Annotated in this window: 44 protein-coding genes, 1 tRNA gene and 1 pseudogene (2 of these 46 cut by a window edge); 10 read left to right on the top strand and 36 right to left on the bottom strand. The window is 61.7% G+C overall.

The window, feature by feature from the left end:
• The 11 genes from GGQ74_RS06255 to GGQ74_RS06205 all read right to left on the bottom strand — a co-directional run.
• On the bottom strand, positions 1–323 hold the 5' portion of the coding sequence (locus GGQ74_RS06255; protein ID WP_167940639.1) for a flagellin N-terminal helical domain-containing protein. It extends 568 nt beyond the left edge of the window; only the first 323 of its 891 coding nucleotides appear in the window; the start codon lies at positions 321–323; its stop codon lies beyond the left edge, outside the window.
• Positions 324–719: 396 nt separating this feature from the next.
• A complete protein-coding gene (gene tsaB / locus GGQ74_RS06250; RefSeq protein ID WP_167940638.1) occupies positions 720–1,523 on the bottom strand; it encodes a tRNA (adenosine(37)-N6)-threonylcarbamoyltransferase complex dimerization subunit type 1 TsaB in 804 nt (267 codons plus the stop codon).
• Between the two features lie 10 nt (positions 1,524–1,533).
• The gene (gene rseP, locus GGQ74_RS06245; RefSeq protein WP_167940637.1) at positions 1,534–2,610 is read right to left on the bottom strand and encodes an RIP metalloprotease RseP; all 1,077 of its coding nucleotides are present in this window, start codon (positions 2,608–2,610) and stop codon (positions 1,534–1,536) included.
• Positions 2,611–2,685: 75 nt separating this feature from the next.
• On the bottom strand, positions 2,686–3,879 hold the full coding sequence (gene dxr / locus GGQ74_RS06240) for a 1-deoxy-D-xylulose-5-phosphate reductoisomerase (RefSeq protein ID WP_167940636.1): 1,194 nt from the start codon (positions 3,877–3,879) through the stop codon (positions 2,686–2,688).
• A gap of 63 nt (positions 3,880–3,942) precedes the next feature.
• Positions 3,943–4,854 carry a phosphatidate cytidylyltransferase gene (locus GGQ74_RS06235; RefSeq protein ID WP_245168130.1) on the bottom strand — a complete coding sequence of 304 codons (912 nt, stop codon included), beginning with the start codon at positions 4,852–4,854 and terminating at the stop codon, positions 3,943–3,945.
• On the bottom strand, positions 4,814–5,560 hold the full coding sequence (uppS, locus tag GGQ74_RS06230; RefSeq protein WP_167940635.1) for a polyprenyl diphosphate synthase: 747 nt from the start codon (positions 5,558–5,560) through the stop codon (positions 4,814–4,816). The genes GGQ74_RS06235 and uppS overlap by 41 nt, the downstream gene beginning before the upstream one ends.
• A 96-nt stretch (positions 5,561–5,656) precedes the next feature.
• A complete protein-coding gene (gene frr / locus GGQ74_RS06225; protein ID WP_167940634.1) occupies positions 5,657–6,211 on the bottom strand; it encodes a ribosome recycling factor in 555 nt (184 codons plus the stop codon).
• A gap of 3 nt (positions 6,212–6,214) precedes the next feature.
• On the bottom strand, positions 6,215–6,937 hold the full coding sequence (gene pyrH / locus GGQ74_RS06220; protein WP_167940633.1) for a UMP kinase: 723 nt from the start codon (positions 6,935–6,937) through the stop codon (positions 6,215–6,217).
• 120 nt (positions 6,938–7,057) lie between these two features.
• Positions 7,058–7,669, bottom strand: a complete 612-nt coding sequence (tsf, locus tag GGQ74_RS06215) for a translation elongation factor Ts (protein ID WP_167940632.1) — start codon at positions 7,667–7,669, stop codon at positions 7,058–7,060.
• Between the two features lie 2 nt (positions 7,670–7,671).
• Positions 7,672–8,457, bottom strand: coding sequence for a 30S ribosomal protein S2 (rpsB, locus tag GGQ74_RS06210; protein WP_167940631.1), 786 nt, complete (start codon positions 8,455–8,457; stop codon positions 7,672–7,674).
• A gap of 177 nt (positions 8,458–8,634) precedes the next feature.
• On the bottom strand, positions 8,635–9,402 hold the full coding sequence (locus GGQ74_RS06205) for a fumarylacetoacetate hydrolase family protein (protein WP_167940630.1): 768 nt from the start codon (positions 9,400–9,402) through the stop codon (positions 8,635–8,637).
• A 345-nt stretch (positions 9,403–9,747) separates the two neighbouring features.
• Between GGQ74_RS06205 and GGQ74_RS06200 the strand changes: the two genes are divergently transcribed.
• Positions 9,748–10,548, top strand: a complete 801-nt coding sequence (locus GGQ74_RS06200) for a 2-amino-3,7-dideoxy-D-threo-hept-6-ulosonate synthase (protein ID WP_167940629.1) — start codon at positions 9,748–9,750, stop codon at positions 10,546–10,548.
• Between the two features lie 90 nt (positions 10,549–10,638).
• Here the strand turns inward: GGQ74_RS06200 and GGQ74_RS06195 are convergent, their stop codons facing one another.
• The gene (locus GGQ74_RS06195) at positions 10,639–11,832 is read right to left on the bottom strand and encodes a response regulator (protein ID WP_167940628.1); all 1,194 of its coding nucleotides are present in this window, start codon (positions 11,830–11,832) and stop codon (positions 10,639–10,641) included.
• A gap of 211 nt (positions 11,833–12,043) precedes the next feature.
• Here GGQ74_RS06195 and GGQ74_RS06190 point away from each other — a divergent pair, with 211 nt between their 5' ends.
• The 4 genes from GGQ74_RS06190 to GGQ74_RS06175 all read left to right on the top strand — a co-directional run bounded on the left by GGQ74_RS06190 (position 12,044) and on the right by GGQ74_RS06175 (position 17,466).
• Positions 12,044–12,250, top strand: coding sequence for a hypothetical protein (locus GGQ74_RS06190; RefSeq protein WP_167940627.1), 207 nt, complete (start codon positions 12,044–12,046; stop codon positions 12,248–12,250).
• A gap of 270 nt (positions 12,251–12,520) precedes the next feature.
• Entirely contained in the window at positions 12,521–12,970 is a 450-nt protein-coding gene (locus GGQ74_RS06185; protein WP_167940626.1) for a cytochrome c family protein, read from the top strand.
• 10 nt (positions 12,971–12,980) lie between these two features.
• Entirely contained in the window at positions 12,981–15,005 is a 2,025-nt protein-coding gene (locus tag GGQ74_RS06180) for a methyl-accepting chemotaxis protein (RefSeq protein WP_167940625.1), read from the top strand.
• 142 nt (positions 15,006–15,147) lie between these two features.
• Complete coding sequence (locus GGQ74_RS06175; RefSeq protein ID WP_167940624.1) at positions 15,148–17,466, top strand: methyl-accepting chemotaxis protein; 2,319 nt, start codon at positions 15,148–15,150, stop codon at positions 17,464–17,466.
• 82 nt (positions 17,467–17,548) lie between these two features.
• On the opposite strand, the gene GGQ74_RS06170 is transcribed toward GGQ74_RS06175, so the two are convergent.
• From GGQ74_RS06170 to GGQ74_RS06150, 5 genes are all read right to left on the bottom strand, one after another.
• Positions 17,549–18,037, bottom strand: coding sequence for a hypothetical protein (locus GGQ74_RS06170; protein WP_167940623.1), 489 nt, complete (start codon positions 18,035–18,037; stop codon positions 17,549–17,551).
• A 65-nt stretch (positions 18,038–18,102) separates the two neighbouring features.
• A complete protein-coding gene (locus GGQ74_RS06165) occupies positions 18,103–18,330 on the bottom strand; it encodes a hypothetical protein (RefSeq protein ID WP_167940622.1) in 228 nt (75 codons plus the stop codon).
• Positions 18,331–18,552: 222 nt separating this feature from the next.
• On the bottom strand, positions 18,553–19,962 hold the full coding sequence (locus GGQ74_RS06160; RefSeq protein WP_167940621.1) for an NAD(P)/FAD-dependent oxidoreductase: 1,410 nt from the start codon (positions 19,960–19,962) through the stop codon (positions 18,553–18,555).
• 267 nt (positions 19,963–20,229) lie between these two features.
• Positions 20,230–20,748, bottom strand: a complete 519-nt coding sequence (yjgA, locus tag GGQ74_RS06155; RefSeq protein WP_167940620.1) for a ribosome biogenesis factor YjgA — start codon at positions 20,746–20,748, stop codon at positions 20,230–20,232.
• A 17-nt stretch (positions 20,749–20,765) separates the two neighbouring features.
• Entirely contained in the window at positions 20,766–21,569 is an 804-nt protein-coding gene (locus tag GGQ74_RS06150) for an MBL fold metallo-hydrolase (RefSeq protein WP_167940619.1), read from the bottom strand.
• Between the two features lie 234 nt (positions 21,570–21,803).
• Here GGQ74_RS06150 and GGQ74_RS06145 point away from each other — a divergent pair, with 234 nt between their 5' ends.
• Genes GGQ74_RS06145 through GGQ74_RS06135 form a run of 3 tightly spaced genes read left to right on the top strand, consistent with a single transcriptional unit; the run spans position 21,804 to position 28,554 of the window.
• Positions 21,804–26,207 (top strand): PAS domain S-box protein, encoded by a 4,404-nt coding sequence (locus GGQ74_RS06145; protein WP_167940618.1) that lies wholly within the window; start codon positions 21,804–21,806, stop codon positions 26,205–26,207.
• On the top strand, positions 26,200–27,234 hold the full coding sequence (locus GGQ74_RS06140; RefSeq protein WP_167940617.1) for a sensor histidine kinase: 1,035 nt from the start codon (positions 26,200–26,202) through the stop codon (positions 27,232–27,234). The genes GGQ74_RS06145 and GGQ74_RS06140 overlap by 8 nt, the downstream gene beginning before the upstream one ends.
• A gap of 33 nt (positions 27,235–27,267) precedes the next feature.
• Positions 27,268–28,554: a mechanosensitive ion channel family protein gene (locus GGQ74_RS06135; RefSeq protein WP_167940616.1), complete on the top strand. Its 1,287-nt coding sequence runs from the start codon at positions 27,268–27,270 to the stop codon at positions 28,552–28,554.
• A 122-nt stretch (positions 28,555–28,676) separates the two neighbouring features.
• Here the strand turns inward: GGQ74_RS06135 and lysA are convergent, their stop codons facing one another.
• The 12 genes and pseudogenes from lysA to GGQ74_RS06075 all read right to left on the bottom strand — a co-directional run bounded on the left by lysA (position 28,677) and on the right by GGQ74_RS06075 (position 46,043).
• On the bottom strand, positions 28,677–29,948 hold the full coding sequence (lysA, locus tag GGQ74_RS06130) for a diaminopimelate decarboxylase (protein WP_167940615.1): 1,272 nt from the start codon (positions 29,946–29,948) through the stop codon (positions 28,677–28,679).
• Complete coding sequence (locus tag GGQ74_RS06125) at positions 29,945–30,649, bottom strand: TrmB family transcriptional regulator (RefSeq protein ID WP_167940614.1); 705 nt, start codon at positions 30,647–30,649, stop codon at positions 29,945–29,947. The genes lysA and GGQ74_RS06125 overlap by 4 nt, the downstream gene beginning before the upstream one ends.
• Positions 30,650–30,800: 151 nt before the next feature.
• Positions 30,801–31,802, bottom strand: a complete 1,002-nt coding sequence (locus GGQ74_RS06120) for an HD-GYP domain-containing protein (RefSeq protein WP_167940613.1) — start codon at positions 31,800–31,802, stop codon at positions 30,801–30,803.
• Positions 31,803–32,108: 306 nt separating this feature from the next.
• Entirely contained in the window at positions 32,109–32,771 is a 663-nt protein-coding gene (locus GGQ74_RS06115) for a TorD/DmsD family molecular chaperone (RefSeq protein WP_167940612.1), read from the bottom strand.
• Entirely contained in the window at positions 32,768–33,412 is a 645-nt protein-coding gene (locus GGQ74_RS06110) for a DMSO/selenate family reductase complex B subunit (RefSeq protein ID WP_167940611.1), read from the bottom strand. The genes GGQ74_RS06115 and GGQ74_RS06110 overlap by 4 nt, the downstream gene beginning before the upstream one ends.
• Positions 33,413–33,422: 10 nt before the next feature.
• Positions 33,423–35,807, bottom strand: coding sequence for a DMSO/selenate family reductase complex A subunit (locus GGQ74_RS06105; RefSeq protein WP_167940610.1), 2,385 nt, complete (start codon positions 35,805–35,807; stop codon positions 33,423–33,425).
• Positions 35,808–35,826: 19 nt separating this feature from the next.
• Positions 35,827–37,275 carry a sigma-54-dependent transcriptional regulator gene (locus GGQ74_RS06100; RefSeq protein ID WP_167940609.1) on the bottom strand — a complete coding sequence of 483 codons (1,449 nt, stop codon included), beginning with the start codon at positions 37,273–37,275 and terminating at the stop codon, positions 35,827–35,829.
• Between the two features lie 33 nt (positions 37,276–37,308).
• A complete protein-coding gene (locus tag GGQ74_RS06095; RefSeq protein WP_167940608.1) occupies positions 37,309–39,882 on the bottom strand; it encodes an ATP-binding protein in 2,574 nt (857 codons plus the stop codon).
• Positions 39,883–39,967: 85 nt separating this feature from the next.
• Positions 39,968–41,637: pseudogene (locus GGQ74_RS06090) on the bottom strand (FmdE family protein).
• Between the two features lie 225 nt (positions 41,638–41,862).
• Positions 41,863–44,316 (bottom strand): ATP-dependent helicase HrpB, encoded by a 2,454-nt coding sequence (gene hrpB, locus GGQ74_RS06085; protein ID WP_167940607.1) that lies wholly within the window; start codon positions 44,314–44,316, stop codon positions 41,863–41,865.
• A gap of 47 nt (positions 44,317–44,363) precedes the next feature.
• Positions 44,364–45,764 carry an SGNH/GDSL hydrolase family protein gene (locus tag GGQ74_RS06080; protein WP_167940606.1) on the bottom strand — a complete coding sequence of 467 codons (1,401 nt, stop codon included), beginning with the start codon at positions 45,762–45,764 and terminating at the stop codon, positions 44,364–44,366.
• A 204-nt stretch (positions 45,765–45,968) separates the two neighbouring features.
• Positions 45,969–46,043, bottom strand: a tRNA-Gly gene (locus GGQ74_RS06075).
• A 204-nt stretch (positions 46,044–46,247) separates the two neighbouring features.
• Between GGQ74_RS06075 and GGQ74_RS06070 the strand changes: the two genes are divergently transcribed.
• Positions 46,248–47,117: a sulfotransferase domain-containing protein gene (locus tag GGQ74_RS06070; RefSeq protein ID WP_167940605.1), complete on the top strand. Its 870-nt coding sequence runs from the start codon at positions 46,248–46,250 to the stop codon at positions 47,115–47,117.
• 884 nt (positions 47,118–48,001) lie between these two features.
• The gene (locus GGQ74_RS06065) at positions 48,002–49,189 is read left to right on the top strand and encodes a glycosyltransferase family protein (protein ID WP_425338084.1); all 1,188 of its coding nucleotides are present in this window, start codon (positions 48,002–48,004) and stop codon (positions 49,187–49,189) included.
• Positions 49,190–49,398: 209 nt separating this feature from the next.
• On the opposite strand, the gene GGQ74_RS06060 is transcribed toward GGQ74_RS06065, so the two are convergent.
• From GGQ74_RS06060 to GGQ74_RS06030, 7 genes are all read right to left on the bottom strand, one after another.
• Positions 49,399–50,118, bottom strand: a complete 720-nt coding sequence (locus tag GGQ74_RS06060) for an ATP-binding cassette domain-containing protein (protein ID WP_209280075.1) — start codon at positions 50,116–50,118, stop codon at positions 49,399–49,401.
• Complete coding sequence (locus GGQ74_RS06055; protein WP_167940602.1) at positions 50,115–50,882, bottom strand: ABC transporter permease; 768 nt, start codon at positions 50,880–50,882, stop codon at positions 50,115–50,117. Before GGQ74_RS06055 ends, GGQ74_RS06060 begins: the two co-directional genes overlap by 4 nt.
• A gap of 400 nt (positions 50,883–51,282) precedes the next feature.
• Complete coding sequence (gene cysC / locus GGQ74_RS06050; RefSeq protein WP_167940601.1) at positions 51,283–51,876, bottom strand: adenylyl-sulfate kinase; 594 nt, start codon at positions 51,874–51,876, stop codon at positions 51,283–51,285.
• 260 nt (positions 51,877–52,136) lie between these two features.
• The gene (locus GGQ74_RS06045; protein WP_167940600.1) at positions 52,137–53,117 is read right to left on the bottom strand and encodes a glycosyltransferase family 2 protein; all 981 of its coding nucleotides are present in this window, start codon (positions 53,115–53,117) and stop codon (positions 52,137–52,139) included.
• The gene (locus GGQ74_RS06040) at positions 53,117–53,941 is read right to left on the bottom strand and encodes a sulfotransferase (RefSeq protein ID WP_167940599.1); all 825 of its coding nucleotides are present in this window, start codon (positions 53,939–53,941) and stop codon (positions 53,117–53,119) included. Before GGQ74_RS06040 ends, GGQ74_RS06045 begins: the two co-directional genes overlap by 1 nt.
• Before the next feature lie 157 nt (positions 53,942–54,098).
• Positions 54,099–55,148: a class I SAM-dependent methyltransferase gene (locus GGQ74_RS06035; protein WP_167940598.1), complete on the bottom strand. Its 1,050-nt coding sequence runs from the start codon at positions 55,146–55,148 to the stop codon at positions 54,099–54,101.
• A 46-nt stretch (positions 55,149–55,194) separates the two neighbouring features.
• On the bottom strand, positions 55,195–57,671 hold the 3' portion of the coding sequence (locus GGQ74_RS06030) for a glycosyltransferase family 9 protein (protein ID WP_167940597.1). The gene runs 1,612 nt beyond the window's last position; 2,477 of the gene's 4,089 nt are visible here — the last part of the coding sequence; the start codon falls outside the window, past its right edge; the stop codon is at positions 55,195–55,197.

Here is a 57,671-nt window from a genome sequence, read left to right as displayed (position 1 = left end):
TGGTCCGAGTTGTATGTGCCGGTGGCAGCCTGTTCGGCCAGTTCCTTCATGCGGATCAGCTTTTCGTCGATGACGGCGAGCGCGCCGTCGGCCGTCTGGATGAGGGAAATGGCATCGTTGGCGTTTCGCACGCCCTGGTTGAGCGACGCGATGTCTGCGCGCATGAGTTCGCGGACGGCCAGTCCGGCCGCGTCGTCCGCCGCGTTGCCGATGCGAAGGCCCGAGGACAGACGTCTGGTTGAGATGCTCAGAGCACCGAAGGATGTGCTCAGATTTCGGGCGGCGTTCATCGCCATGAGGTTATGATTGATAACCAGAGACATGTTACTTTCCTCCTTGAAAGTGTGTGTCCGTACCCTTGTCGTTGGCGTCCTTGCCATTATGTGGTGGGCTGAATGCCCGGGGTCGTGTTCCGGGTCACCTCCTTGAGGCCTGTGTAGTGCAGTTTGTTTGCATGTTGTATCGACGGTGAATGCATCAAACTTTAGACTGCAACGCTGGCTGGATGCTGCGCCGTGTGTAATGTGTAGATAATGCGAAAGGTTGTACTCTTTAAAAAGTACTGATTGTGAATTTGATGTTTAAATTTGTGTGTTTGCTTTGCTGGTCGTGTTTATTTTATTGATTTTGCATCGAAAATGGCGGCTGTAAGATGGAAACAAAAAGCGCCGCAGTGCATGCACTGCGGCGCTTTCATCAACGATGTCGGGAGAATGCCGTCAACTTTCCGTGGGTTGGCAATCCGGGCTTTTGACGCTGGTCGTGGCTTCCATGAGGCGTCGGGCCGCGTCGTCCGGGTCGAGCCCGCGTCCGGCGGCGATGGTGCGCAGGTTGTCCTCCGCGTCCGAGGCCCGCAGGTAGAGCGGCTCGATGGGCGCAAGGGTGAAGTCCGCCGCGCATGCCGCCTCGGCCAGCACCTCGGGCGAGAGGTGGTTGAAGCGCACGGGAAGGATGATGGCGTCGCCCGCGTGCTCCGCGAAGAATTCCCCGTTGCGGTCGATGCCGCTACCGAGGATGTGCAGCGGGCGGGGCAGGGCGTCCAGCGCGCGCTGTGCGTCTTCGAGGGAGAGCGCCACAGCCGGAGCCAGCGCGGTGAGATCGTGAGCGCAAAAGGCCTGCATGTAGACCTGCCGGGTGCGCGAGTGCGTGATGACGGCCACCGTGCCGGAGACGAGCGGTGCCGGACCGGCCGCCAGAAGGGGCAGGTAGTCAAGCCCTGCGGTGGGAATCTGCGCCGCGCGCGACATCCCGAGGGCCGTCGCCAGAATCATGCGCAGTCCGGTGAAGCTGCCCGGTCCGCGGACGCAGGCCACGCCGGAGAGATTGCGGGGGGTGAGGTCCATGCCGTCGAGAAGCGCCTTGAGCGCCGGGGCGAGGAACTGCATGGCGCGGCCGGGGACCGTCCATGCCTGTGCCGCGCCGACCATGCCGTCCTGCGCGAGGACAAGCTGGAGCCTGTCCTCCGTGCCGTCGAGGATGAGGACCGGTTCGTCGAACCGGGGTGCTGCCTTTGGTTTACCCATGATGCCTATGCTACATCGCCGAGTTGAAGAAGAGGCGGTAGATGTCGTTGTAGGTGGCAAGGGCCATCAGCGCGATGAGCAGGAAGATGCCGATGCGCGTGGTGAGGGCCTGCCAGTGTTCGGGAACGGGCCTGCGGAAGATCATTTCGAGGGACAGGAACAGGATGTGCCCGCCGTCGAGGACCGGGATGGGGAACAGGTTGAGCAGGCCGAGGTTCACGCTGATGATGGCGGTGAGGAACAGGACTTCGAGGAAGCCGCGCTGCGCCTGCTGGTTCACCATCTGGGCGATCATGATGGGGCCGCCGACGGTGTCCAGCGGGACGACGCGCTCGATGAGCTTGCCGATGCCGCGCATGGTCAGCTCAATGACTTCCCACGTCTGGTTCGCGCCTTCCACCAGCGCCATTCCCGTCCCGAGGGGGATGGTGACGGTGTCGCCCGAGGAGCTGACGCCGACCATGGGCGTGGTGATGGTTTCGCCGAAGATGTTCTTGCGCTCCATGAGCCGGGGAACGACGTTCAGCTCAAGGGACTGATCGCCACGGCGCACGGTGAAGGCGAGGGAGCGGCCCTCGCTGGTGCGGATGGCCTCGGCCATTTCGCGCCAGTAGGCGATGGGCTGGCCGTCCACGGCGGTGACCATGTCGCCCGCCTCGATGCCGGCCACGGCTGCGGAGCTTTCCGCCTGCACGCCACCGATGGAGGGCGTCAGCTCCACCAGCCCGGTGGACATGAAGATGCCGGAGTAGATGGCCCACGCCAGAATGAAGTTGAATACCGGACCTGCGGCGACCACGAGCATGCGGTGCAGCGGCGGGCGATGCGCGAAGCTCTCCGTCTTGGTGAAGCCTTCGGGCAGTTCCTCGTCGAGGTTGTCGCCGAGAAGCTGCACGTAGCCGCCGAGCGGAATGGCCGAGAGCTGGTAGCGCGTGTGGTTGCGTGTGAAGGAGAAGATTTTCGGTCCGAAGCCGAGGGAGAAGGTCCGCACGCCAATGCCGAGCACGCGGGCGGCGAGGAAGTGACCGAGTTCGTGGAAGAAGATGAGCGCCCCGAGGACGAGAATGATCGCGATTGGTCCTTGCATGTTGCTGTGGCCTCGGCGCGTGCGCGAAGCGCTTCGCCGGTTGGGGTGAAGAGGCGGCCGGGTGCGGCCCGTCCCCTAGGCGGGGAGGCGGCTGCGCACGGCGGCCCGGGTTTCCCGGTCGAGATGGAGGATGGCTTCGAGGCTTTGGACGTCCGCGCCGCGGTGGGCGTCGAGCGCCTGCCGGATGATGGCCGGGATGTCCAGAAAGCCGATGCGTCCGTCCAGAAAGAGTTCCACCGCAACCTCGTTGGCTGCGTTGAGCACCACCGGGTGGCTGGGGCCAGCCTTGAGAGCGTCGTAGGCGTAGCCCAGACAAGGAAATATATTTAACGCAGGTGCCTCGAAGGTCAAGTGTCCAGCCTTGACCAGATCGAGCGGCTCAAGCGAAAGGGCCAGCCTGTCCGGCCAGCCCAGCGCGTAGGCGATGGGGATCATCATGGTGGTGGGGCCCATGTGGGCCAGCATGGAGCGGTCCTCGTACTCCACGAGGGAGTGGACCACGCTCTGCGGATGCACGACCACGTCTATGCTTTCGAGGGGCAGGCCGAAGAGGTGGTAGGCCTCGATGACCTCCAGCCCCTTGTTCATGAGCGTCGCCGAGTCGATGCTGATCTTCGCGCCCATGGACCAGTTGGGATGCGCCAGGGCCTGCTCGCGCGTCACGCTGCGCAGTTCGTCGAGGCTTTTGCCCCTGAATGGACCGCCGGACGCGGTGAGCACGAGGCGGCGGATGTCGCGCGGGTTGTGGCCGCACATGCCCTGAAACAGGGCGTTGTGCTCGGAGTCCACGGGCAGGATCACGGCACCGGTCTCATGGCAGACTGTGCGGAAGAGGTGTCCGGCGAGGACGAGGGCTTCCTTGTTGGCCAGCGCGATGGTCTTGCCGGCGCGGGCGGCGGCGAGCGCCGGGGGCAGCCCGGCAGCGCCGACCTGCGCGGCGAGGATGATGTCCGCCTCGGGCATGGTGGCCAGATCCACATAGGCCTGCGGGCCCACGAGGATGGCCGGGGTGTAGCCGCCGGGGAGCAGGGCGCGCAGTTCGTCGGCCGTTTCGTCGTTTAGCACGGCGAGGAACGGGGGACGCAGGCGCGTGGCCTGTTCGGCCAGCAGGCGTGCGTTTCGCGCACCGGCCAGCGCCAGCACGTCGAACTTTCCGGGGTGCTCGGCCAGCACCTTGAGGGTGCTCACGCCGATGGACCCTGTGCTGCCGAGGATCACCAGTCTCCGGGATTCGCCGGAGTGGGGAACGAGAGGGGAAATGTAGCTCATGATCGAGTCTCGAAACGTTGACCGACGTGGGCGGCGCGACGCACGTGCCGTTCGCGCTGGGGGTTATCTGAAAAAGTGGAAGACGGCATCGAGTCCCGCGTAGGTCGCCACGGCCAGAAGCAGGCTGTCGATGCGGTCCAGCACGCCGCCATGACCGGGCAGGAGCGTGCCGGAGTCCTTGACGGACTGCCTGCGCTTGAGGGCGGATTCGATGAAGTCGCCGAACTGCGAGGAAATGTTGAGGCCCATGCCCAGAAGCGCCCACATCCACCACGGACGGCCTGCGCCCGCACCGGCGAGCATGTATTCATCCACCCCGCCAGCGATGAGGCACACGAGCACGGAAGCGGTCATGCCGCCGATGCTACCGGCCCACGTCTTCTTGGGGCTGATGACGGGCCAGATCTTGGGCCCGCCGACGAGGCTTCCCGCATAGAACGCGCCGGTGTCGGCGGCCATGACCGCCGCGAGCACGACCACGATCTCCACGCGCAGGAAGCTGAAGAAGAACTGGAGCATGACCGGGACGTACATGAGACCGGTCACCAGCACGGAGGCGAGACCGAAGGAGTTCGCCTCCGTCTGTTCCTCGGGATGGCGCGAGAAGCGCAGCAGGAAGGCGAGGCTGGATACCCAGAACGCGCCGATGAGCGCAGCCAGGATGAGACCGTAGTGACCGGTCTTGCCCGCCCAGAGAATGAGCACGCCAAGCGCAGCGCCAGACAGCCGCAGCCAGGTGTGGCGGGCGTCCTTCCAGAACATGCCGTAGAATTCCCACAGGCCGACCGTGGCGATGGCCGCGAGCGCCGCGAATTCGAACCAGCCGCGTGCGGCGATGGCTCCGGCGAGGATGGGGAGAAGGATGACGGCCGTGAGGATTCGTTTCTTGTGAGAGCTGTTCATGGTGGTGATGTGGCCGCTGGCGCGGTCTGGGTTAGGATTCGTCCCCGGCGGGGGCTCTGTCGTGTTGGGCATCCTCGCCAGTGGCACCGAAGCGGCGGGCGCGCGTGGCGAAGGCCGCCAGCGCCTTGTGCAGTTCGTCCGTTCCGAAGTCGGGCCAGTAGGTGTCCGTGAAGTAGAATTCCGAGTATGCCGCCTGCCATAGCAGAAAATTCGAGAGCCGCAGTTCGCCGCTGGTGCGGATGATGAGGTCCGGATCGGGTTGACCGGCGGTGTAGAGCTCGGCGGCGAAGGCGTCCTCGGTGATGGCGCTGGGCGCTAGGCCCTTCGCGGCGAGGGCGCGGCAGGCACGGAGGATTTCGTCACGCCCGGAATAATTGAGCGCGAGATTGAGGGTCATCCTGTTGCCCTTGGCGGACCGATCCACAGCCATCTTGATGGCCTGTCTGGTGGTCAGCGGCAGTTCGGAAAGCTCGCCGAGGATGCGCAGGCGGATGCCCTGCTCGATGAGTGATGGCATCTCGCGCTTCATGAAGCGCACGAGCAGATCGAAGAGGAAGGCGACCTCGTCCTTGGGGCGGGCCCAGTTCTCGCGGGAGAACGTGTACAGCGTGACGTGCTCGATGCCGAGGGTGCGGCATTCGCTGACCAGCGTCTTGGCGGCTTCGGTTCCGGCCTTGTGGCCGTCGCTTCGCGAGAGGCCGCGGGCCTTGGCCCACCGGCCATTGCCGTCCATGATGACCGCGAGATGTCGGGGCAGGGTGTCGAACGTCGGTGTCATGCTCCGCAGATGCCTTTTGGGGAGGGTTTCGGAAACGGAAAATCCTGCCGCACCCAGCCGGGTGCGGCAGGACGGAACTGTTTCCGCAGGGGAGGCCTAGATCTCCATGATCTCGGCTTCCTTCTTCTTGAGGGCCTTTTCGGTTTCCTCAACCATGGAGTTGGTGATCTTCTGGATCTCGTCCTGGCCCTTGCGCAGGTCATCCTCGGTGATGGTCTTGTCCTTTTCCATCTTCTTGAGTGCCTCGTTGGCATCGCGACGGATGTTGCGCACGGCGACCTTGCATTCCTCGGTGTACTTCTTGGCGACCTTGGCGAGGTCCTTGCGGCGTTCCTCCGTGAGCGGGGGAATGGCGATGCGCAGGAGCTTGCCGTCGTTCACCGGGTTCAGGCCGAGGTCGGAGGACATGATCGCCTTCTCGATGGGGCCGAAGGCTCCACGATCCCAGGGCTGGATGGTGATGGAGCGGCTGTCCGGCACGGCGACCGAAGCGATCTGCTTGATGGGCGTGGGCGTGCCGTAGTAGTCCACGAGGACGTCGTCCACGAGGCTCGTCGACGCACGTCCGGTGCGCAGTCTTGCAAACTCCTTGTCCAGGCTGGCCAAGGCCTTCTTCATTCTGTCCCGACAGTCATCCATCACGGACTTCATGGTTCATTCTCCTCCTTCGACGATGGTTCCGATATTTTCGCCGCAGACGACTTTCTTGATGTTTCCGGTCTCGAAGAGGTTGAATACGACGATGGGGAGGTTGTTGTCCATGGCCAGAGAGATGGCGGTGGAATCCATGACCCCGAGGCGTCGGTTCAGCACTTCGATGTAGCTCAGGCGCGGGAACAGCTGGGCATCCTCATGCACCATGGGGTCCTTGTCGTAGACACCGTCCACCTTGGTTGCCTTGAGGATTGCCTGCGTGTGCAGTTCCGCCGCCCGAAGCGCCGCTGCGGTATCGGTCGTGAAATACGGGTTGCCGGTTCCTGCGGCGCAGATGACGACGCGGCCCTTCTCGAGGTGCCGGATGGCCCGACGCCTGATGTACGGCTCGGAAACCTCCTGCATGGAGATGGCGCTCATCACCCGGGTCTGCACGCCTTCCTTTTCCAGTCCGTCCTGCACAGCCAATGCGTTCATCACGGTGGCCAGCATGCCCATGTAGTCACCCTGGGCACGGTCCATGCCTTTTGCGCTGGCCGCCATGCCACGGAAGATGTTACCGCCGCCGATGACGAGGGCGACCTGCACTCCCAGCCGGGAGACTTCCGCAATTTCGCGACAGAATGCGCTGACGGTTTCGGGGTCTATACCGAAATTTTTCTTTCCCGCCAATGCCTCGCCGCTGAGCTTCAGCAGCACCCTCTGGAACCGCAACTCACTCATTTTTAACACCTTCCGGGCTTTTGTTGTTGATTTGCGCGGGCGTACAAGAGTGCGCCCGCGCAAAAGATTGGGAAAAAAAGGCCAAAAAAAACGGGCCTTGCGGCCCGTTTGTGGGAGCGTCTACTCTTCGTCTTTGACGTCGTCGCCCAACGCGATGCGGGCGAAGCGTCCAATCTGTATGTTCTCGCCGAGAACGGCGATGAGCTCGTTGAGCAGATCCTTGATGGTGCGCTTGTCGTCCTTCACGAAAGGCTGCTCAAGCAGGCAAACTTCCTTGTAGTACTTCTGCACGCGGCCATCGACGATCTTCTCGGCGATGTGCTCGGGCTTGCCCTCTTCCATGGCCTGGTGCTTGTAGATCTCACGCTCCTTGGCGAGCATGTCCTGGGGCACCTCTTCGGAGGAAACGCACACGGGGTTCATGGCAGCGATCTGCATGGCCACGTCCTTGGCAAATTCCTGGAAGCGCTCGGCCTTGGCGACGAAGTCGGTCTCGCACTTGATCTCGACCATGACGCCGAGCTTGCCGTTGGAGTGGATGTAGGAGCCGATGAAACCCTCGGAGGTGGCGCGACCAGCCTTCTTCTGGGCCTTGGCAAGACCCTTCTCGCGCAGCCAAGCGACAGCCTTTTCGGTGTCGCCGTTGCACTCGGAGAGAGCCTTCTTGCAGTCCATCATGCCTGCGCCAGTCATCTCGCGCAGGTCCTTAACCATAGAAGCGGTGATAGCCATCGTTACTTCTCCTCTGCGGATTCTTCAGCGTCCTCGACCTTGGCGGCCGCAGTCTTGTCCTCTTCCTTGGCGTTATCGGCGGCCTTGGCCATCTGGACTTCCTCCTGACGGGCGGCGCCTTCGAGGCAGGCGTCGGCGATGGCGGCGGCAAACAGCTTGATGGCGCGGATGGCGTCGTCGTTGCCGGGGATGACGAAGTCGATCATGTCAGGATTGCAGTTGGAGTCGCACACGGCCACGATCGGGATACCGAGCTTGCGGCACTCGCGAACGGCGATCTCTTCGCGCTTGGGGTCGATGATGAAGGCCACGGCGGGCACGGACTCCATGTCCTTGATGCCGCCGAGGGAGAGGTTCAGCTTCTCGACCTCGCGGGTCATGCCCACGATCTCGCGCTTGGGGAACTTGTTGATGGTGCCGTCCTCGAACATGCCCTCGATCTTCTTCAGGCGCTCGATGCTGTGACGGATGGTCTGGAAGTTGGTCAGGGTGCCACCGGGCCAACGGTTGGTCATGTAGTTCTGACCAGCGCGGTTGGCTTCCTGGGTCATGGCTTCCTGGGCCTGACGCTTGGTGCCGATGAAGAGCACCTTGCCGCCATTGGCGACGGCGTCAGCGATGAAATCGTGGGCCTTCTGGAACAGACGGACGGTCTGCTGCAGGTCCATGATATGGATGCCGTTGCGAGCGCCGAAGATGTAGGGACGCATCTTGGGGTTCCAACGACGGGTCTGGTGACCGAAATGGACGCCGGTCTCCAGCATCTGCTTCATGTTCACGTAAGCCATGGATAATTCCTCCTGGGGGTTGTTTTCCTCCATCCCGGTTGCATAACGTCCAGAACCCGTCCACATGGACGGGCACCCACGGGCGTATCCGGGATGTGCGGGATTGAAATCGCGGCGTTGTACGCGAAATGCAGCTCTTTGGCAAGCCCAAAGAAAGCCTTTCGCCGCCGGATTCGTTTACTGCACGGGGGCGGAAGATGTGTCGTGCCCGGCGTGCGTGTCGGTCGCAAGTGCCTTGATGGAATTTTCGAGCGTCCCGATTCCGGCGATGTTCACCTCGATCAGGTCGCCATTGGCGATGGCGGTTTCCATCCCCGTCGAACCGATGAGTACCACGTCGCCGGGTTGCAGGGTCATGATGCGCGAGATGCGGCTTATGGCCTCGAATGGGGAGAGGGCCAACTCGTCGAGCCGCATGTCGCAGCGCGGTTCGCCGTTGACGCTCGTGGTGACCACGAGTTCCTCCGGCATGTCGATATCCGTTTCGAGAAACGGACCGATGGGTGCGAATGTATCGAATCCGCCCGCCGCCGTCGAGCCGGGAGCCGACAGGCCGGGGACCGTGGCGGAAATGTCGTTGGCGCATGTGAAGCCGAAGATGAGCTTGCGGACGTCCGCGGGGGTTGTTTCCCTACACTGATGCCCCATGAGGACGGCGAGGCATGCGCTGGAACTCGCATCCGTGGTTCCTGCGGGCAACAGGACGCTCTGCGACGTGCTGATGATGCACGACGGCGGCTTGAGGCTGATGTCGGGCGTGCGCGATCCGCCGGGTGAGCAGTCGATGCGCACGATCTTCGACGGCACGGCCAACTGGAGCAGTCGGGCCTGCTCCGGAGGAATTATCCCGCCCGTTCCGCGCGTCCTGTCGAGGGACATGAGGCCCTCCTCGGTGACGCGGGCATAGAACGAGGTTCCGTAGTGTTCGATTCTGATTATGCGCATGCTTCCGCCTTGGCTGGAGGTGACGGGCCGCATGGGCCGCAGATGCATACAGCTATATACCAGCCCGGGGGGAGCGTGTCTAATCCGTTGGAAGAAATATGCGTCACCCTTGCGCCTTGACAAAGCCCTCGGCGCGGCTCTAGAGTCCACGCATGAACAACACGCACGAAATCCTCGCAGCTTCCTACAGCTATTATTATTCCGCAGGCAGGGCCTGGGGGGGCTGGTGCGTTGCGCGCTAGGGCGCGCGAATACCGCTGAAACCCGAGAGGCCGTTGGATACCATCCAGCGGCCTCTTTTTTTTGTGTCATTTTGCATATATGGGAGTCCGCAGGAGGAACGCCATGCACATCGGAAAAGCCATTCGCTTCGAACGCATATTCAACCGCAACACCGGCCGCGCCATCATCGTCCCGCTGGACCATGGCACCACCATCGGCCCGGTGGACGGCCTCATCGACATGCGCGAGACCCTCTCGCACATCGCCTCGGGCGGAGCCAACGCCGTGCTTATGCACAAGGGCCTCGTGCCCTGTGGCCATCGCCAGCAGGGACCGGATATCGGCCTCATCGTGCATCTTTCGGCCAGCACGTCCCTGTCGCCCTTTCCCAACGCCAAAACGCTGACCGGAACCGTGGAGGACGCCATCCGCCTCGGTGCCGACGCCGTGAGCGTGCACGTGAACCTCGGCGACGAAACCGAGCGTGAGATGCTGGCCGACCTCGGCCGTACCGCAGCCCGCGCGGCGGAGTGGGGCATGCCCATTCTCGCCATGATCTACGCCCGTGGTCCCAAGATCAAAAACGAGTTTGATCCCGATGTCGTGGCGCACTGTGCCCGCGTGGGTATGGAGCTTGGCGCTGACGTGGTCAAGGTGCCCTACACCGGCAGCGTGGAGAGCTTCCGCCGTGTCGTGGCCGGGGCGTGCGTGCCCGTGGTCATCGCTGGCGGTCCCAAGATGGACAGCCCGCGCGAACTGCTCCAGATGGTCTCCGACTCCCTTGAGGCGGGCGGCAGCGGCCTGTCCATCGGTCGCAACATCTTTCAGGCGGACGACACGTTCAACATGGTTCGCGCCCTTCACGGGCTCGTCCACAAGGGTTGGGACGTGGACGACGCGGTTTCCGTGGCGCAGGGCGTCTAGCTCCTGTGTCCAAATGAACAGGCCCGCCGTGGTGAGATTCCATGGCGGGCCTGTCCGTTTTCGCCCTTGCGGGCATCTCCTCTCTCCTGCCTACGAAAAATCGAGAGACATCCTTCCTTCGCCGCGAACGGGGCCACGGTGGTAGGCGCGCAGCGTATAGCGCAGCACCATCCACGCATCGGCCAGCGCGTCGGGAATGAAGGACGGAACCGACGGGACGCCGGTCCGCCGCTGCCGTGACGGCATGCGGGCGGGGTCGCCAAGTATCCGCTTCAGGGTGCGCTCGGCGTCGTGGCTGCCGTTTTCGCGGGTCAGCGCCGCGACGATCTGCCGCGCGGCGTGCTCGGGGGCGTCCGTGAAGTGGCTGGCGCGGGCGATGGCTTCGTACACCTGGGCCTCGCTGCCGCAGAGCTCCATGGCCTGCGCGTAGGCGCGGCCAGCTCCGGTCCAGTCACCACGGCGGACCATGGCGAAGCCGAGGTCGAGGAAGGGATTCTCGGACTCCGGGTTGACCTTGAGCGTCTCCACGAAAACGGTTCTGGCCTCGCTGTAGCGCCCCATGCGCGAGTAGGCCGCAGCCGCCAGCCGCATGTACTTGCGGGCTTCCTTCTCGTTGCCCTTGCCCGCCCATGCCTTTCCAAGCCCCTCGTAGGCCTCGGCATAGAGCCTGTCGAGGGTGACTGCCCTTCGGAAATCCACGATGGCCCCGTCCCAGTCCCTGCGCGCCAGTCGCATGCATCCGCGTTCGTAGAAATCTTCCGGCCTGCCCGCGTCGTTTACGACTTCCTCGAATCTGGCGATGGCCCGATCCAGCTCGCCGTCATCCGCCTGTCGCTGTGCCCGAGCCAGCGCGGCCCGGCGTGCTGCGCTGGGGGCGCTGCCGCGGCGGACGTTGTCGAGTTGCGTCTGGAAGGACTGCATGGAGTAGGGGCGTAGCAGGTAGCCCGCGCATCCTGCGGCGATGGCGTCGAGCACGGCCTCCTCGCGGGCGTCGGCGCTGACCATGAGTACGGGGATGTCGGCCAGTGACGGGTGTGCCTGCATGCTGGCCACGAAGGAAAGTCCGCTTGTGCCCTCAAGTTTCTCGTCGCACATGACGATAGTGGGCACCTGCGTCTGCATATGCTCCAAAGCCCCCGCCGCGTCGGCAAAAATTGCCACCTGACGCACGCCACAGCGGCGCAGAAAGTCCGCGTCCATGCGGGCATGGGCCATGGACGCCGCAAGGATGACGGCGCTGGCGGTTTCGTGACGGTCTTCGGTGTGCTGTGTGCTTCTGGTCATGATGTTTCTCCGGGATGCAACTGCTTCATCGGCAGAAATGTCCCGCGCTTTAGCCCCGTTGGCGGGATGGGCATGTCTCGGAATTTTTATGATTATTTCTAACACTCCGTTATCGTTGATGTATCTGTGTCAGTAGAAAATGAGGCGGCACGGAAATTGAATGATGACCGACGGATAGACCCGCAAGGGCGAGAGGGAAGACGGAGGAAGGATGAAACACAGGAAGTGCTGCCGCTGCAGGCATGAACTCGGCGAATGGGATATCTATGTCAACGGCCCGCGAGGCCCCGTGTGTGGGGACTGCATCGTGGAGGAGGGACTGAGCGTGTGTCGGCCCGAGGATAAACGACGTAATGTCGTATGGCTGACGCGTAAGCCCGTCCCTATCGACGAGGCCTTGCAGGGGTGGGGCAAGTAGTGTCCAGGTCGGGCGAATCGCGAATGTCGCCCATCGGACAGGTGCGGAAACTCCAGTGGGTTTTCGCACCTGCTCTTTTTTTGTGGATTCGCCGGGTTGGTTGCGATTGGTGGAAAAATGGGCGAAATGGGGCTTTCCAAGAACTTTACAATTGCGTTACGGATTGTGCCCGGATGACAAACCGGAACCATCGCCCATTGGGCGGAGGCTTTGACAGATGTCCGGCTGTTGCGATGCGCCGGATCAATACATTGGTATTGGGGGAACACAATGAGAGGGAAGAGTATCTTGGGCTCGGCGGTGCTCGCCGTGCTGTGTGCCGTGTCGCTGGCCTCGGCCGAGGGGTATGTGGGGTCCAAGGCCTGTGGCGAGTGTCATGAGGCGGAATACGCCCGCTTTCAGAAGCATTCGAAGAAGGCGCATTCGTGGGAGAGCGTGAAGGTGATGGCCTCTGATCTCACGCAGAAGGAACTGGCCAACTGCTACGAGTGTCATACCACCGGCTACGGCAAGGGGGGCTTCCGGAGCTACGAGTCGACGCCGGAGCTTGCCGATGTGGGCTGCGAGACCTGCCACGGCGCGGGCGCTGCCCATGCCGATGGCGGCGATCCGTCGCTCATCCGCCGGGTGCCGGAAGTGGAGCAGTGTCAGGTCTGCCACAACGCAGAACGTGTGCAGGATTTCGACTTCAAGCCGCTGATTCACAGCGGGGCGCATTAGGAGGTCTGCCATGTTCGGATATTTCAGACATCGTCTCGGCGCGAAGGTAACTCTGCTCGTCTTTTGCGTGAGCTTCGTCGTGTTCGCCGTGCTGGCGAGCGTGAGCGCCCGCTGGCAGAAGGCCGACTTCACCACCAATCTCGCGGAGTCCGTGGGGCAGACTGCGGAGCTGTTCCACCACGCCATCGCCAAGCCCATGATCGTGGGCGACGACAAGGGTACCCGTGCCCAGTTCTCCTTCATCCGCGACAACTATCCCGACGTCTCCGTCCACATCACGAACTTTCGCGGCAACGTGACCTACAGCACGCGCACAGCGGATGAACGCAAGGATATGGCGCAGGTCTTCGACAACGAGGACATTCTTTCGCTCACCTCCGGGCTGCTTGGACGTGAAGGGGAGGTCGGAAGGCTCGTCGAGGACGACGGACGCCACCTCTACGTGCACGCCACAGCCATTCCCAACGAGCGGTCCTGTCACCACTGCCACGGCGCTTCGCAGAAGATTCTCGGCGAGATGGTTCTCGTGCAGGACGTGACGCCCGCCATGGTGGCCCTCGATTCCCAGCTTGTGGAGTTCGTGGGGCTGTGTGCCGTGGGCATGCTGGTGCTGGTCCTGACCGTGGTGCTGTTCCTGCGGCGGCAGGTGGTGCGCAATGTGCGGGCCATCGCCGATGCCTCGAACCGCATCAGCGCCGGTGACCTCAACGCCGAGTTCCGCGTGAGCACCAGTGACGAACTGGGGCAGATGGCCGACAATCTGGCCGAAATGGTCGGCAAGCTCAAGACACAGCTCGGCTTCTCGCAGGGCGTGCTCGAAGGCATCACCATGCCTTGTGCGATCATCGGGCCGGACAACCGCATTGTGCACGTCAACGCCGAGATCTGCCGCCTGCTGCGCAAGTCCGGTACGCCAGCCGATCACGTTGGCGCGGCCTCCGGGCAGTTCTTCTTCAACGATCCCAAACGCAAGACCGTTTCCGAGTCCGCTTTGGAAACCCGCAAGCAGGTTCGCAAGGAGATATCCTATCCCTTTACAGACGGCAGCGAGCTGATCATCGACATCACGTCCACGCCGTTCTTTGACATGGATGGGAAGCTCCTCGGCACGCTGGCCATCTGGTTCGACCTGACCGAGGTCCGCACGCAGGAGCGCCGCATTCGCGAGCAGCACCAGCGCATCGCCAACGCCGCCGTGGACGCGGAGCAGGTGTCATCGCAGGTCGCCGCCGCCTCCGAGGAGCTGGCCGCGCAGGTCGAGCAGTCCAACCGGGGTGCCGACGAACAGCAGCACCGCACCGCCGAAGTGGCCACGGCCATGGAGGAGATGAACGCCACGGTCATCGAGGTCGCCCGCAACGCAGGCAACGCCGCCGAACTTGCCGAGCGCGTCCGCAGGCGCGCCCATGAGGGCGACGAGGTCGTCACCGCCTCTGTGGAGATGGTCAACGTGGTTTCCGAGCAGGCGCAGGCGCTTCGCGGAAGCATGACCGAGCTTGGCGAGCGCGCCGACGGCGTGGGACAGGTCATCACCGTCATCGAGGACATTGCGGACCAGACCAACCTGCTGGCGCTCAACGCGGCCATCGAGGCCGCCCGCGCCGGTGACGCGGGCCGTGGTTTCGCGGTCGTCGCCGACGAGGTGCGCAAGCTGGCCGAGCGGACCATGGCCGCCACCCGCGAAGTGACCAGCTCCATCAAGACCATTCAGCAGAGCGCACAGCAGAACGTGCGTAGCACCGAGGCCGCCGTGGATGCCGTGGAGCGTAGCCGCGACATGGCCGCCCAGTCCGGCGCGGCGCTCAAGGACATTGTGTCCATGATCGAGCAGACGGCGGATCAGGTGCGGGCCATTGCCACTGCGGCGGAGCAGCAGTCCGCCACCAGCGAGCAGATCGCCCGTTCCACCGACGATATCAACAGGATCGCCGGAGAGACGTCATCCGCCATGGATGAGTCGTCGCGGGCTGTTGTGGAGCTTGCGGAACTTGCGCAAAGGTTGCAATCCGTTATAGAGCAAATGCAGTCCGAATGAGGGGAGTGACGTCTCGCGGCCTCGACTGCACATGAAGCATCAAGGGGGAGGTGGACCGGACTGGTTCGCTTCCCCCTTTTCTTCTTCCTTGGGGTGCGCGCATCATTGATACCGCAAGCATAGAGAGGGGTTCAAGCCGTCGATGTTCAAGTTCAGAAGTCTCAATACGTTTCTGTCGATTCTGGTGGTGGCGGTCATTGCGTCGTCGGTGGGCGGGCTGGTCTGGTACGTGAATCATTCGAGCTACGACATGGCGCTCGAACTGGGCACGCAGACGGCGCAGCAGGGCTGCGAGGGGACCGTACGGGCCATCGAGAGCTATCTGGAGTCCGCCGAGGTGCTGGCTGGAAGCCTCGTGCGCGAGAATGCGGTGCAGAATGCGTTGTCCTCGTCCTATGGGGCGAATAAGGCCTTCACGCGTCTCAAGCAGGTGCTGGAGGCGCATGAATCCTGTTGGGGCATCGCCGTGTTCGACGCGCAGGGCAATTTTGTGTCCGGCGTGGACGTCAAGGGCGCGAGTCTCGCTGGAGAGCAGCGGGCAGATGCAGATTACGTGAAGGCCATCATTGGCGGAGCGGAGCGCTTCGTCAGTCCGTCCGTGATCCGTACGGCGGATGGAGCGCTCGTCTTCGCCGCCGCCCATGCCATCAAGGACGGCTCGGGCGATGTGGTCGGCGGGCTTGCGGTGTTTCCGCGCTGGGACATGTTCACCGCCCGGTTCCTCGATCCTGTGCGCGTCGGCGCGGAGGGGTACGGCTTCATTTTCGACTCCACGGGCACCGTGCTCGCCCACGGCGCGGACAAGTCTCTGCTGCTCCAAAATATTGGCGACCAGCCCTTCATCCGCGAGGCCATCGAACGCGGCAGCGGCGAGTTGTGGTACGAGTGGGAGGGCCGCCGCAAGTTCATGAGCGTGCACACAGTTGCCGCTTCCGGGTGGCTGGTGGCTGTGAGCGAGTACGAGGACAATCTTGCGGCCACGGCCATCGGGCAGCGCAATTTCATGATCGCGGCCGGGGCGGCGATGGTTCTGCTCGTGGCGGGGGGAATCGTGCTGTTGGTGCGGACCTATGCGCTTCGGCCGCTGGCGGCCATGGAGCGCTTTGCCGGGCGCGTGGCCGAGGGCGATTTCAGGGCCGAGCTCGACGGGGAATATCGGTTCGAGTTCGCCGGGCTGGCGCACCATGTGCGAGCCATGGTGGAGGAACTCAAGCGCAAGCTCGGCTTTTCCGAGGGGGTGCTGGGGGGCATCACGCTGCCCTGCACCATTACCGGCCCGGACAACCGCATCCTGCATGTCAATGCCGCCATGTGCGACTACCTCGGCAGGCCCGGCGATCCGGAGTCCTACGTCGGGCAGACGTCGGGGCGCTTCTTTTGGAATGACGACACGCGCTCGACGGTGTCCAGTCGGGCACTTGCGGAGCAGCGTCAGATTCGCGAGGAACTGCCCTACGTGCGGCCGGACGGACGGGAGCTCGTGGTGGACGTGGCGTCCACACCGTTCTTCGACATGGACGGCAATCTGCTCGGTACGCTGGCGATATGGTTCGATCTTACGGAAATTCGCGCGCAGGAGGCGAGGATTCGCGCCCAGCACGAACGGCTGGCCATGGCCGCCGGGGATGCGCAGGACGTTTCGGGAATGGTGTCCTCGTCCGCCGAGGAACTCTCTGCGCAGGTGGAGCAGTCCAATCAGGGCGCGGGAGAGCAGCAGCGCCGCACCGCCGAAGTGGCCACGGCCATGGAGGAGATGAACGCGACGGTCATCGAGGTGGCCCGCAACGCCGGGAGCGCCGCTGAAATGGCCGAGTTGGTGCGTGGCAAGGCGCAGGCTGGCGCGCGCGTGGTGGAGGATTCCGCGACCATCTCCAGCGAGGTCGCCGAGCGCAGCGTTGCCCTGCGCGACAGCATGAGTGAGCTTGGACGGCAGGCCGAAGCCGTCGGGCAGGTTGTCACCGTCATCGAGGATATCGCGGATCAGACCAATCTTCTGGCGCTCAACGCCGCCATTGAGGCCGCCCGCGCAGGCGACGCCGGACGCGGTTTCGCCGTGGTCGCCGACGAGGTGCGTAAGCTGGCCGAGCGGACCATGACCGCCACTCGCGAGGTCACTCAGTCCGTGAAGCTGATCCAGAGGAGCGCGGACGAGAATGTGCGGGCCACGGTGGAAACCGTGGAGGCCGTGCAGCGTAGCCGCGATCTGGCCCAGCAGAGCGGCGGGGTGCTTGGGGAGATTGTCGGGATGATTGAGCAGACGGCCGATCAGGTGCGTGCCATCGCTACGGCGGCGGAACAGCAGTCCGCCGCTAGCGAGGAGATAGCCAGCGCCACGGAAGGCATTCGCTCCATCGCCGACGAGACGTCCGCAGCCATGACCGAATCCGCCCGTGCAGTGGCGGGGTTGGCCGAGCAGGCGACGCGGCTTCAGGACATCATCGTCCGCATGCGCGAAGGCTGAGCCTCACGCACGTCGCGACATTACGAAAAGGCCTGCGCGGTTCGCACTGCGCAGGCCTTATTTTATGCACATTGGGACGGCGCTAGGCGTCGGATTCCGGGGCGTCGTCCGTGTCGGCCTGTGCGCCGCGCTGGGGGGCCGGTACGCGCGGCAGGTGCCGCCGGAGTTTCTTGGCGGCCTCGGCCGGGGCGTCGCCGGTGGCGAGGTGATGCATGACGCCCTTTGGCGAAATCCAGTGCCAGCCTTCCGGCTCGCGCAGGAGGGTTGCTCCGTTGGCATGGAGAAAGTCCTCGGCCAGTGCGCGTTCGACGGCGTCGTGCATGTCGTCGAGCAGGCGCTCGTTTTCCAGCGCCAGCGCCGCGCAGCGGAAAATTTCCAGAGCGCCGTGGACGATGTCGTGCAGGGAGACGTCCTCCGGTTGGCTCTTACGTTTGCCGGAGAGGAGACGTTCGAGGGCTGCGAGGTCCTTGCGCAGTGCCGCGATTTCCTCGCGGGCCGTTTCCTTCGCCTGCTCCGTGGACTCGACGAGCGTTTTGAGGGCTGGTGCTGGGAGAGTGCGTGGTTGTGCCATGGGTGGAATCCATGCTCCTTTCGGCTGTGCCGGAGATCAGTTGAGGCGTTCGCGCCGGCCTGCGCTCATTCGCCGCCGTACCCGAGGACGGCGGCGAGGTAGGTCAGCACGGAAATGCCAGCCAGAGTCCATACGATGATCAGCGCGACGATGAAGCACACCAGCGACAGCACCCGGACGGCGAACGGGGTCCGGATGAGGCGCGGGTGGACCGCGTCGGTCAGCAGGCCGTGCAGGAAGAAGTGCCATGCCAGCAGAAGCACGAGAAAAATGGCGACGGCATAGATGATCATGCGCACCTCCCGCGTGTGTGGTCCATGGGCACGACGCGCACGGCCGCGCGTCTTCGCCTGGATGACGAATGATCGTAGCAGGATGGCGCGGGGTGGGCAACATGTCCGCGCCTGTCGCGCTGTGGCGCGGGGGCTGATGCGGCCCGGGCGCGAAAAAGGGGGAATTCCATGCGGAATTCCCCCTGTCGTCTCGTTTGGAGAGCGAGCGCTGGGCGTGGTGGTCTATTCGACCTTGCCGCCCCTGCGGACGATTTCCTTTGCGGGGATGAGTCCGGTGGCGCTGGCGGAAACGATGTTGCCAGCAACGCCGGGACCGTCGCCCGCAACGAAGAGGCCCTTGATTTGGGTCTCCAGCATGTTCGAGGTCTCCACCTGCGTGGCGAAGAACTTGATCTCGGGCGCGTAGAGCAGGGTTTCGTCGTTGGCCACACCGGGCACGGCGAGGTTCAACTGTTCGAGGCCTTCTACGAGGTTGGTCACGATGCGCTCGGGCAGCGCCATGGCGATGTCGCCGGGGGTGACGTTTTTCATGGTCGGCTCGACGTAGCTATTGTTGATGCGGGTCCAAGTGCTGCGGCGTCCGCGCTTGAGGTCGCCGAAGCGCTGGAGGATGGGCTTGCCGCCGCCGATGATGGTGGCCAGCTTGCCGATGGACTCGCCGTAGGCCTGATTGTCCGTGACCGGCTCGGTGAGCACGACCTTGGACAGGAACGCGAAGTTCGTGTTTTCGGACTTCTGGTCCATGTTGGCGTGGCCGTTGACGCACACGAAGTCCTGATAGTTTTCGAGGGCGACGAAGCCGCCGAAGTTCGTGCAGAACGTGCGGGTCTGGTCGTCGTACTTGGGCGTGCGGATGAAGAAGGTGGGGTCGTAGACGATGTTGCACAGGTCGCGCATGATTTCGTTGTGCACTTCCACGCGCACGCCGACTTCGATGCCACGCTGGGTCACGCTGAGGCCGTGGCTCTGCACCACGCGGGACACCCACTCCGCGCCGACGCGGCCCGGGGCGAGGATGACGTTGGGGGCGTAAAAGCCGCCATGCTTGGTCAGCACGCCGGTGACGCGGTCGCCGTCGACGATGATGTCCTTGACCTCTTCGGAGGTGCGGACCACGACGCCCTTCTTCTTCAGGTCGTCGACCATGCCGTTTATGTGGTGGGGCAGCTTGTCGCTTCCCAGATGCTTCTGCTTGATGATGAGCAGGTCCACGCCGTTCTTCATGGCGCTCTTGCGGATTTCGCGGGCGGCGGCCATGTCGGTGGGGTAGACCTGTCCGTCCATGCCGTAGGCGTTGTAGATGCTCTCGGTTTCGTCGATGAGCGCCTGCGCCTGCGCAAGGGGCATGAACTGGGTGAGGTCCGTCTTGCCGAGGATGGGGATGTAGTTGAGCTTGCCGTCGGAGAACAGGCCAGCTCCGCCCATGCCGGAAAGGATGTTGCACGGCTTGCAGCGGATGCATTCCTCGCCGTGGCCGATGGGACACTTGCGGCTCAGGGGGGCCTTGCCCTTTTCGAGGATGAGCACGCTCAGGTTGGAATTCTCGGCCAGATGATAGGCTGCGAACAGTCCGGCGGGACCGCCGCCGACGATGATGACGTCAAAATTCTTTTCTTCGGTCTGGGAAACCATTCCATATCTCCAAGGGTTTTGTTGGATGGAGTGCGGCGCGGCCGGGATGGCGTTGCGCGCAAAACCCTTGATTGTGCATTCCACGTTTGAAAAGGAAAAGCAACAGGAAAAAAACGGTTCCAGTCCCAAAAAACTAGAAGCCCGAGGCATTCCGGGGGGCTTGGACTACTGTGTCGCGTGTGGATGGGCGAGGTGGCGGTAACGGAAGCGGAAGGGGCGGATGGGCGAATCGGCAAGGCTCCGGGCGGAGCCTTGCCGGATTGGATGCTAGGCTTCCTCGCTAAGCTCCCGCAGGTAGCGGAAGAGCAAGCGGGCGGACTTGGGCGGTTTGTTGCCCTCGGCCTCGCGGGCGGCGTTTCGCGCGAGCTGGCGCAGGCGCTGGCGGTCCGCTGCGGGGTGTTCGGCAACGATGGTTTCGATCATGTCGGCATCGCCGGAGATGAGCGCGTCGCGCCATTTTTCGAGCTTCTGAAAGTGGCGGTTGTCCGCCTGCTGGACGGTCTGGAAGCCTTCGAGCGCCTCGGTGATGGCTTCGAGGTCCGATGCCTCGCGCATGAGGCGGCCCATGTACTGCATGTGCCTGCGTCGCGCCTCGTGGCTGCGCACGTCCTTGTAGGCCAGCGCGGCCTCGATGAGCGGTTTGGGAATGGGCAGTCTGCGCACGGTGTCCGGCGGCATGGAACACAGGCGCTCACCCATTTCCTGCAGGGCGATCATCTCGCGCTTCTTCTGGGATTTGCTCTTTCGTTCCGGTTCTTCGAATTCGTCTTCGTACTGGTCGTTCATTTCCGTCTCCGTGAAAATCATTGCGTCGCCATCAGGGTGCGTAGACGCCGTGTCGCCTCGGTGGCCGTCAGTGTGGGGCCGTGGCTTTGAAACACGTCGCTCACCCCGGAATTGTCCATGATCCAGAGCATCTTGCCAGCAGTGGTCGCGAGGGTCTGCGGGCATTGCGCCACGCGCCCGGGGGCGGTGCGCGCCGCGGTGTCGTCGTCGAGCGAGGCCAGAAGGTCGCCCGTGAACAGCGCGCCCTTCACGCGCAGGCAGATGCTGTCAACCGTATGGCCCGGTGCGTTGTACACCTGAAGGGCCGTGGCGTTCGTCAGTGGCAGGGCCAGCGCCTCAAGCTCCCCGTGGGGGGTGAGCAGCGAGCGATACACGCCGATTGCGCCGTGCCCGCGAAACAGCCCCGTCAGCCGGGGAAAGTGCGGTAGTGCAAGGTGCATGTCGTCCGCGAGGGTCACCTCCGCGTCGCCGGACGCCAGCGGCGTCACGGCCAGCCCGTGGCACAGGACGGTGGCGCGCAGAGTCGTGTCCGCCAGAAGCGGACCCGCCGCGCGGCAGATGTCCGCATGGGCGTGGGTGATGAAGACGCTGACGGGGCGTGGTGTGTCGAGGACCAGTTCGAGGAGCAGACCGTGGAGTTCCGCGGCCATGTCCTCGGGGAGGCCGGGGTCCACCACGATGATGGTCTGCGGTGTCTCGACGACATGGCAGACTGCGCCCCATTGTGTCGCCGGGGGCGCGAACGAGCGGATTCTGGCGTCGTTAGCGCCGGGGACGAGTCTCCACGGTCCCAGGTCTGGCACATGTATAAGGTGCCTCATGTCCGGTCCTGCCTTGTTTCCCGTAATGTGCCCACGGTTGGCGGGCGGCGGGAACATGATACGGATACAACAACGCGTGGCGGGCGTCCAGAGGCGGCGCGGGCGGCTCGGGGCGCGACGCCCTGGCCCGAGCTGCCCCAGGGCGAGGCACTCATGACGTGAACGATGTTCTTGTGAGTGTGTGACGGCCTGTGCTATGGACCTTGAATCCTGAAGAATCCATGCCGTGTAGCAGTGGCTGCACTGTACCAACAGCGTCTGGCGACGCAGCGCCGGGGGGCCATGAAGAAGGACTGGGAACCGAGCAGGGCGGAACTCGAACGGGAAGTCGAGGAGCTGCGCGAGCGAGTGCGTCAGTTGGAGGCTGAGCGCCAACCGGTCGAAGGCGATTTGCTCCATCACGTCGTCGACAATCTGGATATTCCGGTATTCGTCAAGGACGAGGAACATCGCTGGGTCTATCTCAACCGGGCCGCCGGGGCCGTGTTCGGCCGGACGCCGGAAGAGATGCTGGGGCGTACGGATACGGATTTCTACCCGCCTGACGAGGCCGCCGACATATGGCGGCAGGACGACACAGTCCTCGCGCAGGGCTGTCCGCACTTCTTCGAGGGGCGCAGGACGTGGCTCGGCGGGCAGCGACAAGCCCTGTGTCTCAAGAGCCCCCATGTCGATGCGGCGAGCGGGCTGCGCTACATCGTCGGCACGGTGCAGGATGTGTCCGAACTGCGGGCCACGCAGCATGCGGCGCGGATGAGCGAGGAAAAGTACGGGCTCTTGGTGGAGAACGCCCGCGAGGCCGTGACCGTGGTCGGCGAGGACTGCGTGCTGTTCGCCAATGCCAGTACAGCCGCGTTGACGGGGTATTCGCTGGACGAACTGCACGCGATGCCTCTTGGTGATTTGCTGCATCCCGACGACAGGGACGCCGTGCTTTCCAATCGCGCCCTGCGTGTACAGGGTGGGGACGCTCCCGAGACTTACACCTTCCGTATCGTCTCGCGCGACGGGGCGGTGCGCTGGGTGAGCGGCAGCAACGTGCGCATCGTGTGGGACGGCCTGCCCGCCGTCATGACCTTTTATTCAGACGTCACGGATACGGTCGTGGCGCGGGAGGCACTGGCCGCCAGCGAGCGCAGGCTCCGTCGCATCATGGACCTCGTGCCGCATATGATCTTTGCGCGGGACGCGCGTGGCCGCTACATCATGGCCAACCGCGCCATGGCCGAGTCCTGCGGGACGACGGTGGAGGAGATGATCGGCACCCCGCATGAGCGCTACTGCACTTGCGAGGGCGGGAAGTGTCGGTTTCTCGCGCAGGACAGGAAGGTCATCCTGACTGGTGAGCCGCGTACGGAACCCGCCCTGCCTTTCCGCGACGCAACCGGCGTGGATCGCATCGTCCAGTGCTCCTTCATCCCGATGGAGGGCGAGAATGGCCACCGGGCATGCCTCGGTGTGGGCATCGACGTGACATGGGAGCGCCGCACGCGGGACAGGCTGCGCCGACTCAACCGGGGGCTTTTGTCACTCGGGCGCGATCACGCCGCGAACATCGCCGCGCTGGTCGCCCTGTGCGGTGAACTGCTCGCCGCCGATTGCGCGGTCTACAACCGCCTGGAAGGCGGCATGCTCTGTTCGAGGGAATCGTGGAACGCGCCGCCGGATATGCCGCGCGTCGACACCGCACCGGGGCATATCTGCACGGACGTCATCGAGCGCGGCGAACTGGATCGGCTGTTGGTCATCCGCGATCTGGGAAAGACGCCCTACGCGAAGAGTGATCCCAACGTGCTGGCCTACGGGCTGCAAACCTATCTGGGCATGGCCGTCATGTCCGGAGGAGAGGCCGTGGGGTCGCTGTGCGCGGTCTATGCGGCGGATTACGATCCTGACTACGAGGACGAGTGGCTCATGGGCCTTCTGACCACGGCCATCGCCGCCGAGGAGGACCGCATGCGTGCCACGCGGGAACTCTTCGAGAGCGAGGGGCGCTACCGTGCCGCCTTCGAGCAGGTGGCCGTGGGTATGGTCCACAGCGCTCCGGACGGGCGTTTCCTCAAGGTGAATGACCGCTACTGCGCGATTACGGGCTATACGCGGGCGGAACTCCTCGGAATGAAGGTTTTCGATGTGTTGCATCCCGACGAGCGGGCTAGCGGAGCGGCGGCCTATGCGCAACTGGTCGAAGGGACAAGCCCCCTGTACGATTTCGAGCGGCGCTATCTGCGGCGCGACGGTCGGCACGTGTGGGTGCGGGTGACCGCATCGGCCGTGCGCGATGGCAAGGGCGAGGTGCGCCTCGTCAGCGCGATGGTTGTGGACGTGACGTCTCGCCGCAGCGCCCAGGAGGAGCTGGAGCGGACCAACCAGCAGCTTCGCGCGTTCCTGGATAATTCTTCAGCGGCCATATTCTTCAAGGACGTCGAATCGCGGATCATCCACGTCAACCGCAGTTGGCGGGAGTTCATGGGCGTTTCTCCGGATAGGGACCTGCGGGGGGTGAGCGTCTATGACATCCTGCCGAAGGAGACTGAGGCCACGTTTAGGGCGCAGGATCGTGAGGTCATCGCCGCTGGGCAGCCCATCCAGCGCGAGGTGGTGATGCCACTGCTTTCGGGTGAACGCGCCATTCTGATTACCAAATTTCCCATGTGCGATGAGGCCGGAGTTTTGTGGGCCATAGGCGGCATCCTGGCCGACATCACCGAGCGCCGGCTGGCGGAGCAGGCCCTGCGCGACAGCGAGGAGAAGTATCGTCGTCTGTTCCACAACGCCTCGGACGCCATTTTTCTGCATGCGGCCGCGCCGGATGGGCAGGGCTGGCGCATGCTCGAATGCAACGACAGGGCCTGCGCCATGCTTGGCTTAGAACGCCACGAACTGCTGTCCATGAATCCGCAGTGGCTTGTGGGGCAGGCCGGGTGTTCCACCCGCGTCCGGACCTTCGAGTCTACGGTCCGCTCGGGCGGGGGGGACGAGTTGCAGGTCGAGATCGCGGCGCATGCCTTTCTGTTGGCTGGGCGGCCGGTCACGCTGTCCGTGGTGCGCGACATCACGCAGCGCAAGCGCATGGAGAACGCGCTGATGCGTCGCGACAGCGTGCTGGAGGCCGTGGCCTTCGCCGCGCGGCGTTTTCTCGGTTCGACGGACTGGCACGAGCATATCGATGACGTGCTCGAATTGCTTGGCGAATCGGCGGACGTTAGCCGCGCCTATGTGTTCCGGCTCGTGACGGACGAGTCCGGCGATACGGGAATGCGGCTGGAGCACGAGTGGTGCGCGCCGGGAATCGCGTCGCAGCTGGATGCGCCGGATCTGCAATTTTTGAGCTTCAGCCGAGCGGACCTGCATGACCTGCGCGATACCCTCGCCACGCGCCACGCGTTTTTCGGCCATACGCAGTGTCTGCCCGAAGCAGACCGCCTTGTCCTCGAACCGCAGGACATACGCTCCGTGGCTATTGTGCCCGTGTTTGCGGGGGGGCAGTGGTGGGGGGCGCTTGGCGTCGACGAGTGCCGCCACGACCGCGACTGGTATTCGGTGGAGCTGGAATCCCTCGTGGTCGCTGCGGATATGCTCGGCAATGCCGTGCTGCGCGGGAATGTCGAACGTGCAATGCGCGAGAGCGACCACCGTTTCCGGCTCATCGCGGGCACGGTGGAGGATGTGTTCTGGATTTCCGAGCCGGGGCGGCATGTGCTGGACTATTTCAGCCCTACGCTGGCGCGTTGGCTCGGGGACTGCGAGACGACCGATGCTGCGCGGACGCGCTTTCTCAATGCTGTGAATGCGGACGATCTGGAGCGCGTTCGCGCCGTGTACGACGAGACGGACCGCGAGCAGTGGGAGGTGGAGTATCGGCTGAAGTGCATAGACGGCGAGGAACGCTGGTTCAGGGACCGGGCCTTCCTCGTGCATGGGGAAACGGGCGAGCGGCGGCTCATCGCGGGCATCACCGCGGACATCACGGAACTCAAGCTCGTGGACGCGAGCCTTCGCGAGTCCCTGCGGGTGAAGGAACTGTTGCTTCAGGAAATCCACCACCGGGTCAAGAACAATCTCCAGATCATTTCCAGCCTGCTCGATATGGCCGGTCGGCGGATCTGCGACGCCAAGGCCTCGGAGATCATTCGCGATCTGCAATCCAAGATCCACAGCATGGGTATGATCCACATGCAGCTTTACGGCCTTGGGAACTACGGCAGCATCGACATTAGCGATTACGCCCAGATGCTGACGTGGCAACTCGGGCAGATGTACAATGCCGCGTGGGTGACCCCCGTCTTCGACATGGAGACGATCCACCTGCCGCTCGATTTGGCCATCCCGTGCGGGCTGGTTCTGAGCGAGGCGCTGTCCAACGCTTTCAAGCACGCCTACCGTGAGAAGCGGGACGGTTCGCTCGCCATGAGCATAGGCCGGACCGATGACGGCAGGGTGCGCATTTGCGTCGTCGACGACGGGCCCGGCATTCCTGGTGGGGTGAACTTCGCCACCGCGAGCAGCCTCGGCCTGCGGCTCATGCGCAATATCGTCGAATTTCAGTTGGGCGGTACGCTGGACATGAAAACCGACAACGGAACCGCCGTCACCATCACCTTTGGCGTTGCCCCGCAGGGAGGTGCCAATGAATAGCGAAGACATGCACAATCATTCGATAATGGTCGTCGATGACGAAGGCGTCATCATCACGCAGCTCGAAGAGATGCTCGACAGCCTTGGCTACCGTGTCGTGGCCAAGGCCTCGGCCGGGAGCGACGCGGTGCGCCTTGCGCGGGAACTGCATCCAGACATCGTGCTTATGGACGTCGTCATGCCGGGAGAGATCGACGGCATCACCGCCTGCGGCATTATCCAGAGCGAGATGGACATTCCGGTCGTCCTGCTGACGGCCTACGGGGACGAGCGGCACGTGGCGCGCGCCAAGGCCGTGCATCCCTACGGATACATCCTGAAGCCCAGCCAGAATGACCAGATACGGGCCACCATCGAGATCGTGCTCGAAAAGAAGGACATGGAGCGCAACCTTGATGGCATGGTGTCCGGACTTCGGCACACGGCGGAGGATCGCCGTCTGCAACTCAAGGAGATTCATCACCGCATCCGGAACAATCTCAACATGATCACGTCCCTTCTGGCCTTGCAGGCCCTGCATTCGCGCAGCCGGGAGTGTGTGGACGCCTTGCAGGCCGTGCGCAGCCGGGTGGTGACCATCGCCCGCATCCACGAGCGCCTGCACGCGGCGGACAGTGCCGAGACCATCGACTGCGCAGGCTATTTCCAGAGCATCGCCGATGCGCAGGCGCGCACCACCGCAGTGGCCGGAAGGGTTGACGTCCGCCTCGATTGCGGCGAATTCCACCTTGAGCCGGACAAGGTCATGCCTATGGGGCTCATCCTCAACGAACTGGTGTCCAACGCGCTGCGTCATGCCTTCGAGGACGGACGAACCGGTGAGGTGCGCGTGGGCTTCGCCCGAAGCGGTCCGGGGTATGAATTGCAGGTGTCGGACAACGGCAGCGGCCTGCCGGTATCGCTCAACCCGGAAACGTCCGGGACGCTTGGCTTCGAACTCGTGCGTAGCCTCGTGGCGCAGGTTGGCGGCTTCATGGCTGTTGATCGTGGAAACGGAACAACCTTCCGTATCAGCTTCCCCGCGTAGGATTCGCGGGTTTCATTCGGAGATTTCGAATTCATGGCAGACCTGCTTGACGCGGCGACCATCGAGTCGTTCGCGGTGTCGCTCGCGCGCTGGGTGCGTACCGAGGTGCTGGTGCCGGCTACGCTGGCCCAGGGCATCGTTGTCGTTGGCATCCTCGCGCTGGCGTGGATAGCTTCCGGGGCGATACGCCGCACGCTTCGAGCGCGGCTGGATGGGCGCTTTCGTGGTGAGGGGGTGCTGGACCGCTTCGTGTCCGCAGCGATGCGGACCATCCCCGTGGCGCTGGCCTTCGTGCTGGTGTGGGTGTGTGTGGTCGTCGCGCGGCGGGTGGACCTGCCGTGGCGCTTCCTGCATCTGGCGGAGAGCCTGCTCGGCGCGTGGATAGCCATACGCCTCGTGTCGTCGCTTTTGCTTTCGCGCTTCTGGGGGCGGGTGTTCGCGGCCGTGGCGTGGGGCGCAGCCGCGCTGAACATCGTTGGGCTTCTGTCCCCGGCGCTCAAGTTTCTTGACGGACTGGGGTTCACCATGGGCGACGCGCGGCTCTCGGTGCTGTCGTTGGCCAAGGCCGGGCTGGTCATGGTGCTGCTCTACCGCTTGGGCATGTGGCTCGCCACGCATCTTGAGGGACGCCTCGCCCGCGTGCCGGAATTGACGCCTTCCGTGCGGGTGCTGCTGGTCAAGCTGCTCAAGATTTTCATTCTCGTCGTGGTGGTGATGACGGCGCTGTCGAGCGTGGGTATCAACCTGACGGCGCTTGCGGTGTTTTCCGGTGCCGTCGGCGTTGGCGTCGGCTTCGGCCTGCAGAAGGTGGCCGCCAATCTTATTAGCGGCTTCATCCTGCTCATGGATCGCTCCATCAAGCCCGGCGACGTGGTGGAAGTCGGCGGCGTGTACGGCTGGATCACCGACCTGCGGGCGCGGTTCGTGTCCGTGGTCACCCGCGACGGCAAGGAAATCCTCATCCCCAACGAGGACCTCATCACCTCGCAGGTGGTGAACTGGTCCTTTACCGACCGTAACGTGCGCCTGAAGATTCCCGTGGGCGTGGCTTACGGCTGCGACCCGCGCAAGGCCATCGAGCTGATGCTGGACGCGGCGCGCGCAGTGCCACGTGTGCTGTCGAATCCGGAACCTGTCTGCCATCTGGTGAATTTCGGCGATAGCTCCGTGGACCTCGAACTGCGACTGTGGATACAGGACCCGGAAAACGGCCTCGTCAACGTGCGAAGCGCCGTGCTGCTCGGCATCTGGGACCGCTTCCGCGATAACGGCATCGAAATTCCCTTCCCCCAGCGCGACGTGCATATCCGCACGAAGTAGCCTCCCTTTTCGCGTTTCGCCTCCGAAACCGAGAACTCCCGAGACGGTGGGTTTCGTCTCGGGAGTTCCGGGAGGTGGAGGACTGAACCATCCCGCATTGGTCGATGCGGGAAATTCTTGGATTATACGGCCATGCGGTAGGGGGCCAGCAGATCGTCGAGGCTGTCTCTGCGGCGGATGAGGCTGTGCGAGCCGTCGGCGGCGACGAGTACTTCCGCCGGGCGCAGTCGCAGATTGTAGTTGGAGCTCATGGCGTGGCCGTAGGCTCCTGCGTCGAGCACCGCGAGGATGTCGTTCTCGCGGGGGGCGGGGAGCATGCGGTCGCGCGCGATGATGTCGCCGGATTCGCAGATGTTGCCGACGACGGTGACCGGGGTCGGCTCCGCGAGCGGTTCTCCGCCGAGGCGGTGCAGCTCGATGTCGTGGTGCGAATCGTAAAGCATCGGCCGCGCGAGGACGTTGAAGCCGAGGTCCGTTCCGGCGAAGTGCGTGGGGCCGTTGGCCTTCACGGCATGCACCGTGCCGAGCAGCACGCCGCATTCGGCGGAGATATAGCGCCCCGGTTCGACCATGATTTCCGGCTTGCGGCCGGTGCGCGTGGTCCAGTCGCGGATGAGCGCCGTCAGCCCGCGTCCGAGTTCCGCCAGATCGAGGCGTCCCTGTCCGTCGAGCTTGCGGTAGGGCACGCCGAAGCCGCCGCCGAAATCGATGAAGTCCAGTTCGCCGAATCCCTCGGCGAGTTCCAACAGCCGTGCCGCCGCCGCGAGGTAGGCGTCCCCCTCCATGAACAGCGAGCCGATGTGCTGGTTGATGCCGCGAAGCGTCAGCCTGTGCCGGGCGCAGATGTCGGCGATGGTTTCTGCGTCCTCCGGCGCGATGCCGAATTTCGTCTCCTTGCCGCCAGTCACGACCTTCTTGTGATGTCCCGCGCCCACGCCGGGGTTGAGGCGCACAGCCACGCTCCCGCCCGGATTCACGCTACCGAAGAGTTCGAGCTGCGAGAGCGAGTCCACGGATACGCGAACTCCCCTGTCCGCCGCGAATTCGAATTCCTGCGCACTGACGTTGTTGGAGATGAAGAAGATGTCGTCCGGGGTGAAGCCCGCCGCGAGGTCCATGCAGATTTCGCCGGGGCTCATGGCGTCGGCCTTGAGGCCCTCGGAGCGCACGATGCGCAGTAGCGCCGGGTTGCTGTTGGACTTGGCGGAGAAGTTCACGCTGAAGCGTTCGTAGTCCACGAGGTGCGCGATTTCGCGGCAACGCTGGCGCAGGATCGTTTCGTTGTAGACGTAGAGCGGGCTGCCGTAGCGGCTGGTCAGCTCGAAGGGGGTTGCGGAACCGAAGAAGGCGGTGCGCGTGGTGTGGCCGCCGTGAATCTGGATGGTCTGGCTCATCGGGAAGTTTCCTCGCGCTGGCGTACAAGTTCCAGCTCGTTGACGAAGGCCTCGCGCATCAGGCGCACGAGGTTGGAGTTTCTGGAATAGAGGCATTGGGCCGTGGCATCGGGACGCAGGCTCCCGGTGAGCACGGCCTCGGTGTCGGCGATGATGTTGAACTGGCCGGGCATGCGCTGGGTGTGGTGGAAGGCCGCACCGGGGATGCCGGGGTCGGCGTCGCACAGGATTACGGTCTTCAGCCCCCTGTCCGCCGCGCGGCGAAGCGCCTCGGCGATCTGACCCGCCAGATCGTCCCCGTGCAGGGAGACGTAGACCCGCCTCGTCGCCGCATCGAGCACGTTGACGATCTTGTCGCGCACGTTGTCGCTTCCGGTCACGGCGAGGTAGGGCGCTTCGGTTTCGCGCCGGGCGGGCAGGGCGCTTTCGAGGGCATCGAGGGTCTTCATGCACTGGCGGCGCAGGTTGCCCACCAACTCCGCCGCAGGGGTGGCGCTGTAGGTGCGGGTTTCCCCGCCGCCCTGCATGGCCGCGCCCTTTTCCGCCAGCCCCGCCAGCGCGGCGTAGGCGTTGGAACGCGAAATGCCCGCGTTCTTGGCGGCTTCGTATCCGCTCTGCTCCCCGTGGGTGAGCAGCGTCAGGTAGACGGTGGCTTCCTGCCGCGTGAATCCGAAACTCTTGAGGGCGTCGATGGGGTCCATGGCTGCTCCGGCTGTAGTAGTTCCTTTTGGTACTACTACAGCCGGAGGCGCGGGGCGTCAACGCCGGAGTTGCCGCCCCGGATGGCGCGTGGTGAAAAAAAGGCCGCGCGCCAGCGGCGTGCGGCCTTCGAAAATCGGTGTGTGGTGCGGATCAGAGTACGTCTGCGCCGGAAAGTATCTGTACGAAACGCTTGTACATTTCAAGGTCGATTTCGTTGGACATCTGGTCGCGCATGAGGCGCAGCACCTGGAAGGGATTCATGGCCTTGGCGTAGGGGCGGTCCGAGGTCAGGGCGTCGTAGACGTCGGCGATGGCCACGGCGCGGGCTTCGATGGGAATGTCGTAGCCACGGATGCCGCCGGGGTAGCCACTACCGTCCATGCGCTCGTGATGGAAGAGGATGCAGTTGTAGGTCGTCTGCGAAAGGGGCAGTTGGGCGCACAGGCCGATGCCCTGTACCGGATGGGTGTTGACGATTGTGCGTTCCTCGCTGGAGAGCGCCCCGGGCTTGTTGAGGATGTTCTCGGGGATGACGGTCTTGCCGATGTCGTGGAGCATGGCCCCCAGCCCGCATTGGACCAGCAGTTCCTCGTCGAAGCCGTAACTCTGGAGAATGGCGGTCGAGTACAGGAACACGTGCATGCAGTGGGCGTAGGTCTTGTAGTCGTGTTCCACAAGTTGGGCCACGGCCTTGAAGGAGTTCTCCAGCGTCAGGAACTGGATGCCCTGATTCACGAAATCGATGATCCTGTTGAAGCTCTCCTTGCGTGCGACAGAGTCGGGCAGGCGGGTCTCGAAGGCTTCCTTCACGATGTCGAGCGAGACGCCGTGGAAGAGCTTGGCGCGTTCCGGAAGCGGGACGGTCTCGTTCATGAGAATCGTGCCGAGGTTGCGCTCGACGTATTCGTGGTAGTGCCCGGCCTGGCTTGCGCGGATGAAGACCTCCGTGACGCCGTGATCGTACAGGGCGCGGCGGTGGCGCTCCGTGAAGCATTCCTCGCCGGAGGCATAGAGGACGTAGCCGTCTGCCTGCCGGAGGTAGACGCTGAAGCGTCCCATGCATCCGGGGTAGATCATGAGCGGAGAGACCGCGATGTAGCTGTCGTTGCGGGAAGACGTCGCGGGACGTCTGAGAGTCGTGCTGGTTGGCATGTGGTCTTCCGTTTCCGCATTCCGTCGCGGCCGGGAAGACGTGGGTCATTTCCGGCTGGGCCGGAGCGTCGCGAACGGTGGGCGGTTCCTCATCGTTATCTTGATTTCGATCAGGTTCACTGCAAACCGTTGAGGTATACGTCGTTCCATCCCAAAAGTATAGGGGGGAGCCCTAGGGCGATTGTTACGAAAAAAGTTTTTTGATTACAAGGAGATGATTGCTATTTGTGGGCTAAGTGGGGGAGAGGTCGGGAAGCCGGTTTGTATCGAATGGGAACATTCCCTATGCGCTTGGGTGGAAATCCTTCATGCGTGGTGCCAGTCAGCGTCGAGCAGGTCCGAGACGTGGTTCAGCGTGCCGATGCACAGGCGAGCGATGCCCCGGTAGTAGTCCGTGGCGGCACGCTGGGCCATGCGATGGAGAAAAGACGCCGCCCATCGGGCTGGGTGCTTGGCGAGGAAGATGCGCGCCGCGTCGATATGCTCCATCGCGTCGCGGGCATTTCCGTCGGCCTGTGCGGAGGCAGCCAGAAGCAGCGCGTGGGCGAGGAACGCGAGTTCGAGGCCGATATGGTCGTCCGGCTCGCGGCGCGTGTCTGGCGTTTCGAGACCGTAGTGCGCGTAGGCTTCGCGTACGGCCTGTGTCGATTCGTCGAAGAGCAGCCCCTCGGATGATGTCCACACCGATTCCCACGCCGCGAGGGGGGCCACGGGGCCGAGGAACAGTTGCGTGAAGTCCGTCCGCACGAGGGGGGCCGCGTCGGTGCCGTGGGCATCGAAGAAGGCCGCGATGAGGGCGAGGCCCTCGCGGGTGTCCGGATCGGTTGCGGGCAGCGGCCAGTCCCGGAACAGCAGGCCGTTGTCGAGTCCCGCCGGGAAGTCGTGGTCCGGCTCGAAGTACAGGCTACGCCCCAGAAAGGCGAGGGCGAGGGCACAGCCGGTCAGCGCTTCCGTACTGGGCGTGGTCATGTGGTGTCGTTCCGTGGTGTGCCGGGGTGCGCGGCCGCGCGGATGCAGCCGCTGCGCGAGCCGGACGGTCTGGCGTTTCGGGCCGGGGTCACGAGCAGGTTGGGCTGGGTGATGGCTCTGTCCGGCAGCGGAGCGACCACCTCGAATTCACCGAACATGGACGCGAGGTCCTCGTATTCGCCGAAGTGCAGCGCCCGGTTGGGGCACGCGGAAACGCAGGCCGGGGGCTGGCCCTGCTCCAGCAGGTCGCGGCAGAGGTCGCACTTGGTCATGCGGCCCGCTTTGGCGTCGAACTGGGGGGCGCAGTAGGGGCAGCCCCATTCGCAGTAGCGGCAGCCCACGCAGAGCTTCGCGTCCACGCTGACGATGCCGTGCTCGTCCTTGCGCATGGCTCCCGTGGGGCAGGAGCGGACGCAGATGGGGTTCTGGCAGTGGTTGCAGGCGATGGACAGGTGGTAGGCGAAGACGTCCTGCGCAAAGGTTCCGTCCGCGTTGCGGCTACAGGTACCGCCGGAATACTCGACGACACGGCGGTAGAGGATGCCCTCGGGCAGATCGTTCCGGTCGATGCAGGCCATGACGCAGGTCCGGCAACCGGTGCAGGCTTGCATGTCCACGTGGAAGGCCGGGCGCTTGAGCATCTGCGGTCTCCTAGGCCTTCTCGACCTGAACGAGGTTGGTGTGCTGGGGATTGCCCTTGGCCAGCGGCGAGGGGCGTTGTGTGGTGAGCACGTTGATGCAGCCGCCGGTGTCCGCGCCGTCCTGCGCGGGGGCGTACCATGCGCCCTCTGGCAGGCTGAGCACGCCCGGCGCGATGCGCGGCGTGACCCTCGCCGGTATGAGCACCGCACCGCGCGCGTTGAACACGCGAACCATGTCGCCCTGCGCGATGCCGCGCAGGGCTGCGTCTGCGGGGTTCATCCACAGTTCCTGACGCTCGATGCGTCGCAGCCAGTCCACGTTGTCGCCGGTGGAGTGCGTGCGCTGGCGGGGGTGATGGCCGATGAGCTGGAGCGGATAGGTGCGCCGCAGCGGGTCCTCTACGCCCTCCCATGCGGGGACGTATTCGGGCAGGCCGGGGATGCGCTCGTCGGGACCGAGTTGCCACGTCTTTCCGAGGTCCCACAGTCGCTTGGAGAAGATTTCGATGCGGCCGGATGGCGTGTCTAGCGGGTTCGCCACCGGATCGCGCCTGAACGCCGCGTACGGAACGCGCGGGGCCTCGGGATCGCGCATGCGGAAGATGCCAGTGTCGAAGGCGTCGTCCATGCGTTCGGGCAGGCCCGGGAGAAGCCTGCGGGATTCCTCGTAGAGATGGGCGAGCCAGCCCGCCCTGTCGCGGCCCTCGGTGTAGGCTTCGCCCACGCCGAGGCGTTTGGCGACGGCGGCGCAGATGTCGTAGATGGAGCGGGACTCGAACAGCGGTTCCACGGCCTTGCGGGCAAAGATGACATAACCGATGTCCGTGGCGTAGTCGCTCAGCGCGAAGTCGTCCTCTTCCAGATTGGTCACGCCGGGCAGCAGGATGTCCGCGAAGCGCGCACTGGCGGTCATGACGTTGTCGATGACCACGATGGTGCGGCATTTCGTTTCATCGACGAGGATGCGCGCGGTGCGGTTGGCGTCCGAGTGCTGGTTGATCAGGCAGTTCCCTGCGAAATTCCATATGAATCGGATGTCGGACGGCAGTTTGTCCACGCCGCGCACGCCGTCTGTCGTGGCGGTCATCTCGTGCCCGCGCCGGACGGCTTCGGTCCACATGAAGCAGGGAATGGACGCGGCCACGGGATTGTCGAGGGTGGGGAAGCCCGCGAAGGGCATGGTGAAGAAGCCTTCGCGCGCGCCGGTGTTGCCGCCGCGGATGCCCACGTTGCCGGTGAGGATGGGCAGCATGCACACGGCGCGGCAGTTCTGCTCGCCGTTGGCCTGCCGCTGGAGGGACCAGCCCTGCGCTATGTAGCAGGGCTTGGCAGCGCCGATTTCGCGGGCGAGGCGCACGATGCGCTCGGCCGGGATGCCGGTGATGGCCTCGGCCCAGCCCGGCGTCTTGGCCGTGCGGTCCGGCCCGAGACCGAGGATGTGGGAGCGGTAGGACTGTCCGGCGGGCACGCCGTCCGGCATGGAATCCTCGTCGTAGCCGATGGTGTGGGTGGCGAGGAAGTCGTGGTCCACGAGATTCTCGGTGATGAGCACATGGGCCAGGGCGCTGACCAGCGCCGCGTCCGTGCCCGGTCGGATGGGAATCCATTCGTCGGCGAAGGTGGCCGCCGTGTCGGAGTGGCGGGGGTCGATGACGATGAGCCGCGTGCCGGAGCGGCGCAGGGCGCGGGCGAGGTCGTGGCTTACTCCCAGTCCGCCCATGCGCGTGGTTGCGGGATTGTTGCCGAAGAACACGGCCAGTTCGCTGTGGGCCACGTCCGTGATGGGATTTCCATCGACCCAAGCGCCGCCGTAGGTGTAGGGCAGGGCCGCTTCGAGCATGGCGTAGCTGTAGGTGCCGTAGGAGCGCAGATGCCCGCCGAGGCAGTTCATGAGCCGCGAGATGGTCGGCGCGCCGGACGAGCAGGAGTTGGAGAGCACGGCTCCCCAGTTGCCCGTGCCCACGTTCAGATACACGGATTCGTTGCCCCAGGTGTCGATGGCCTCGCGCAGGCGTGCGGCGAGGAGGTCGAGGGCTTCGTCCCAGCTAGCGCGGCGGAATTTTCCTTCCCCGCGCGCACCGACGCGCAGCATCGGGTACTTGAGGCGGTCCGGCGCGTAGAGCCGGTGGCGCATGGCCCGTCCGCGCAGGCAGGCCGTGGCGGCGTGGCCTGCGGTGTCGGCCTCGGAGTCTATGGCGCGCACCACGCCATCCACCACGTGGGCGCGCAGGGCGCAGCGTCCGCCGCAGTTCACGTTGCACGAGGTCCAGACATCGCGCTCGCGAAGGGGCGGTTGTGCCGTGCGCGAACCGACGCAGTGGAGAAGCCCCCCACCGGTCAGGGCGGTCATGCCGCCAAGCGCGGCGCTCCATTTCAGGAATTTGCGGCGGTCCATTCCGTGTTCCGTGGCGTTTCTATCTGTCTATTCCGTACTTTCGAAGCTGCACGTAGAGGCGGCTCTTGCCGAGGCCGGAGAGGTCGCAGGCCCGGCTGACCTTCCAGTCCGCCGCTTCCATGAGCCGCGTGAAGTATTCCCTGTCCGCGGCGTCCAGCACGTCGTTGCGGAAGTCCTTGTACTCCGGGAAATGCTCGGGGCGCGTGTCGAAGCCGTACACGAGGCCGTCGCGGTTTCCGGTTTCGTTTGGGCATGGGGCGGCGGCGTTCGGCGTCACGGCGGATGCGTCCGCGATGGCGCTCTTGAGCGTCGAGATGCGTATGCGCTCCGGCAGGTGCGTGGCGAACAGCTCCGGCTCGAAATACGCGCCCACGATGGCGCTTTCAAGGGTGTTCGACAGCTCGCGGATGTTGCCGGGCCAGCCGTAGGCGCGAAGCGTGTCGATGAAGTCCGGGGCGAAGGTCTTCGGTGCGATGCCGTTCTTGCGCGAGATGCGCGCGGCCAACTCCTGTGCCAGCTCGTCGATGTCCTCGGCGCGTTCGCGAAGCGGTGGCAGGTGGATGGCCACCGAGCACAGCCGGTAGAGCAGGTCCTCGCGGAATTCGCCCCGGCGGGACATGTCTTCGAGGTCGCGGTTGGTGGCGGCCACGAGGCGGAAATCGCTGGTCAGCTCGTGCTGTGCGCCCACGGGGCGGAAGCGCTTTTCCTGAAGCACGCGCAGGAACTTTTTCTGGAGATCGGGCGAGAGTTCGCCCACCTCGTCGAGGAACAGCGTGCCGCCGTCGGCCTCCTTCACAAGGCCCGTGCGCGGCGCGTCCGCACCGGTGAAGGCTCCGCGAACGTGGCCGAAGAGCGTGCTTTCGAGCAGGTTGGCTGGGATGGCCGCGCAGTCCACCACCACGAAGGGGCGGTCCGCACGGGCACTGTTTTCGTGCAGGGCGCGGGCAAACAGCTCCTTGCCGGTGCCCGTCTCGCCGGTGATGAGAACGTTGGCGTTGCCGCGAGCGGCAACGGCCAGCCGGTCCATGGTGGCGCGGATGGCGGCGCTGTGCCCGACGATGCCGCAGCGCTTCATGGGCGGCGGGGTGGTCAGTTCGCGCAGGTTGTCGCGATACTTGAGCACGCGGGTGAGCGGCAGGAGAATCTTCTTGGGCGACAGCGGCTTCTGGAGGTAGTCCCACGCGCCGTTTCTGATGGCCAGTTCCGCGCCGTCCGGGTCGCCCAGTCCGGTCATGATGATGACCTCGGGTGGCATGGGGAGCGCCTTGAGCCGGGGCAGGATGTCCAGCCCGTTGCCATCGGGCATGCGCACGTCGAGAAAGACCACGTCGAAATCACCGCCGAGGGCGCGGTTTAGACCGTCGGCGAGCGAGAGGGCGTAGCTGCCTTCGTGGCCGATGTTGCGCACCAGTTCGGCAAGGGCCTCGCAGGTGGGCTGGTTGTCGTCGATGATGAGTACTTTCGCCATGAATGCGTTGCTCCGTAGGTTCTGCGGACCGCGTTACACCGTGGGGCGCAGGTAGCGCCGCACGGTCACCGCGAGATCCTGAAGGCTTATCGGCTTGCGCAGGTAGTCGCTGATGCCGATGGTCGAGGCGTCGGCCTCGCTGAAACTGTGGCTGAAGCCAGTGCACAGGATGACCGGGACGTCGGGGCGCAGGGCGAGAATCTCTCGCGCCAGCCGGTCTCCGCGCAGGTCGGGCATGTTGTAGTCCGTGATGACGAGGTCCACCGCGCAGGGGTCGCGCCGGAAAATGGTCAGCGCCTCGCGGCTGTCGGTGACGGCCAGCACCCGGTAGCCGAGCCTGTCGAGGAAGTCGCGGTAGGAGTCCGTGAGTTCGCGTTCGTCATCCACGAAGAGGATGCTGCCGGTGCCGCCGCAGGGCGGCGCGGTGGTCTGGGCTTGCGCTTCTGTTTCGGCTGCCGGTTCGCGCGCGGGCAGTAGCACCGTGAAGCGGCTGCCGCGTCCGGGTTCGCTGGTCACGCGCACCGTGCCGCCCCATGACTTCACGATGCCGTCCACCACGGACAGGCCGAGTCCCGTGCCCTCGCCGGTGCCCTTGGTGGTGAAGAACGGCTCGAAGATGCGTTCCACAAGCTCCGGACACATGCCCATGCCTGTGTCGGAAACGGCGATGGACAGGTATGCGCCGGGTTTGAGGCCCTCGGCGCTCGTGGCGTCGTCTCCGGGGGCAATGCGCACCGTGTCGAGGACGATGGACAGCCTGCCGCCTTCGCCGCGCATGGCGTGGGCCGCGTTGGTGCACAGGTTCATGAGCACCTGATGGACCTGTGTCGGCTCCGCCAGCACGTGGGGTTCCGGCGTGCGGATGGAATGCTCGATGACGATGGACGCCGGAAGCGAGGCTTCGAGGAATTTCACCGTCTCCTTCACGATGGGGCTGACGCGCAGCAGGGCGGTTTCCTCGCCGCCCTTGCGGGCGAAGGTCAGTATCTGGCTGACTAGTTCGCGTCCCCGGTCCGCCGCGGCCAGCACGTTGCTGATTTTGCCTTGCAGGGCCTCGTCGCCGTCGCAGTGGAACATCTCGACGAGTTCGCCGTTGGCGATGATGACGCCGAGGATGTTGTTGAAATCGTGGGCTATGCCGCCCGCCAGCGTGCCGATGGCCTCCATGCGTTGGGCGCGCTGGAGTTGGCGTTCCTTGTCGTGCAGGGAAATTTCCGCGCGCTTGCGATGCAGGGCCTCCTCGAAGGCGAAGAGCATTTCCGAAAGCAGCATCACCTCGCCGGGGGTGTGGGGAAAGCGCATGCGCGCCGCTGCGATGATGTGCGGGCGCTTGTCGCCCTCGCCCTGCAACGGCACGGCCACGATGTGCAGGTCCGCGCGGTTGGCCCCGTCGCCGTCTGTGGCGCGTCCTGTGGCCTTAATGACATGCCCGGCCGCCAAATCTCCGAGTTGCCCTGTCCCAAGCAGAGCGGAGGGGAGCAGACTCTGATCCCATGCCGGGCCGTCTCCGGCGCTGGTGCCGAGAAGTTCGGTGATGGTGCCGTCCTCGTTGACCCGTGCCCACGCCGCATAGTCGCTATTGGCGATGCCGCGCGCCTCGTCGAGGCAATGGAGCATGACCTCGCGCTCCGTGCGACATTCCAGCGAGCCGAGCAGAACACGGTTGATGGAACTGAGCGCGGCGGTGCGCTGGGCGACCTGTTTCTTGAGGCTGCGGTTCCACGTGAGGATGAGCATCACCCCGCCGAGGACCACGCCCACCGCGCCGAGCACGGCGAACCAGAAGGTGCGGCTCATCCAGAACGGCTCGTACTGCAGGGACAGCCACTTTTCCTCGATGGCCTTGCGCTCGTGCGGGAGGATGAGCGCGAGGCCCTTGCGCAGGATGTTCTTCAGTTCCGGCATGTCGTTGCGCGAGGCCATGCGCAGGTCGATGGAGTAGTTGGTCAGCCCCGCGATGCGCAGATTGCTGATGCGGGCGTTGGCGATGTAGTGCGAGGCCAACGCCATGTCGCAGATGAGGGCGTCGATGTCGCCCACGGCGAGGGCGCGCAGCCCGCCGATATATCCGCCGGTGGTCGGCACCAGCGTGCAGTCCTCGCGGATGCGCTTCTTCAGGTAGTCCATGAAGTCCGGCGAGACCGTGACGCCGATGCGCATCCCGGCGAGGCGGTCGATGGTAAGGTCGTCCCGGAATTCCTTGCGGGTGATGATGGCCGCAGGGACGCTGACGTAGGCCTGCGTGAAGTCGAGGTGCCGTTGTCGGTCGTCGGTCATTTCGAGGGCGGTGACGATGTCCACTCCGCCCGCCATGGCGCTTTGCAGCAGGTCGTCGCGGTTGGGGAAGCGTACCGGATTGAAGCGCAGGCCCACCTTGCGGCCGATGAGGGCGAGGTAGTCCGCGCCGAGGCCTTCGAATCCGCCGTCGAGGTGGTAGGTCTCGTAGGGCGGGTAGTGCAGGCTTACGCCCACGGTCAGGCCGTCGGAGTGCTCGGCGATGAAGCGGCGTTCCTCGGGGGTGAACGGGTCCTGCGCGGAGCGGCTGTCGCAGGCGCACAGGACGAGTGCGACGAGCAGGATGAGGGCGTGGACGGGGCGGATGGTCATGCGAACGAAATTTTCCTGAATGCGCGCGGTCCGCCCCGTCCTGTGCGGACGGGGCGGGAACCGCGTGCATTATGGTCGGTGGATGCTACTTGCCGAAGGGGCACTTGGGGAAGCTGCAATTGGCGCAGCCGAGGCACATGCCGCCCTCACCCATGCGGGCGAGATCCTCGCGGGTGATGGACAGGCCCGCCAGAAGGCGCGGCAGCAGCAGGTCGAGGCTGGTGCGGGCGAAGAACAGCGCGCAGGCCGGAACGCCCAACAACTGTGCCTCGCCGATGCGGCCCACCAGCGTCATGGCACCGGGCAGGATGGGCGCGCCGTAGACGAGGTCCGTCGCGCCAGCGTCCACGAGGCCGTGGCGCGTTACGTCGTCCGGGTCCACGGACAGGCCTGCGGTGGTGATGATGAGGTCGCAGCCGTCGGCGATGAACTGCTTCACGTGGTCGCGAATCTGCTCCCTGTCGTCGGGGACGATGGCCGAGCGGTTCACGTTGGAGCCGAGGGCCGTGAGCTTCGCGCGGATGATGCCCTCGAAGCGGTCCTCGATCTTGCCGCTGAAGACTTCGTCGCCGGTGACGAGCACGCCCGCCCGCGCGGCGCGAAGCGGCAGTACCGAGAACACCGGGCCGTCGGTCAGCGCGGCCATGGCGCGCTCGAAGAGATTGCGCTTGAGGTAGAGCGGGATGGCGCGGGTTCCGGCGATGTCGGCACCCTTGTTGACGATGGTCCAGCCGCTGCGGCTGGCGGCCATGACGCCGGGGGCCATGTTGAAAGAGTAGAGGCGGTCGGTGTTCACGCACAGCAGACCGTCGCGGTCGGCCTTGAGGCCCACCTTGCCCTCGTGCGGCTCGCCACCGGGGATCACGCCGTCGCCCGCCAGCGCGGCGGCGAAGGCCTTGGCGCAGTCGTTCTCGTGCACCCAGTCCTCGCCCACGGCGGCTTCGGTGACGTAGACGTTGTTGCGGCCCATCTGTTGGAGGCGGCACAGGTCGCCTGCCTCGAAGGTCTGGCCCTTGCGGAAGGCCGCGCCCTTGCTCTCGCCGGGGACGATGCGCGTCATGTCGTGCACGGCCTGCTCGCCCAGCGCGTGGTCTACGGGCACGGCATGCACGGCCTCGGGCACGGGGAATACGACACAGGCGGAGTCCTCGTCATGCTTTACGTAGGGCGATTCGCCACGGCACGAGCGGCACATGGGGCCGTGCACGGCGGGGTAGGCCTCGTGGCACATGGGGCAGATGGCGATGCCGCCCTTCGAGCGCTTGACGAGCATGTCGCGGCGCACGCGGATGGGCTCCACGCTGAGGATGTCCGGCCCGAGGGTGCCGATCTCCTCGCGCAGGCGTGCCGAATCCTGCTCCTGCTTAGGCTTCTCTTTGAGAAACCACACGCGCAGCTCCGAGCCTTCGGGCATCTTGTCCACGTCGAGGCGGACGCGGAATCCCTCGCGGTGTACTTGTCGTACAGGCTCATGGCGTAGAGGCCGAAATTCATGATGCGCATCCAGCCATTGCCGGTGGTGCAGGGGGTGAGCATCTGGATGGCGTCGGGCAGGCACCACGAGGTCTCGGAGATGGCCTCGTACAGCGTGCCCTCTGGCATGAGGCGTCGGGCCTCTTCCACCATGTATCCGCCGATGAGCAGGCCGGGGGCGGGGTAGTTGTGGAATAGGCGGGCCATCTCGATGAATTCCTCGAAGGTGTGCTGGCCGATATTGCGATATCCGGCGGTTCCGGACGATGCGGTGACGGACATGTGAGTGCTCCTGTGCAGATTGTGGAAATGCGCACGAGTGTTCAAGGAGCGTGCCAGCATGGGGAATGGCAATGTGCATGCGTTTCGCAACGTTGCGGCTGCGCGGCTCCTTTGCGGAAGAGTGAGTTTCCGCAAAGAGTGGACACTTTGTCAAATGCCGTGGAGAAAAAATTCCGCTCGGTGCGGAATGGCTTGTGATGATGGAGGAATGTCGCGTTCGGTCAGCTAGGCGAGCGGATCGTCCGGCCAGGGGTGCTTGGGATAGCGGCCCTTCATCTCGGCCTTTACGGCGCGGTAGCCGTTTTTCCAGAAGCCTTCGAGGTCGCGCGTGATTTGGAGCGGGCGGCCCGCCGGAGACAGCAGGTGCACCGTTAGCGCATAGCGTCCGTTCGCGATGGTGGGGGTGGCGAGCACGCCGAACATCTTCTGGAGCTTTACCAGCAGCACCGGGCCGCTTTCCGGCGCGTAGTCGATGCGCGCCCGCCAGCCCGAGGGCAGCGTAAGGTGGGCGGGAGCCTCGCGGTCGAGGCGTCTTTGCATGTCCCACGGCAGAAGGGAGCGCAGGGCGGCGGCGAGGTCCATGCGTTTGAAATGGCTGCGGCGGGTGATGCCCGTAAGGAATGGGGCGAGCCAATCCTCCAACCCTGCAAGAAGGGCGGCGTCCGAGACGTCGGGCCACGGGCTTTCGTCCGGAGTGTCGAGACCGCGCAGGAAGTTCACGCGGGCGCGCCAGTCGCGCGTGGCGTCGTCCCACGGCAGGCAGTGCAGGCCGATGGAGCGGATGCCCTCGACCACTGCGGCGGACACGTCGCCGAGGGCCGCGCTCTGAAGCGGGGCGTCCGCCAGCACGAGTTTGCGCAGCTGTCGCTGGCGGCGGGCGCTGACGGCTTCGGTGCGTGCGTCCCATACCACGAAGGTGTCGTCCACGATGTCGCCCTCGAAGATGCTTTCCAGTTCATCGCGCAGTACGGGTGCGGCGCGCCAGATGCGGGCGCGCGAGGCGTTGCCGTCCAGATCGGCCACGCAGAGAAATTCCTCGTGGGCGAGGGGATCGTCCTCGGGCAGCCACGCGGCGCGGCCGCAGGACAGGCGGAAGGTTCCGGCACCCGTGCGCTGGGCAATCCGGTCCGGATAGGCGAGGCCCAGCACCATGCCCGAGGCTTCGGCGTCGATGCGTTCACGCGGATTGACGCCCGTCATGCGCGCGATTCTCGCGGCGGATTCGAGGATGGTGCGCCACTGGGGAGCGTTGGCGGGTGTTCTGGCTGCGGCTACGGCGTTGCCCATGCGACGGCGCAGGTCCGCTCCGCCGGGGGTGGCGTCGCGCTCGGTGAGTAGCGCGGCCATCATGCAGGCCGTGCGGCCGTGCCCGATTTGCCGTGCGGTGAGCACCATGTGCGACAGGCGGGGGTGCAGCGGGAGGGCGGCCATGGCCCGACCACGCGGCGTCACCGCGTCTGCGGTGTCGAGTGCGCCGAGGCTACGCAACAGGTCGCGGGCTTGCCCCATGTTGCCGGCGGGCGGGGTGTCGAGCCATGCCATTGCGGCCGGGTCCGTCACGCCCCATAGCGCCAGTTCGAGGGCCAGCGGGGCGAGGTCCGCCTCCTGTATCTCGGGGGCGGGAAAGGCCTTGAGCAGGCTGTCTTCGCCAGCACTCCACAGGCGGTAGCACACGCCCGGTCCCAGTCGGCCCGCGCGTCCGCGGCGCTGGTCCGCCGATGCGCGCGAAACGCGTTCCGTGGTCAGGCGCGTCATGCCGCTGCCGGGGTCGAAGCGCGGAACGCGGGCCAGTCCGCCGTCCACGACCACTCGGATACCCTCAATGGTCAGGCTCGTCTCCGCGATGGCGCTGGCGAGCACGACCTTGCGCGTGCCCGGCGCTGCGGGGGCGATGGCCGCGTCCTGTGCGGACTGGGCGAGAGTGCCGTAAAGCTGATGCACGCTCGCCACCTCGGCGGGAATGTCGGACAGGAGCATGCCCGTGCGGCGGATTTCGGCGGCCCCCGGCAGGAAGGCGAGGATGCTACCGTCCTCTTCTGCCAGCGCGCGACGTACGGCCAGCGCGACGTGCTCCGCCACGTCCGCGTCTTTTCGGACGGGCGGCAGGAAGACCGTTTCCACCGGGAAGCTGCGGCCCTGCGAGGTCAGGATGGGGCAGCCGCCAAGTAGGGCGGCCACGGGGGCGCTGTCGAGCGTTGCGGACATGACCACCAGCCGTAGGTCGTCGCGCAGGGCGTCGCGGCATTCGATGGCCAGCGCGAGGCCGAGGTCCGCGTGCAGGCTGCGTTCGTGAAATTCGTCGAAGATGATGCAGCCGATGCCCGTCAACTCCGGGTCCGCCTGAAGCATGCGCGTCAAAACGCCCTCGGTGACGACCTCGATGCGCGTGCCGGGACCGATGCGCGTGTCCATGCGCATGCGGTAGCCCACGGTCTCGCCGATGCGTTCCCCGAGCTGACGGGCCATGAACCGCGCAGCCGAACGCGCGGCCAGCCTGCGCGGTTCGAGCATGACGATGCGTTTGCCGTAGAGCCACGGCTCGTGGCGCAGGGCCAGCGGAACGCGGGTGGTCTTGCCCGCTCCTGGCGGGGCGTGCAGCACGGCGCATTGTCCGCTTGCCAAGCAGGCGCGCAGGTCAGGCAGAATGTCGTCGATGGGGAGATGCTGGAGTGTGGGCATTGCGGATTGCGGGTATCGCATTTGGGCGCGTGGGGCAAGGGGACTGGTCACGGCGTGGGGACGTCGGACGCTGCGTCGGCCTGTCGGGCGGGAATTTCGCCGTTTGTGTCTTGCGTGAAGGCGAGGGCGGCGCGGGCGAGTAGCGCGTATCCCTCCGGGCTGTAGTGCGCGTTGACCCTGTTGGCGAAGAGCGAAAGCGGATCGGGATGCGTCGCGAAGAGTTGCACAGCGTCGAGAAATGGGACGTTCGCTCTGCGCGCCGCCGCATCGGCGATGTGGCGTTTGAGTTCGTGATGCGCCGCCTGAGGCGTGGCGATGCGCTGGAAGGCCGGGAGATAGACGAAGATCAGCCGCCCGCCCCATTCTTTCGTCTCGGTATCGGCAAGGGTGAGGATGCGCGACAGCATATCCTCAAGAATGGCTGGAGAGATGGGTTTGCCCTGCCAGCGCGTTCCGGAGCCGCGTTCCATGAGACCGGCTGTGCGCGCGAGGATGCCGAGGCGCGTGCGCAGTTCGCGTAGGGCGAGCAGGTCGAGCGGCAGGGCGTTTACGCGGGCGGCGATTTCGGCTGCGCGTAATTCGGCGTCCACGTGGCGGCGGATGATGGCGTCCACCTTGTCCTGCTGGTGGGACAGGCCCTGCGAGTAGTCCGGCTGGAGATAGTTGATGAGTTGCGGTGATTGCATCTCGCGCTTGAGATTCGTGAGGTCGTTGCCCTCGTAGTACAGCCACAGGATGATGCCGGGCCGGAGCGGCGCAGCGTATTCGCGCAGGGTGGCAAGCTCCGTGAGCGGACCTGTTCCGCCGTAGCCGATGCTCGCCGCGCGTTGGCCCAGCGCGCGAAGTTGGGCCGCGATGTTTTGGTCCACGGGAACGCATGCGCCATGGGCGAAGGAATCGCCGACGACGAGAATGTCCACGGGAGCCGTAAGGGTGCCGACTGGGTTGTTGAAGCCGTATTCGTCGCTGTCGTAGACGAGCCACTGGCCGGTTTCGTTGCAGTAGACCGTGGGCCTGCGCGCGATTCCTGCCAGTGGCAGCAGCGGTTCCGGCCATGCGGCGCGTGTTTGCTCCACGCCGAGCCAGTGCACCGAGTGGATGGTGGGGAACGCGTCGATGCCGTCGTTGCGCAGATCGCGGACGACTTCGTATTTGGAACGTCGGTCGCAGGAGGCGCAGTCCTCGGGAATTGGCAGGCGGGATGGCATCAGCGCGTGCAGGGCGGCTTCTGCGGCGAGAAGGCACACGAACGTGGAACAGGCGACGAGAGCGAGGGCATCGCGCCGGGGCTTACTCGCGATTTGCGCGGCGATGGATGCGACAAAAAGGAGCGCCAGCGTCCATGTCAGCGAGGGCGGAGTGCCGTCGCCGGGGCGGTCGAGCAGGTGCGCCAGCGTGAGGGCGCACAGGACATAGGTGGATAGCGCGGCCAGAAGAATGCGGGACATGCATCGGCTCCGTGCGGTCTGTTTGGGGAGGCGGAGATGGACCAGCCATGGCGCGTTGATCGCAAGTTTCCATGAAAGCACAGATTGCGCGGTGCGTCGAGGGGGATGGGCGGGATGACGGGCACGTCGTTTGCGGAAGGACGTTCTGGGGCAAAGAAGAAGGGCCGTGAACATTTGTTCACAGCCCTTCATGATGCTCCATTTTGGAGCGGGAGACGGGATTTGAACCCGCGACTTCAACCTTGGCAAGGTTGCACTCTACCACTGAGTTACTCCCGCTCGCGCCGGCGAAGGCGGTAATTAGAGAATTCGGCCGGGCTTGGCAAGTGAAAATTTGAAAAAAAACGAAATGCGGACGGGAGGGGGCGAAGCGGCGGGGGGGGAGGTTTCCTGTGGACAGGATTGTGTGGAATTCATAAGCCTTGAAAGGCACTGTGCTCAATTGAGAAGTTTCGGGAGTCAATGTTATTTCAAGGGGTCGTCATGAAAGTGAATGAGTTTGTCCAGCCGCCGTTCTTACAGGCGGAGGAATTCCGTGAAAGGGTCAATGTTCTGGAGCGCGCGCTTGAGGAGAAGGGCGCGAAGATCGTATGGCTTGCATCGTATCCTCGCTCCGGCAACGGAATGCTCCGCGCCTTGCTGTATTTTGCGCTCAATCCGAGGGCGACGGATATGGCTGATTATAGAACCGCGACTCTGGATTTGCATGCGCGCTTTACCTTGGAGCATGTACAGGCCCTGCCCGAGGCGGAAATTCAGGGAACGCGCGTCGTGTTTATTAAATCCCACTTCATGTGCAATGCCATGGCGCAGTTCGTGGACCGGACCTTCGGAGCCATCCATCTGTTCAGAAATCCCTTTGAGGTCGCCGTGTCCGATTTCATCGCGTCGGAATACTATTCGGTATGTCATGATGAAAAGCTACTTGATGCGCATTTTATGAACTACTTCAGATATTTTTCCGCATTCAACCTGAGCCCGACGAGTAGCCTGTACGGTTATGGTTCGTGGCCGGAGCATTATTTCTCATGGAAGAAGTTGCCGCTGTACAGCGATGCGCAGGTCGTTTCTCTTTCTTTTGCCGACTTGGTGGGCGATAGAGAGAAGGTGCGGCATTGTCTTGAGGCGTTTGGTTTGCCGGTGAGTCGTGAGCGGCTTGATTGGATGTATGAACAGAGCCGCAGGGAAAAGGCGTTCGTTGTCAGCGAAACGAGTAGTGCAATAGGTGGCCAGGATGGCCATATTCCGCACTATATCACTCCGGCTACGGTGAAGAAGGCGATTTCGGAGCGGGCTCAACCGTTCCGGGGGTACCTTGAGGAGAAGTACGCCTTGTGGATGGCGCTACTCTAGGCGCACCAGCTTGTTATGCCACGTGGTGGGGAATGATTTGTCTTTTTTTGCCATCGTTTCAATCTATATCGTAAACACGAATACATATCAAAATCCAAAGCAAGTGAATAACACATACGATATTTGGATTGAAGGAATCTATCCACAAGAATCCAGTGTATCTGATGACTGTAAAGACAATATTGGCGGGAATGAGGGGCTTTGCTAATCGTTTTTGCGAAAATTTTGTGATTTATGATTGTGAAATTGTTTGAATCATTGTTGTCTGTTTTTAAGTTCGCGTCTGTATCTTTGTCTTGGACATTCTTGTCGTCCTTGTATAAGCCAATCAGAATAAATTGATACGGATTGTGCATCATCTAGAAGTCTGGGCTTGGGAGGACAACAATCACGGCAAGGGTGAAAAGAAAGCCAAGCGTCGGTCTGAACGTATAACGTGTTTTAGAGGTTGCCGTATAATATTTTGAATACATATTGCCTATGTATAGCAATTGACATCGCAAAGATCAGACGTTGTCGTTGGACAAATCTGAAGCCGCATATGTGGAGATGATTGTGGATTCCGGCGATCACCACACCGGCGGGCACGCACCTCTGCGCGGCCGCCGTCCTTGATCTCGCCAACCTCGGACCCGCAACCCGACGAACAGAGCCGCATCTTTCCGACCACGGCTGCGCAGCGCAGTGTAGGATGCTTTTGCCCCTGTTATGAATAGGTAAAAAGCCGGTTGTACATTCGACGCGCCGAATGGTTTCGTGAAACGCTGTCAGCCTGCATTGGTTTGCTTCTTTGACTTGTTTGACATTGATGTGTATAGCTCTGTCGGTTACTGGAGCGGCAAAGCTTTTCTATAGTTCGATGTCAATTTGAAGGTCCAGTCATTATGAAAATACTCATGTGCTGCACTCACCATTTTGGATCCGATAGGCAGGTTGGGAGTCAGCATATTGCGCGGAATTTTTGTCGAGAAGGGAATGAGGTGCATTATCTATCCGCACCTTTGACCCCGCTGCATTTGTTGGAGCGACAGACACAGGATTTGAAGACACGGTATCGTATCGCCAGAGAGGGCGTCACTCATCTTAATGGGCGATTGACTGAAAGCATTCCGCTCGCTCTTTTTGCACCGTGTGGAGTCTTTCCGCTGAATAAAATGGCTGTGCTTCGCAATTGGTCCCGTTTTGTGATTGCGCATTCCATTTCGACAGTACTCAAGGCGCAGCCTTTCGATGTGGTCTATATTGACAACATCTTCCTGGGCTGGCTGCTCGACAAGGTGCAGTACCGCACCTCCGTGATGAGGGTGATGGATCGACACGACCAGTTTCCGGGGTGGGCATCGAACGCCAAGCAACTGGCCCGGGAGGTTTCCGAAAAGTGCGACCTGACCGTGTATTCGGCGCGGGGGCTTGAAGCCTATGTGAAGGAGCTTGGCGCACAGGAGTCCTTTCTGGTTCCCAACGGTGTGGATTACGAGTTTTTTCGGCAGGTGGGGGCTCCTGACTCTTCATTTGCGAAGAGGAACAGGCCGGTTGTGGCCTACTCCGGTACGCTGGACGACAGAATTGACGTGGGATTGGTAAAATACGTTGCAGCAGCGCTTCCACAATATTCCTTTGAATTCTTTGGTCCGCAAAGTGAAGGATTTAGTCCTGACGGCTTCCCGGACAACGTGATCTTTCATGGTTCCGTTCCGCACGCGGATTTGCCCGCCATCCTGCATCAGGCCGATATCGGTTTCATCCCGTTTGATATTCATCGGGCCAAGGAACGCTTATCCGGAGTTCGTCCACTCAAGCTATTGGAATACATGGCTAGCGGTTTGCCTGTCGTTTGCGCTCGCTGGCCGGAGGTTGAAAGAATGAAAAGCCCTGCAAAACTTTTTTCAACTCCCAACGAATGCGTGGAGATGTTGAAACTCGTCGAGCTGGAAAAACAGAGCCATGCCATTGAAAAGGAATACGCTCGGCAGGCTGATTGGTCGCACATGTGCAGCCAGCTCATGGATGAAATCGAAAAGCGCGCGGAGCCTCGCGCGCATGAGACAACCCCTTCCCTCCAGTCCTTGTGACGACAAACCCCAATCAGCCTGTAAGTTGATTGGGGTTTGTCGTAGAGAAAGAGATTCTCGATCTCTTGCGATTCACGCCAGTGAACCGATGAGAATCCGACAGAGCTCACGGGACAAGGCGTTTTGCAGATAAAGGCGTGGTGCCTGGTAACCGCCGCAAACATGTGACGGTTGGGTGGATAAAAATTCGAAACGGCAGGCAGACGCGGTCAGCGCTGCCTGCCGTTCATGTGTGCAGTGTATTCCTCCACGATATCCTTCGCGGGGCCGATGTTCCTCGTAACCCCTTCCTCGATCCACACCGCACGGTCGCACAGCGTGCTGACGGTGGACATGTCATGCGAGACAAACACCACGGTCTGCTGCGAGGCCATTTTGGCCTTCATGGCCGTAACGGCTTTCTTGCGGAAATTGATGTCTCCGACGCCAAGGACTTCGTCAACGAGCAGGATGTCCGGCGACAGTTCCAGCCCCACCGCAAACCCCAGCCGTGCCCGCATGCCTGAAGAATAGGTCTTCAAAGGGTCGTCGATGGCATCTTCGAGTTCGGAAAATGCGATGATGTCATCGAGGCGAGACTCCATTTCCTGACGGCTGAATCCCAGAAGCATGCCATTTAGCACGGCGTTGATCCGCCCGGACAGTTCGTTGTCGAACCCAGCGGAAAGACTCAAAAGCGAGATGCACAGTCCTGGCCTGCTGGATATCGTGCCCGTATCGGGTCTGTATATTCCGCAGATAAGACGCAGGAGCGTGGACTTTCCTGCGCCGTTGCGCCCGACAAGAGCCAGCGTCTCGCCGCGTCGCACATCGAAGCTCACGTCACGCAGGGCGGGGTAGCTCTTCGAGCGAAACAGCCCCTGCCTGATGCGAAAGCGGTAGCCCACGTGATCGAAGGCGACAAGCGTGTTGGGGTCTTGAATGCTCACTGGCAAATCCTCGGATATACATGGTCCAGCCTGCGAATCATGGCCGTGGCCACCGCGATGAGGACGATGGAAGCCAGAAGCACACAGCCCAGATACTCCCAGTCCGGCCATGCGCCATCAAGCAGCACTGTCCGGTAGTTTTTTATGAGTCCAGCCATGGGGTTCAGATAGAGAATCGGCCGGTGCTGGGGCAAGACAAACTTTTCGATGTCGTAGAAGACACCCGTGGCAAAGAAAAGAAGCTGCAGACCCGTACCGATGATAAACTTGAGATCGGGGAAAAAGGGAACAATGGCTGCGGCCAGAAATCCACAGCCAAGGATCAGCAGGAACTGGATGATGAGGAGAAGAGGAAGTGCTGACCAGCACCAGGTCACGCTTCCGCCGACAATCGCAAGCCCCGGCAGCAGAAGCGTCAGCACGAAGAGCTGTTTGACCGTGTCCTGGATACAGGTCACGAGGGGAAAGAATGTCTTTGTCAGTTGGATTTGCATCAATAGACTTCGCGCATTGAATATGCTTGCCGAGCAATGCCCCACGGCCTTGGCGAACCATAGCCACGAAGTCAGTCCAACGAGCAGGAACCAGATGAAGTTAGGCGTCCCTCTATGCATGAATATTCCAAACACGACATAATAGATGCCCATGCTGAACAAAGGCTCCAAAACCCACCACAGGTAGTTCATGTAGTAGCGGGTCACTTCCGCCCGAAGATTCGCGCCAACCTTGTAGAACGCGAGGCTGATGAAATTATTCGTCGTCATCCTGTAATCAGATTTATCATGTGCTAGAGATTGAGTAGTTCGGTGGCGATGCGTCCGCTTCGCGGGGATGTATTACTCAACTTCATGTTCAGATTTGTGGCGAAAGACGATATTTATCGCGCATCGGTGTAGGTAAATTCACCCTTCAAGGCTTCTTTGGCAACCTTGGCCTTGAATTTCGCCGAGTAACGATTTCTTTTGTCTTCGGACATGCCCCTCTTTTTGTCTCGGCTCCACCTTATACACCTGTCCGAGTTTGGGGGCCACCTCTCCTCAAATGGCTGGATGTCGCCTGGCGAATTCGAGAAACAACACGTTATGAAGGACGTGGCTTAACGGGTGGTCTACTTTTGTGTGGCAGGATCACAGTGTGTTATTGAAATTTTACGAAAATACTCAATTACAGAATTGTATCCATGACATAATTCAGAGTGTTTTCCACACATCTTTCAATAGAAAGACTGGCTGTTTCTAGGCGGAGATCAGGCTGCTCTGGTATTTTGTACGGAGCAGATATGCCCGTGTAGTTTTTGATTTTCCCCTCTCGAGCTAGTTTGTAATACCCTTTTACATCCCGTGACTCGCAGACACACAGCGGACATGAAACAAAAATTTCGCTGAAATTCGTGCCCAAAATTTGTCGAAGGAGATCGCGGTCTGCTTTCAGCGGGGTGATAAAAGCACACAGGCATACGATCCCTGCGTCTACGAACAGCTTGGAAACTTCACCAATCCGTCGAACGTTCTCACTCCGTGCCTCGGGAGAAAAACTCAGATCCGAACACAGACCGTGACGGACATTGTCTCCATCAAGTACATATGACCGAATGCCATGATGATGAAGATGTGTTTCAACATGATGAGCAATGGTAGACTTTCCTGAACCGGATAATCCGGTAAACCAGAAGACGTGACCTTTGTGTCCATTCTTTTTTTCTCTGTCGGGTCTGGATATTTCGCCTGTATGTATTTTAATGTACCGCTTGTCACTCATTTCTTTTTTGCAACCATTATAAGTCGTTGTCAGTATGTGAATTTCTTTCGAAATATTATTTAGAATCAGTTTATAGAAGATTATTTGGAACCAAGCCAAGCACAACATAAGAAAATTTTACATCCTTTTGAAGGAGTATGAGTGGCGTTTGACCAACACAAATCTACAGCGCCTGTTTGAATAATTGGAACAGTGAATTAAGTCTGGTACAGCTCCAAATTAAAAGTCGAAATCGACGATTATCCGTTTGCCATCCTAGCCTAGCGCTTGATTAAGCTGCGTTTGGCTTGCCGCCTGATGCGGAATCTGAGGATTGACGTTCGTGCCTGTGCTAGCAATCGAGTAAGCAAAGACCTGTTGTCTACAATGATTGTGCCGGATGGATGCTGATGGTACCATCTTCCATAGTTCAGGCCGATGCCGGAGGCTTCAGATTTTTTGAAAGCCAAATATGCTTTCAATATTTCTTCACGTTTCATCTTGTTATAAAGTTTCTTGCCTGCCCCGTAATCATGGTACAAGATCATCTTTGGCCAATAGTAGATATCCTTCCCTGGGTTTTGATCCAATATACGCCGAGAAAACTCTTCTCCCTCGCCATGCAGCATTAACGGGTCCATCCCAGAAGCCGCCATCCATATTTCACGGCGCACGGCGATCACGCATTCAGTATTGAGAACGGCTGGCAACGGGTAACACCCGGAATCGTAGTTTCCCGGGTGTTTATTGTTGCGTCGGGAGTTGCTATCAAAAGCCAAGACACGCCCCCTGACAGCAAGAAAGTCAAATTCATCAAAAGCAGCTCTTGTCTGTTCGATGAGATTCGAATCTGCGATGCCGTCATCATCCAGAAACAAGAGTATATTGCCGCGGGCGCAGTCTGCACCTATGTTGCGCCCTTCACTCAAGCCGACATTGACCGGCAATCGTAAGTGCAGAATGGAATCATTGGTGAACCAGTCTTGAGCGTCCCTGTCTACTCCGTTGTCAACGATGATCAATTCGTAATCTTTGCAGCTCTGTTCCTGAAGTGACTTGAGGCATGCCCGCAAACGGTCATCCATACTGTTTGTGACGATGATGACAGAAACGGCGGGAGTCATCTGATTGCGATCGTCCGATCCAGGTAATGCATCGACATTTCGAACCGCTGCATAACGCTTAAGATAAGCGATAGCGGTTTGGAAGTCCCCCTTGTCATACGCTTGGCGGGCGCGAACTATGTACTCAAGCCCGGTCATCATACCTTCGCAGCCAGACTGAGCCAAAAATCATACAAGTCTTGGCAACTCGATTCAATGTAGTCCAACTCGGCCGTGGGTAGCGAACGCTTCGCTTTATCCCTGATACACTTCTCCGGCGCAACGATATCGGCGACTTTTGACAGCGAGTCTTCCGGGAGGTCCACGTCGACAAACTGTAGTGCGTGGTTGATGATCGAGCGAGGGGTCTGGCCAAGGGATTCAAGGCTGATGGTCAGGTATCTCTTGTGATCAGCCCTTTCATAGGCGCGTTTTCCGTGCCCCATGCAGTCGATATACCATTTTACGAAATCCTTTGGCGTCTTCGGACCCCAATCAAATTTCTTAATAGACCAGTACACCTCTACCGGTTCGCGAATTATATGAATAAAAACAGCATCGTCAAAGGTCCTCAATACGGTGTCGGCAACCTTGATGTTATGTGGTGTTTTTTCACACCATGCATCAACGGCGAGGTGATCCTGAGCAATCCCCAAAATAGATTGGACGAATTCTTTGGGTGCCTTTCCCGCATCGGCAGCATCAGATCCAAGGATGTCAACTGCAAGCTGCTCAATGCGCTGTTTTGAAAGCTTCTGAGCCAATTCGCACTTGGCGTGTGCGTAGTAAAGGCTGTTGAGTACTTTTACGCTAATGTCTTGGGCGCTATTTATCGCGTCGTTAATGCTTCGTGTGTTGTTCAGCAAAGAGCACAGGCATACATTACCCATCATCAGCCTTGGCTCATACAACACTGCGTGTTTTCCAGCTGCTCGGACAATATCTCCGAAAATTGTTGTCCCGCTCCTGCCGCTTCCACCCATGACGATGTTTTTTGGTTTCATAATTATAATAAAATTTTTATCCAATTAATAAAGTAAATGACAACTCGGTGTTAGCCTATACATGGGAAATCGAAAACCAAGGAAGCGTCAATTCCAAAAGAAGTGGCAGGCTAAAAAACGTATCGTTGATTCTTTATTAGCCTCTTGTTCCAATTTCATTGAGCACCTGTGAATCCCACCGCACGAGCGGGGCCTTGACGACCTCGTTATGGCAGTATTTCATAATTTCTTGATATTTCATACCGGCACACGGTGCTATGTCAATAGCGTACACCTTGTCAAAGAATGTCAAGATTTTATTTAGAAATCCCGGCTCAATATCAGAAGAAATCTTCCGGAAAATCACAGGTGATATAGAGTGCTCAACCTTGATGGCGGCGGGGGGTAAAATGCTCATAATGAAGTCAACGCCTTGTTTTACGGTCTGCCCAACACCACTTTGGTCGGCATGATCGTAATCATCAAAAATAAAAAGCCCACCAGTTTTTACAGCCGGAAGACTCATTAGAAAATCGAATAAAACAGCCCAAGCAATATGGAGGCCGTCGATATAAAGCAAACTTAAAGAATCAGGCTGTAGTCCCGGCAGCCCGAGTTGTGACTCGATCTCGTTCGCCGTCACCTTATCCTGCGAGCCGCTAGCCTTGATGTTGTGCCAATAATTTTGCTGGAATAAAGGATCAAAGCACACAAGACTGCTAGTTGGATGAGTCAAAACGTTATCCAGCCACCAACAGGTGGACAGACCTTCAAAACATCCGATTTCACCGAAGCAGACGTCAGCCTTACCGACAAAGGGCGCGACCCACTCTCTTAGTTCCTTCGCCCTTTCAGGGAACACGCATTCTTTGTAAAATCGGTACCCGTTCTCCTCCGGCTGGCCCCAATTAATCAGTTTACAAGCCTTATACGCGACCTTACATGCCTCGTCATATCTCTGGAGTTTGGACAATGTAATAAAGATGAAGCTCAGATAGCGAATGTTGCGGGGTGCTAATTTCGAGGCTCGTGTGAACATGCGTAAAGCCATATCCTGGTCACTGCATCTTCTGTGGGCTATCCCCAACCGAAAGTGTCCAGATGCATTATCTGGAAAGGACGATATGAATTTCTCCAGCACAGGGATTGACTCTTTGAAAAGGCCATTATCTTGCAAGACTTTAGCTTCGTTGAATAAATTAGACACTCGGCACCTCATGATTTTATAGCAGTCATTCACACAAATCAGAGCATTAATCGCAAGTTAATGACACTATCGCTTCATTGATCATGGACGGCGTGATTTGATGTAGGCACTTTTGGTCCTTGCAACTCAACAATTGTGTCCCGCAGTTGAGGAAGCATGGGGCACACGTTACAGTGTCAGGGGGCGTAACGATTCTGAAGTTTGCCGGATTGCCCCATGGAGCATTTTTTTTAGGGGTCGTCGGGCCAAAAATGGCAACTATCTTGGCGCCAACAAATGCGCCCAGGTGCATAACGCCGGAATCTGTACTAATTAACGTCTTGCACATTTCGATGGCTCGTGCCGTCTGGGCTAGGGTCAGCTTGCCGGAGAGCACGTGAACCCGATCCTTCATGCTTTTTGGCAGCATTGAGAAAAGGATTTTTGCGTCTTTTAGCTCTCCCTGGCCACCCAAAATAAGCACCTCATACTTGTCACTAACCATCGGCAATAACTGACTCCAATACTCTAAAGGCCATTTCTTCTTTTGCATTTGTTCCGAACCGCAGGCCCCGATATGAATACAAATGAAGTCAGTATTTTTGAATTGATCGAGTAAGGCACAGTCTTCACTATGGTGGCGGTAAGGAGGAATCGTGCCGGTGATGCCCAGCATTCTCGCGATGTCGTTATTGTGTTCAACCTCGTGCTTTTTTGAGAAATCAACATGGGGGTGAAAAACGTGGACTTTGGCAATAGGCTTCAAAGCATCGGACATTTTGCCCACATCAGTAAAGGGTGGGTATATAGCGACGTCAAAGGTCCGACCATCAAGAGCCTGGACCAAGGCGGCGGTTTTGTCTCGGAGGCTTTTTATCACAATAACTTCATCCACCAACCGCTCTATGATGGCTGCTTCCGGACTGAAGCAGGCGGCTGAGATGTTCGCGGCGGGATATTTTTCCCTCAGTGCCTGCATCGCGGGCATGAACATGAGCATGTTGCCGATGCCGGAAGGCTTGACAACAAGCAAGTCGGCCTTGTCATTGTTCAGTATATCCTGTGCCCGCCGTCCCGCCTCGGTTTCATCTGTGGTTATGCTGGCCGAGGGCTTTTTCGTGTCGCAGGAAAGGATGCGGGAATAGTCATCAAGGTTCCAGCGATAGATGTTGTCACGTTTGGCGCCGATCTCTTTCTGTACCCCGCCGTTAATGTCGCTTTCGGACACGTCTTGGATGAAAAGATTGGGGTACGCTACGAAGCACTGCTCCGAGTGATTATGCATGAGTTTGTGGAGAGCTCCCTCGTCATAAGGGAGCAGCAGTCGTCGGGTATAATCCAAGAGTTCTTCATATGCTGGCCGACGAAGGCCTACCGCATGCGAGGCCACACTGGACCCGTTGCAACGATAAGCGTTTTTGCTGTGGAATTGGATCCAATCCTCCCCCCATTCATACTGTATGGCGCCGAGCTTTAGAACAAGCCAGTCCATGGGCACCTGATGCGCGAATAACGTAAACTGCTTTTGAAAGTCATTGTGACAGATAAAGTCATCATCCAAGACCAGGATGGAGGCATAATCATTTTTGATCGCGTGCTCGAGCATCCTCTCCATCGTCTTGAGGTATCCCCAGGCACCAGGACTCGATATGGCTTTCTTACCTGTTCGCTTTTCGATGAAATGGATTCTTGCGGCATCGTCTTCGTAATTGAGATAGTAATCCTTGCTGCACGCAATCTCCCGAACACCGCTTTGCCTCGGGCACGTCCCCTTGTCGTAGTATTCCTGCCATTGAGAGACGAAGGGCTCCTCCTTACCGTCTACGGCATCGAATCGATCAACTTTCATACCGCATTGTTCCGCACGTTGCATGGCAGAAGTCCATCGATCGGAACGACGTTCGAGGTTGAGCACGAATATCTTGTCGAAGAATTCGTTGATTGAGACTGGCGTCAAAACTGAGGATGGATCGAAAGGAAGGTGCACGCGCGATGTGTCATCTATCAGAGCATACCTTTTCTGCAATTCCTTTGGATCCTTGGTGCTGGCGTATTCGCTGTTCCACGGGATGCTGCAGCGATAATCATCAACTACATTGTTCTGAAGTTCGATGTAATCGTTGCTCCCCTTTGCATCAAAAAACGTATCGAACCTATTGAATCCAGCCCTACAGCATCTGATTGATAAATCAATGTGCCACTGTCCACGAATGGGGAAGTTGGATTCGTCACAAGACCCAACTTTATCTATTAAGTCAGGTGTAAACGTAAAAAATGCACCCATACACTTATATGCGTTGCAAATTGCCTCGCATGCTCCGGATTCATCGGCCACCTTTCCCGGCATTGTGTAGTCAGGGTCTTCACGCTTCCTGTTCCACAAGAAATGATTATAGTTCATATAGCAGAGATGCTGATAATTACTCTTTTCCATTGCGTTCAAGTAGAGGTCATCCCACCCTTTGCGGGTAAACAAGACATCATCATCCACCTTGAAGCCTATATCGAAACCCAGCAGCTGGGAAAGTGCAAAAATGGTATTGG

Origin of the sequence: Desulfobaculum xiamenense (genome assembly GCF_011927665.1) — a bacterium.
GTDB classification, from domain to species: domain Bacteria; phylum Desulfobacterota; class Desulfovibrionia; order Desulfovibrionales; family Desulfovibrionaceae; genus Desulfobaculum; species Desulfobaculum xiamenense.
This window is presented reverse-complemented; position numbering and strand designations above follow the sequence as displayed.

Excerpts from the sequence above, each read along its gene's own strand:
- GGQ74_RS06195 (WP_167940628.1), bottom strand. The coding sequence starts at position 11,832 with ATGACCAGAAGCACACAGCACACCGAAGACCGTCACGAAACCGCCAGC.
- GGQ74_RS06115 (WP_167940612.1), bottom strand. The coding sequence starts at position 32,771 with ATGACCACGCCCAGTACGGAAGCGCTGACCGGCTGTGCCCTCGCCCTC.
- GGQ74_RS06070 (WP_167940605.1), top strand. The coding sequence starts at position 46,248 with ATGAAAGTGAATGAGTTTGTCCAGCCGCCGTTCTTACAGGCGGAGGAA.
- pyrH (WP_167940633.1), bottom strand. The coding sequence starts at position 6,937 with ATGAGTGAGTTGCGGTTCCAGAGGGTGCTGCTGAAGCTCAGCGGCGAG.
- GGQ74_RS06055 (WP_167940602.1), bottom strand. The coding sequence starts at position 50,882 with ATGACGACGAATAATTTCATCAGCCTCGCGTTCTACAAGGTTGGCGCG.
- GGQ74_RS06110 (WP_167940611.1), bottom strand. The coding sequence starts at position 33,412 with ATGCTCAAGCGCCCGGCCTTCCACGTGGACATGCAAGCCTGCACCGGT.
- GGQ74_RS06045 (WP_167940600.1), bottom strand. The coding sequence starts at position 53,117 with ATGACCGGGCTTGAGTACATAGTTCGCGCCCGCCAAGCGTATGACAAG.
- GGQ74_RS06065 (WP_425338084.1), top strand. The coding sequence starts at position 48,002 with ATGAAAATACTCATGTGCTGCACTCACCATTTTGGATCCGATAGGCAG.
- GGQ74_RS06205 (WP_167940630.1), bottom strand. The coding sequence starts at position 9,402 with ATGCGCATAATCAGAATCGAACACTACGGAACCTCGTTCTATGCCCGC.
- tsaB (WP_167940638.1), bottom strand. The coding sequence starts at position 1,523 with ATGGGTAAACCAAAGGCAGCACCCCGGTTCGACGAACCGGTCCTCATC.
- uppS (WP_167940635.1), bottom strand. The coding sequence starts at position 5,560 with ATGACACCGACGTTCGACACCCTGCCCCGACATCTCGCGGTCATCATG.
- GGQ74_RS06200 (WP_167940629.1), top strand. The coding sequence starts at position 9,748 with ATGCACATCGGAAAAGCCATTCGCTTCGAACGCATATTCAACCGCAAC.
- GGQ74_RS06105 (WP_167940610.1), bottom strand. The coding sequence starts at position 35,807 with ATGGACCGCCGCAAATTCCTGAAATGGAGCGCCGCGCTTGGCGGCATG.
- GGQ74_RS06120 (WP_167940613.1), bottom strand. The coding sequence starts at position 31,802 with ATGCCAACCAGCACGACTCTCAGACGTCCCGCGACGTCTTCCCGCAAC.
- GGQ74_RS06100 (WP_167940609.1), bottom strand. The coding sequence starts at position 37,275 with ATGGCGAAAGTACTCATCATCGACGACAACCAGCCCACCTGCGAGGCC.
- frr (WP_167940634.1), bottom strand. The coding sequence starts at position 6,211 with ATGAAGTCCGTGATGGATGACTGTCGGGACAGAATGAAGAAGGCCTTG.
- GGQ74_RS06125 (WP_167940614.1), bottom strand. The coding sequence starts at position 30,649 with ATGGACCCCATCGACGCCCTCAAGAGTTTCGGATTCACGCGGCAGGAA.
- GGQ74_RS06095 (WP_167940608.1), bottom strand. The coding sequence starts at position 39,882 with ATGACCATCCGCCCCGTCCACGCCCTCATCCTGCTCGTCGCACTCGTC.
- dxr (WP_167940636.1), bottom strand. The coding sequence starts at position 3,879 with ATGAGCTACATTTCCCCTCTCGTTCCCCACTCCGGCGAATCCCGGAGA.
- GGQ74_RS06190 (WP_167940627.1), top strand. The coding sequence starts at position 12,044 with ATGAAACACAGGAAGTGCTGCCGCTGCAGGCATGAACTCGGCGAATGG.
- GGQ74_RS06135 (WP_167940616.1), top strand. The coding sequence starts at position 27,268 with ATGGCAGACCTGCTTGACGCGGCGACCATCGAGTCGTTCGCGGTGTCG.
- GGQ74_RS06040 (WP_167940599.1), bottom strand. The coding sequence starts at position 53,941 with ATGGGTGGAAGCGGCAGGAGCGGGACAACAATTTTCGGAGATATTGTC.
- GGQ74_RS06175 (WP_167940624.1), top strand. The coding sequence starts at position 15,148 with ATGTTCAAGTTCAGAAGTCTCAATACGTTTCTGTCGATTCTGGTGGTG.
- cysC (WP_167940601.1), bottom strand. The coding sequence starts at position 51,876 with ATGAGTGACAAGCGGTACATTAAAATACATACAGGCGAAATATCCAGA.
- GGQ74_RS06080 (WP_167940606.1), bottom strand. The coding sequence starts at position 45,764 with ATGTCCCGCATTCTTCTGGCCGCGCTATCCACCTATGTCCTGTGCGCC.
- lysA (WP_167940615.1), bottom strand. The coding sequence starts at position 29,948 with ATGAGCCAGACCATCCAGATTCACGGCGGCCACACCACGCGCACCGCC.
- GGQ74_RS06165 (WP_167940622.1), bottom strand. The coding sequence starts at position 18,330 with ATGATCATCTATGCCGTCGCCATTTTTCTCGTGCTTCTGCTGGCATGG.
- yjgA (WP_167940620.1), bottom strand. The coding sequence starts at position 20,748 with ATGAACGACCAGTACGAAGACGAATTCGAAGAACCGGAACGAAAGAGC.
- GGQ74_RS06140 (WP_167940617.1), top strand. The coding sequence starts at position 26,200 with ATGAATAGCGAAGACATGCACAATCATTCGATAATGGTCGTCGATGAC.
- hrpB (WP_167940607.1), bottom strand. The coding sequence starts at position 44,316 with ATGCCCACACTCCAGCATCTCCCCATCGACGACATTCTGCCTGACCTG.
- rseP (WP_167940637.1), bottom strand. The coding sequence starts at position 2,610 with ATGCAAGGACCAATCGCGATCATTCTCGTCCTCGGGGCGCTCATCTTC.
- rpsB (WP_167940631.1), bottom strand. The coding sequence starts at position 8,457 with ATGGCTTACGTGAACATGAAGCAGATGCTGGAGACCGGCGTCCATTTC.
- tsf (WP_167940632.1), bottom strand. The coding sequence starts at position 7,669 with ATGGCTATCACCGCTTCTATGGTTAAGGACCTGCGCGAGATGACTGGC.
- GGQ74_RS06150 (WP_167940619.1), bottom strand. The coding sequence starts at position 21,569 with ATGAGGCACCTTATACATGTGCCAGACCTGGGACCGTGGAGACTCGTC.
- GGQ74_RS06170 (WP_167940623.1), bottom strand. The coding sequence starts at position 18,037 with ATGGCACAACCACGCACTCTCCCAGCACCAGCCCTCAAAACGCTCGTC.
- GGQ74_RS06185 (WP_167940626.1), top strand. The coding sequence starts at position 12,521 with ATGAGAGGGAAGAGTATCTTGGGCTCGGCGGTGCTCGCCGTGCTGTGT.
- GGQ74_RS06235 (WP_245168130.1), bottom strand. The coding sequence starts at position 4,854 with ATGCCCAACACGACAGAGCCCCCGCCGGGGACGAATCCTAACCCAGAC.
- GGQ74_RS06160 (WP_167940621.1), bottom strand. The coding sequence starts at position 19,962 with ATGGTTTCCCAGACCGAAGAAAAGAATTTTGACGTCATCATCGTCGGC.
- GGQ74_RS06180 (WP_167940625.1), top strand. The coding sequence starts at position 12,981 with ATGTTCGGATATTTCAGACATCGTCTCGGCGCGAAGGTAACTCTGCTC.